Raw genomic sequence first — 55,651 nt, 5'->3', positions numbered from 1 at the left:
CGGTGTCCAGGGTGCGCAGGGCCCAGGGGCCGAACTCCGCCGCGCGGGCGGTGGCGAGCGCCGCCGCGCTGAGATCGGTGCCGAGGATCGTCACCGACCAGTCGGCGAGCGCCTCGCCGAGCAGGTCGTGAACGAGGATGGCCAGCGAATAGGGCTCCGCCCCGGTCGAGCAGCCCGCGCTCCAGATTCGCAGGCGGCGGAGCTCGCCGCGGGCCGCGATCAGCTCCGGCAGGATGGTCCTGCGCAAGGCGGCGAACTGCTCGGCGTAGCGAAAGAAGAAGGTCTCGCCGATGGTGATCTCGGCCTCGAGCGCCGCCCATTCGTCCCGTCCGGCGGCGCCTTCGAGCAGGACGCGATAGGCGGTGCAGTCGCCGACCCCGCATATCCGCATCCGCTTGCGCAGGCGGTCGTAGAGCAGGTCGTCCTTGTCCTCGTAGTAATTGTGCCCGGTGCGGGCGATCACCCGCTCCTTGAGAGCGGGAAAACCGGGATCGGCCATCGCGCCCGCGGCGCGACGGGCCCGCTCGGCGGAATCCGTCACGACCGGGGCCTCAGAGGGCGCGCGCCCCGTCCGGCTCGAACCGGGCGAGCCGCGCCGTCGCCTGCCGCGTCAGCGCGTCGAGCCGGGTCCGCTCCTCGAGCGTCAGGATGCGGTCGAGCGACAGGAGATGCACGAGCCGATCGCCGCGCGCGAACTCGCCGACGACGCAGCCGTTCAGGCTGCGGGCGGATTCGACCGGCCGCAGGCTCTCGGACTCGACCTGGACCAGGTCGAGCGCCCGGTCCACGAGGAAGGCGATGCCGCCCTGGCGCGCCAGCAGGACATGCCGGTACGGATCGTCCAGGGACGCACGGTCCCCGCCGCCCGCCGGGCGCAGCTCGAACAGGGCGGCGAGGTCGATGACGGGCACCGGCTCGCTGGCCAGGTTGAGGAAGCCGGCGAGGGGGCCACCCGCAGTCGGCGGCGCGTGCAGGCGCGGCAGCGGGAGGATCTCGCGGATCTCGGCCCGCGGCAGCGCACAGGTCGTGCCGGCAATGTCCAGAAGAAGGGTCGCCAAACGCGCCATCGCATGTCCTTGGGGCGGCTCGCCGCCGGAGCGGACGAAGGGACCGCTCGTCACCTCGATCATGCGGTTGACGCTCGCCGAAGGCAAAGGTTTCACGAACGGCGCGTCCGGCCGTTCGTCACAGCGGCGAGCGTCGAATCAGGCGACCTTCTGGCGCGAACGGGATTTCGGCTCGGGCGCCGGCGCCTCTTCCTCGATGCGGCCGCCCGGACGGCCGAGGCCGATCGACTTGGCGAGCGCGGAGCGCTGTGCGGCGTAGTTCGGCGCGACCATCGGGTAGTCGTTCGGCAGGCCGTAGCGCTGACGGTACGAGTAGGGATCGAGGCCGTGGGTGCCGAGATGGCGCTTAAGCGTCTTGTAGGGCTTGCCGTCGATGAAGGAGATGATCGCGTCCGGCGTGACGGACTTGCGGATCTGCCCGGAAGACGGCTTCTCGATCACTTCCTCGGCCGGAGCGGCGGCGGTCTCGGGACTGCTCAACCCGGTCAGGGCGGCGTGCACGTTGATGATCAGGCCCGGAAGCTCGGACGCCGGCACTGAGTTATTCGACACGTAGGACGAGACGATATCGCTCGCCAACTCGACGAAATCGTTGAACGATTTTTGGTTTTCTTCTGTCATTCTGCTTGTCCGTTCCGGAGCCCCCGGGCGCCAAGATCATACGTGATGCGCAAACATGCAAGGGAAGAATTTAAAAAACTACGTCAGGCTTGTGGGTATTGAGGAGGGTGCACTCAAGTCCATCGTTGCCGACAAAGCGTAGAAGGTTAAATGGAAGGCAAGCTCGCACGGTCCAGTGGTGGATCAGAGCTGGACCTTTCCCACGGCAGGCCCCGGGCGATGCGGGCGCCGCCGCGCCGGCCGTCTTCCCTCTAAGCCATGGACGGATCGAGCGGTTCGTCTTCGTGTTCACAATTACAACAGCGGGCACAACAGCGGGACGGATCGCGGACAGGCGCCGACCGAACCCCGCCGCGACCTCGAAATTTGGGAATTCTGCGGAAGCGGAGAATCGGTCGAGACGGTGATCCCCCGAGACCGACGTTGCCGACGATACAACTTGCGCGAGACGATCTGCCGCGCCCTGATCCGAGACCTGACCTGTTCTCTCCGGACTGATCGACGCCCGTCTCTTGCCGAAACGTCCCGTCTGCGGGTCGCGTTTGCCGATCTCCGGTCTTCGGTGGTTCGCGAGATCGGCCGACCTCTGTTTGCGGCGGCGCGTCCGTGCTATGCAGCGGCTGCAATGAAGTCCGCTCGACCCATAGCGCTCTGGCTGGCAGCGGTGATCCTATCGATCGCCGCGGCGCTGCTGCCGTCCGGCGCGCAAGCGCACGGCGCCCATGGACACGGGTCGCAGCCCGCAGCCGCGGCGGTGACGGACGTCGCGGCCTTCGACCTGTCGGCCCTCTCCGCTGCGGCGGTGCGGTTCGCGGGACTGGCCTCGTTCGTTCGGAAGGGCGTCGTTCCGGTCGTCGCGACGGCGCGACTGGCCTGCGCTTGCGCCGCGTGCCTGGCCGGCGGCCTGTGCGGACACGCGCCGTCATCCTGCTGCGCCACCGGACTCGCCCCCTCGCCGGGTCCCATCCTGCCCTCGGCTGCCGCGCGCGATCCCGCGCCGACGCGGGACGGACCATGCCTGTCGGGTATCGTGCCCGAGGCGCAGATCGAACCCCCCAGACCCCTCGCCTGACGCCTCAGCTCATCCGGCCCGCTCGCGGCCGGATGACGTCGTTGCTTCTCCGGCGAAGGTTTCGTTCGACATGTTCATCCGTTTCACGACGGTGCTCCAGGCGCTGGTCGTTTCGCTCGCGCTCGTGGCCGGAGCGGCTACGGGCGGCAACGCACGGGCGCACGAGGGGCACAGCCACGGCGCCCAGGCACCGGCCCCCCCGGCGCAGGCCGCACCCCGGGCCGAGGCGGTCTCGACCGACTTCGAACTCGTGGCCGTGGCCGCAGGTGACCGGGTCCGGCTCTATCTCGATCGCTTCGCCACCAACGAGCCGGTGACGGGCGCCGACATCGACGTCGAGACGCCCGACGGCACCGTCGAGGCGAAGGCTGTCGGTGACGGTGTCTACGAGATCGCGGCGCCGTGGCTGGCGCGCGGGCGGCGGCACGATCTTCTCGCCACCGTGACCGCCGGGGGCACGACAGACGTGCTCGCCCTCGAACTTCACCTTCCCGAACAGGCAGCGCCCGCCGCGGCCGTCCCGGCGCCGGCGCCGGCATGGCTCGCCAACCTGCGCCATCACCTCACGCATCAGGGGCCGGTCGGCGCCGCTGGGGGCGGCTTTCTGCTCGGGCTCGCCTGCATCATGCTGCTGCGCGCGCGCCGTGCCCTGCCGGCTCTCGCCATCCTCGCCCTCACCGTGACGCTGATTCTCGGCACGGCCGCACTCGCCCATGAGGGGCACGACGCGAACGAGAGCGCCCCGGTGCAGGGGGCGGCGCTCACCGCGCCTTCGGCCTCGAGCCTCGAGCGCGCCCGGCGCCTGCCGGACGGGGCGGTGTTCGTCCCGAAATCGGCGCAGCGCCTGCTCGCGCTGCGAACCGGCGTGACCACCGTCGCCGAGCATCGCCGCACGGTCGAGTTGCCGGGGCGCGTCATCGCCGATCCGAACGCCAGCGGCGTGGTGCAATCCTCCGTCGGCGGACGCCTCGCGCCCCCGCCCGGCGGCTTCCCGAATCTCGGCGCGCGGGTCCGCAGGGGCGACGTGCTCGCCACCGTGACGCCGCCGGTCCAGGCGGTGGACCTCTCCGACATGCGCCAGACCCAAGGCGATCTCGACCAGCAGATCGCCATCACCGGGCGCAAGGTCGCTCGCTACGAGCGCCTCGCCACCACCGGTGCCGTGGCGCAGACCGCGCTGGAGGATGCTCGCGCCGAACTGTCCGGCCTGAAGGACCGCCGCGCGGCCCTCGACACGATCCGACGCGCACCGGAGGAGCTCGTCGCCCCCGTCGATGGCGTCGTCGCCGAGCGGGCTGCGGTGGCGGGCCAGATGGCCGCGCCGGGCACGATGGTGTTCCGCATCGTCGATCCGGACAAACTCTATGTCGAGGCCCTGAGCTTCGTCGGACTGGAACCCGGCGCCGCCGCCACGGCGCGGCTGCCCGATGGGCGCACCCTGGCGCTGGCCTCCCGCGGAGCCGGCCTCGCCGACCGCAATCAGGCGGTGCCGGTGCAATTCGCCATCACGGGTTCGGCCGAGGGCGTGCGGCTCGGCCAGTTCGTCACCGTGCTGGCCCCGACCGGCGAAACGCTCGCCGGCCTTGCCGTGCCGCGGTCGGGCCTCGTCCGCACCGAGGGTGGCGCGGTCGTCTACGAGCACGTCGCCGCCGAGCGGTTCGAACCGCGGCCCGTGCGGGTCGAGCCGCTCGACGCCGAGCACGTGATCGTTGCCGGCGGCCTCGGGGCCGGACGACGCGTCGTCGTACAGGGCGCCGAACTGCTCGATCAGGTCCGCTGAGGGGAGACGCGCCATGTTCGCCCTCCTCGTCCGCAACGCCCTGCTCAACCGGGCGCTGGTCCTCGCACTCTGCCTCGGTCTCGTGCTGGCCGGCGGCCTCGCGCTCACGCGCCTCCCCGTCGATGTTCTGCCCGACCTCAACCGCCCCACCGTCACGGTGATGACGGAGGCGGAGGGCTACGCCCCGCCCGAGGTCGAACAGCTCGTCACCTATCCCATCGAGACGCGGATGAACGGTCTGCCCGGCGTCACGCGGGTCCGCTCGGTATCGAGCGCGGGGCTGTCCATCGTCACCGTCGAGTTCGGCTGGGACACCGACCTCTACCGCGACCGTCAATTCGTGGCCGAGCGCCTCGCCCTGGTGCGCTCGGAACTGCCGACGGGCGTCGTGCCGCAGATGGGCCCGGTCGCCTCGATCATGGGCGGCATCCTGCTCGTGGCGGTGACGAGCGAGCAGGCGAGCCCGATGCAGGTCCGCGAGACCGCCGACTTCATCCTCCGGCCGCGTCTGCTCTCGATTCCGGGCGTGGCGCAGGTGATCCCGATCGGCGGCGAGGTGCGCCAGTTCCGGGTCAGCCCCAACCCGGCGGCGATGCGGGCGCTCGGCGTCAGCAACGAAGCGCTGGCGAACGCCCTGTCCGGCTTCGGCACCAATGCCGGCGGCGGGTTCGCCGACGCCAATGCCCGCGAGATCCTGATCCGCAACATCGGCCGCACCGTGAGCCTGGAGGATCTGCGCAGCCTCGTGATTCCGACCGGTCCGCAAGGGGCGACCGCGGCGGCCGACCTGCCCGGCACCGGCAATCCGGCGATGGAGGGCCGGGTCTATCTGCGCCAGATCGCCGACGTGGCCTTCGCGGCGCGGCCCAAGCGGGGCGATGGCGGCTATCGCGGCGAGCCGGCGGTGATTCTCTCCGTCGAGAAGCAGCCCGGCGTCGATACGGTGCGCCTGACGCAGGCCGTCGAGGCGGCCTTGCGGGAGATCGCCCCTACCCTGCCGCAGGGGATGGACGCGCAGAAAATCCTGTTCCGGCAGGCGGACTTCATCGAAACCTCGCTCGCCAATGTCGAGCGGGTGCTGCTGGAGGCCGTGGCGGTGGTGGCCGTGGTGCTGTTCGCCTTCCTGATGAACGCGCGCACCACGCTGATCTCGCTCACCGCGATCCCGGTCTCGATCCTGACCACGGCTTTGGTGTTCTGGGCGCTCGGCTTCTCGATCAACACCATGACCCTCGGGGGGCTCGCCATCGCCATCGGCGAACTGGTCGACGACGCGGTCGTCGATGTCGAGAACATCTTCCGGCGGCTCCGCGAGAATCGAGCCGAGGGCTCGCCCCGCAGCGTCTTCGACGTAGTGGTCGCCGCCTCCAGCGAGGTGCGCTCCGGCATCGTCTACGCCACGGCGATCATCGTCCTCGTCTTCGTGCCGCTGTTCGCCCTCTCCGGCATCGAGGGGCGGCTGTTCGCGCCGCTCGGCCAAGCCTACATCGTCGCGATCCTCGCGAGCCTTCTGGTTTCCGTCACGCTGACGCCGGTGCTGGCCTCCTGGCTGCTTCCGGGCATGAAGAGCCTCGCCGAGCATGAGCCGGCCCTGGTGCGCCGCCTCAAGGCCGGCAATGCCGCGCTGCTCCGGCACGCCCTCGCCCATCCGCGGGTGCTGGTCACGGGCGTCGCCCTCAGCGTCGTCGCGGCGGGCGTCTCGGCGGCGCAGTTGCCGCGGACCTTCCTGCCGGCCTTCAACGAGGGCTCGCTCACCATCAACGCCACCTTCCGCCCCGGCATCTCGCTGGCCGAGAGCAGCCGCGTCGGCGCCATCGCCGAGCGCCTCCTCCTCGATCTGCCCGAGGTGGCGACCGTGGGACGCCGCACCGGCCGGGCCGAACTCGACGAGCACGCGGAAGGCGTCCACTCCTCCGATCTCGAAGTGCGGCTGAAGGCCGGCCGGCCCCGCGAGACGGTGATCGCCGAGATCCGCGAGCGGCTCGCTGTGCTGCCGCTGACGGTCAATGTCGGCCAGCCGATCTCGCACCGGCTCGACCACATGCTCTCGGGCGTGCGCGCCGAGATCGCCCTCAAGCTGTTCGGCGACGACCTCGACACCCTGCGCGCCGCCGCCGAGACTCTTCGCGAGACGATTGCGGCTGAGGTGCCCGGCGTCGCTGATCTTCAGGTCGAGCGGCAGGTGCGCATTCCGCAGCTCGACATCCGCGTCGATTACGGTCGTGCGGCGCTTTACGGCGTCTCGCCGTCCAACGTGGTCGAGACCATCGCCCGGCTCGCCAACGGGCGCACGCTCTCGACCATCGCCGACGGGCCGCGCCGCTTCGACGTCACCCTGCGCCTGCCCGAAGGCCGGCGCGGCCCGCAGGCCCTCGGCGACCTGCTGATCGAGACGCCGTCGGGCTGGGTGCCGGCCCGCGAGATCGCCGATATCCGCGAGACCGACGGGCCGAACCAGATCCTGCGCGAGAACGGCCGCCGCCGGATCGTGGTGCAGGCCAATTCCGACGGCCGCACCGATATGGGTCAGATCATCGCCGGCATCCGCCGGGTGCTGGACGAGACGCGCCTGCCCGAGGGCGTCAGCCCGCGGCTGGAGGGCACCTACGAGGCGCAAGGCGAGGCCGCGCGAACCATCGGTGGGCTCAGCCTCGTCTCGCTGGCCCTCGTCTTCGCCCTGCTGCACGGGCGCTACCGTTCGGTGCCGCTGGCGCTGATCGTGATGGGCAACGTGCCGCTGGCGCTGATCGGCAGCGTGCTCGCCCTGTGGATCGCCGGGCTGCCGCTCTCGGTCGCCTCGATGATCGGCTTCGTCACGCTCACCGGCATCGTCGCCCGCAACGGCATCCTCAAGATCAGCCACATGCTGAACCTCGCCCGCGACGAGGGCCTGCCCCTCGGCCCGGCCCTCGTGATCCGTGCGAGCCTGGAGCGGATGACCCCCGTGCTGATGACGGCCATGGCGGCCGGCATTGCCCTGGTGCCGCTGCTGATCGACGGCGACGCGCCGGGCAAGGAGATCCTGCATCCCGTGGCGGTGACGATCTTCGGCGGCCTCATGAGCGCGACCCTGCTCGATGCCGTGCTCACGCCCGTCCTCGTCCTGATGTTCGGACGCGGCGCCTTCGCCCGGCTTCACGCGTCGGCCCCGACCGAGAGCCTGCACGTCCCCGTGCGCGAGGCCTTCTGACCCATCCAGCCGAAGGAGACGATCGATGAACCGCGCGATGCGCTGCGCCGCCCTGGCGCTGACCCTTCTCACTGCGCCGGCGGGCGCACAGCAGGCCCGTGATCACAGCCATGACCACAGTCATGACAACGCGCATGACCACGACCACCCGCCCGGCCCCAACGGCGGCCGTGTCGAGGATGCCGGCCGATGGCACGCGGAACTGGTGACCCGGGCCGAGACCGTCACCGTCTATCTGAGTGACGGGGACGGCAGGCCGCTGCCTGTCGAGGGTTTCAAGGCGGTCGCGATTCTCAAGTCGGGCGCGAAAGCCGCGCGCATCCCGCTCAATCCCGAGGGCGACCGGCTCGCCGGCCGCGCCGAGTCTGCCCTGGCCGAGCGCCCCACCGGTGCCGTGCGCATCACCGCGCCCGACGGCGTCACCGCCAGCGCCCGCTTCGACTGAACTGGTCTCGATTCAGGAATAGACGCGATGATCAAAATCCTTCCTGCAACGCTTCTCGGCTGTCTTCTTGCCGGATCGGTCGCTGCCGAAGAGGCGCACCATCATCACGGGCACGGCCAGCCGGACGCGAAGACCGCGGCAAGCGACAGCGCGGCCACCAAGGCGTTCCGCGATGCCGACGCCCGCATGCATCGCGAGATGGATATCCGCTACACCAACGACGTCGATGTCGATTTCGTGCGCGGAATGATCCCGCATCATCGCGGTGCGGTGGCGATGGCCAAGATCGCCCTCGAGCATTCGAAGGATCCGGAGATCCGCCGCCTCGCCGAGGAGATCATCAAGGCGCAGGATGTCGAGATCACGCAGATGGAAGCGTTCCTGAAGCGCAAACAGGGCGCCGGGCAGCGCTGACACGCCGGCGGCCTCGTCGCGGGACGGGGCCGCCGACCCCGCGATTGCTTCGCCCGCCGCGCCGGGACGCCCTGTTCGGACCAGCCGGACACGGCCTGGATTAAAGACGCTTCGCATCCGAGATTTGACGCACCGTGATCCGATGATCGGGTTCGTTTTCTGCGCGATCGACCGGTCGGACCGGCTCCGGCAATGGGCGAGCACTTCCGGTCCCCTCGGCGCTTGTCATCCCTACAAAGCCCAGATCCGCGTCCGCGATGTGGATCAGCCGGATCGGCGATGATTGTCACCCGAGACGACCTCCGGTTCGAAACATACTGCCTCCCGTCGAGCGGCTGCTCCTGGCGCGGTGAAGCTGCGCCGTTTCTGCTGCCAAATCGCCGATCAACGCCTGCAGAGGACCGCCTATAAGCTGCGCGTGCATTTTATCAGCTTGAGACCGGATTAAATCCTGATCTGATCTGATCGATTTTCATCCGTCGATCACGCGCAGTTTATCGGCGGCATGTGCAGTTGCGCACCCGGCGCACGGACGCTCGGGATTAAATTTATAGTATTTTTGCGTGATAAAACGCACTTTCCAAATATAAATCCTGAAATTACTGTCTTATTGCGGCATTCGAAGAAGACGAAAAAAGTTCGCGTCTCAGGGATTAAGAGGAGATATCGATATGAAGCAGATGATGACACTCGGCCTCCTGGCTGCTGCGGCGATCGCTCTGCCGATGACGGCGCAGGCGCAGGACGGCGGCAGCGGCAGCCGGCAGCAGGCGGGCGGCGGCTTCATGAGCAGCTATGTGGACGACCCCTACCACGATCCCCGCTCGCTCCACTCGCAGCGGGCCGGCACGGGCCAGATCCTCGGCGCGCCGATGCTCAGCGAGAACGCCGGTGCCAAGAGCGTCGCCGCCCGCGCGGCCGTGCGCCGGGGCGTGGTCGAGCCGCATTGGTCGGCCGGCACCGCACCCCGCCGGGCGCGGTAATCACAGGCTCACCCGGCGGCGTCTCTCAGGTCGCGTCGCCGGCCACCGTCCTTCTGAACGACCCTTCGGTCGCCCCGCTTCGGGCCGGCCGAACACCCCGAACATGATCCTGCTGGCTCCACACCGCCGCAAGCCTTGCGGCGGTGAAGGCCCCCTTGTGCCCGACGGATGCGCCGGCAGGGCCGCGTCTCGTCTGATCGGACTACGCGACCGGCCGGCGAACGCCGCCGGTCATCCAGCCAGCATCTCATGCGTCCCAGCGCGTCAGCCCACGCGTGGTGACGGCCAGCGGGGTTTGACGTGGACGGCATCATCCAAGGCCTCTCGAATTTCCGGGGGACGGTCTTCCCGGGCCAACAGCAGATGTATCAGCAGCTGGTCCGCGACGGTCAGCAGCCGCAGGCGCTGATCATCGCCTGCGCCGATTCCCGCGTCTCGCCCGAGCACATCACCCAGTCGGGGCCGGGCGATCTCTTCGTGTGCCGCAACGCCGGCAACATCGTACCGCCCTTCTCGCAGCAGAACGGCGGCGTCTCCTCTGCCATCGAGTACGCGGTCGTCGCCCTCGGCGTGCGGGACATCGTGATCTGCGGCCATTCCGATTGCGGCGCCATGAAGGGGCTCATGAACCCCGAAGCGCTCGGAAACATGCCCAACGTGGCGGCGTGGTTGCGCCACAGCCACGCGGCGAACCGGATCGTCTGCGAGGCCTATCCCGAGGATATGGATCCGAAGGAGCGCCACCGGGCGCTGGCTCTCGAAAACGTCGTGGTGCAGCTCAACAACCTGCGCACCCATCCGAGCGTGGCGGCGGCCCTGGCCCGCGGCAAGCTGCGCCTGCACGGCTGGTTCTTCGAGATCGAGAGCGGCCAAGTGCTCGCCTATTGCGGCGAGCGCGGCCGTTTCGTCCCCATCGACGAGGCCGCGGGATTCCCCGTCGCCCAGGCTTCGGCCGCCCGGATCGCCACGCCGGAATTCGCCGGCCCTCATGCCATCGCAGCGGAGTAGGAATCTTGCAATGCGCGCCGCCCTCGCCCGGCTGATGCCGTCGACCCTCGGACGAGACCTTCCGTCCTCCTTCGTCGTCTTCCTCGTGGCGATGCCCCTCTGTATGGGCATCGCCATGGCCTCCGGTGTTCCGGCCGAGCGCGGGCTGATCACCGGCGTGATCGGCGGCATCGTCGTCGGCTTCCTCGCCGGTTCGCCGCTTCAGGTCAGCGGCCCGGCTGCGGGCCTCGCCGTCATCGTCTTCGAATTCGTGCGCGAGCACGGCATCGACGCCCTCGGCCCGGTCCTCGTGGCGGCCGGCGCCATCCAGCTTCTCGCCGGCGCCCTCCGGGTCGGCGGCTGGTTCCGGGCGATCTCCCCGGCGGTGGTGCACGGCATGCTCGCCGGCATCGGTATCCTGATCGTGCTGGCGCAGATCCACGTTCTGACCGACGCCCTGCCCAAGGCCAGCGGCATCGACAATCTCGTGGCGATTCCCGCCGCCTTCTTCAACTTCGTCTCCGGCCCCGACGGCAACCGCCCCGGCGCCGTGATCGTCGGCGGCGCCACCATCATCGCGATGCTGGGTTGGGAGAAGATCCGGCCGGCTCGCTTCAAGCTAATCCCGGGCGCCCTGGTCGGCGTCCTGGCGGGCACCTTCGTGGCCGTCGTCGGGAACATGTCGGTCAAGCGGGTCGAGGTGCCGGAGAACATCCTGTCGGCGGTGGCCCTTCCGGGCGCGGGCGACTGGAGCCGTCTGGCCGAGCCGGCGATGATCCTGATGGCGGTCACCCTCGCGGTCATCGCCAGCGCGGAGAGCCTGCTCTCGGCGGCGGCGGTGGACCGGATGCATGACGGCCCACGCACGCAGTACAACCGCGAACTCGGCGCGCAGGGCATCGGCAACATCCTCTGCGGTCTCGCCGGCGGCCTGCCGATGACCGGCGTGATCGTCCGCTCCTCGGCCAACGTCCAGGCGGGCGCGGCCTCGCGCGCCTCCACCATCCTGCACGGCACCTGGATCCTCGCCTTCCTGCTGGTCCTGCCGATGGTGCTGAAGGTGGTGCCGACGGCATCGCTCGCCGGCATCCTCGTGGTGACGGGCTGGCGTCTGGTCAGCCCCGCCCATGCCTTCCACCTGCACGAGCGTTACGGTCTGCCCACCGCCGCGATCTGGCTCGCCACGATGGTGATGGTCGTCGCCACCGACCTGCTGACCGGCGTGCTCACCGGCCTCGCCCTGAGCCTCGTCCAGGTGATCCCGCACTACCTCCGCGGGCCGCTGAAGATCGAGGGCGGCGCGGCGCAGACGGTGCAGGGCGGTGCGGTCCAGGCGGTGCCGGAACTGCGCCTCTCGGGCTCGGCGACCTTCCTGCAGCTGCCGCACCTCAACGCGGCGCTGGAGCGCACGCCGGAGGGCTCGCCGGTCCGCCTCGCGGCGGAGGATCTGCGCCATGTCGACCACACCTGCCTGGAGATGATCCGGGAATGGGCGGCGCGCCGGGCCCGGTCGGGCTCCCGTGTCGAGGTCGTCGGTGGCGGCGCCAGCGGCCTGCACCACAGCCTCGCCATGGTCGCCCACGCGGCGCCGAAGGATTGAGGACGCAGGACCGCAGAGAAAAAAGAGCCGGTGCCGCCAGGAGCGGCACCGGCTCTTCCCGTTTCAAGGGCAGCATCGTTCGAGGAACGGTTGCGGCACTGGGTGAAGGAGCCGCCAAGCGACCGTGAAGGGGCGGCTCAGGCGGTCGGCGCAGTCACCGGGCCGCCGATGCGCTGGGCCGCCTCGAACCGGTTGAGGAAGCGCGGCTCCTTCTCCGGTGCAATCCGGATCGTCAGCGCGATCGCGCCGCCGGTCTCGGATTGCCGGTCGAGCACCTCGGCATTCTCGTAGAGCCAGTTGAGAGCGGCGCCGTCCTCCGGCGGGAGCGTCACCGCGAAGGTCGAGCGCGCCCGCGCCACCTGCCCCTCGATCCGCTCGGCGAGCGCCGGCAGCCCCTCCCCCGTCAGCGCCGAGACGAGGATCGGCGCCGGACCCGCGCCGCGATGCGCGGCGCTGAGGTTGAGAAGCCGGGTCCGCTCGCCGTCGTCCAAGAGGTCGGCCTTGTTCCACACCTCGATGATCCGCTCCGCATCCGGCTCGATGCCGAGTTCGCGCAGTACGCCCTCGACGTCCTCGGCCTGCGCCTGGGTGTCGCCGTGCGAGACGTCGCGCACGTGGAGCAGGATGTCGGCCTCGATCACGTCCTCCAGCGTGGCGCGGAAGGCAGCGATCAGCGAGGTCGGCAGATCCGAGATGAAGCCCACGGTGTCGGACAGGATCACCGTCTCGCCGTGCGGCAGCTTGGTCGCCCGCGCCGTCGGGTCGAGGGTGGCGAACAGCATGTCCTGCGCCCGCACCTCGGCCTTGGTCAAAGCGTTGAACAGGGTCGATTTCCCCGCGTTCGTGTAGCCGACGAGCGCGACGATCGGGTAGGGCACCCGCGCCCGGCTCTTGCGGTGCAGGCCGCGGGTGCGGGTGACGGCGTCGAGATCGCGCTCGATCCGTGTCATCCGCTCTTGGATCATCCGCCGGTCGGCCTCGATCTGGGTCTCGCCGGGGCCGCCGAGGAAGCCGAAGCCGCCGCGCTGCCGCTCCAAGTGGGTCCAGGACCGCACGAGGCGGGACTTCTGGTAGGCCAGATGGGCGTGCTCGACCTGCAGCGTGCCCTCGCGGGTCGAGGCGCGCCGGCCGAAGATCTCGAGGATCAGCCCGGTCCGGTCGATGACCTTGGCGCCCCAGGCCTTCTCGAGGTTGCGCTGCTGCACCGGCGAGAGGGCGCAGTCCATCACCACGAGGCCGATCTCTTCGGCCTTGATGAGGCCGGCGACCTCCTCGACCCGGCCCTTGCCGAGATAGGTCGAGGGACGCGGGCGCTGGAGATGCACCGCGATCGCCCGGGCCACGTCGAGGTCGATGGCCGCCGCCAAGCCCACCGCCTCGTCGAGCCGCGCCTCGTCGGAGCGGACGGTCTCCGTCTGTCCGGGCACGGGACGCTGGGCGGCGCGGTTGAGGTAGGGACCGAGCACCAGGGTGCGGGTCGCGGCGGCAATCTCGCCCTCGGGGGCGGCCTTCGCCTGCAGGCGTGCTTCGCCCGGCGGAAGGATTTCAGTCATGGAGTCTCCGTGTCATCGCTCCCTTATGTCGGAACGATGACGCCATTTTGCATCCGCCCGCTTCCGCAAATGACGGGAAATATCCGGTCGCGCCGTCAGATGTCGGTTACGAGCGTTACGCCTTCTCGGGAGCGGTCTCGTCCGGCTCGAACAACTGCACCGGGTGGCCCGGCATGATCGTCGAGATCGCGTGCTTGTAAACGAGCTGCGAGTGCCCGTCGCGGCGGAGCAGGACGCAGAAGTTGTCGAACCAAGTCACGACACCTTGAAGCTTGACGCCATTGACGAGAAAGATCGTCAGCGGGATCTTGTTCTTGCGGACATGGTTCAGGAACGTGTCCTGGAGGTTTTGAGCGCGCTCGCCCGCCATTTCTTTTTATCCTTGTTTCGAGACCGCAACCGCGGATCGGTCGGCCCCGTGCCTTGAGTCGCGGGCCGGCGCCTCGTCCGTTTCGGGACCGCTGCTCCCGGCCGATTCCATTACAGGGCGAAGCTTGCCGCGATGCAAGAGGTCCCCCGCGGCGCGCAGCGTCAATATCCACCCCTTGCAATCGCTCCCACCGCCGATTTTCGGCTCGGCGCGCGCACCAGCGCCGAACCGGCGGACCGTCTTACGGGCCGATGCCGAGCGACTTGAGCTTCCGGTGGAGGGCCGAGCGCTCCATGCCGATGAATTCGGCGGTACGGGAGATGTTGCCGGAGAAGCGGGCGATCTGGGCGATGAGATATTCCCGTTCGAAGATCTCGCGGGCCTCGCGCAGGGCCAGGCTCATCAGCTTCTCGCCGCCCGCGCCCGTCGGCGTCGTCGGCACCAGGGCGCCGATCTCGGTCGGCAGCATCTCCGACGTGACGTCCTGCTCCGGATCGCTCTGGGTCAGGATCATCAGCCGCTCGACGTTGTTGCGCAGCTGGCGGACGTTGCCGGGCCAGTCGTGCGACTGCAGCACCGCCATGGCATCCTCGGCGATCCGTCGCCGCGGCAGGCCGGTCGCCGCCGAGATCTGCTCCATGAAGAAGGTGATGAGCTCCGGCACGTCCTCGCGCCGTTCGGCGAGCGAGGGAATGCGGATCGGCACGACCGAGAGGCGGTGGAACAGATCCTCGCGGAAACGGCCCGCGGCGATCTCCTCCGTCAGGTCGCGGGAGGAGGACGAGATGATGCGCACGTCCACGTGGACGCGGGCGGTGCCGCCGACGCGCTGGAAGTTCTGATCGACGAGGACGCGCAGGATCCGGCTCTGCGTTTCCTTGGGCATATCGGCGACTTCGTCGATGTAGAGGGAGCCGCCATGGGCCTCCTCCAGGGCGCCGACGCGCCGCACCCGGCCCTCGCCGCCCTCGACGCCGAACAGCTCGGCTTCCATCGTCTCCGGCGTGATCGTCGCCGCGTTGATGACGACGAAGGGGCCGCTCGCCCGCGAGGAGGCGGCGTGCAGGGTGCGCGCCGAGAGTTCCTTGCCCGCGCCGGGCGCACCCGAGATCATCACCCGGGCGTTGGTCGGCGCCACGCGCTCGATGGTCTGACGGAGCTGGTTGACCGCCACCGAGCCGCCGACGATGCGGCTCGCCTGGCCCGAGCGGACCTTGAGATCGCGCACCTCGCGCTTGAGGCGGGACGCCTCCAGAGCGCGCTCGGCCACGAGGATCAGGCGGTCGGCCTTGAACGGCTTCTCGATGAAGTCGTAGGCGCCGGATTTGATCGCCGCCACCGCGGTCTCGATGTTGCCGTGGCCCGAGATCATCACCACCGGCAGGTCGGGGTGGCCGGCTTTGATGAGGTCGAGCACCTGCAAGCCGTCCAGGCGCGAGCCCTGGAGCCAGATGTCGAGGAAGACGAGGTGGGGCCGGCGCGACTCGATCGCCGCCAGCGCCTCGTCGGAGCCCGCCGCCGTGCGGGTGCGGTGCCCCTCGTCGTCCAGGATGCCCGCGACCAGATCGCGGATGTCGGCTTCGTCGTCGACGATCAGGATGTCGGCGCTCATGGCTGCATCTCCGCGACGCGTCGCGCTTCCATGGCGCCCTCCGTATTCTTGTCCATCGTTGTCCCGTCACGCGCGTCCGGCGCCGCGGAGCGTGTCCGCCCCCCTCCCGCGCCGGGCTCGGAATTCTGATCGCCGTCCCGCCCGACCTCCCGCGGCAGCCGCATGCGGACCTGTCCGCCGCGCCCCTCCGGGTTGTCGTTCAGTTCGATCCCCCCGCCATGCTCCTCCAGCACCTTGGAGACGATGGCCAGGCCGAGGCCGGTCCCGCCCTCGCGGGTCGTCATATAGGGTTCGAGCAGGCGCTGGCGCCCCTCTGCCGGAAAGCCTTTTCCGTTGTCGGTGACTTCGATCACCACGAACGCATCCTCGACCATCAGCTTCAGGGCGACCCGGCCCTTGCCGCCCTCGGCCGTCAGCACGTCCTCGGGCACCGCCTGGACCGCCTCGACCGCATTCTTGAGGATGTTGGTGAGCGCCTGCGAGAAGAGTCGCACGTCGAAGGCGGCGACGACACGGCCCTGCGCATCGGCGCCGACCGTATCGAACGGAAAGTCCAGATCGGGATGGGCCATGCGCAGCATGAACAGGTTCTGCCGGGCGATCTCGGCCAGATCCTGCTGCGTGATCGCCGGCTTGGGCATCCGGGCGAACGAGGAGAATTCGTCCACCATCCGCTTGATCTCGTCCACCTGCCGCACGATCGTGGCGGTGCACTGCTCGAACACTTCCTTGTCGGCGGTGATCACTTTTCCGTACTTGCGCCGGATACGCTCGGCCGAGAGCTGGATCGGGGTCAGCGGATTCTTGATCTCGTGGGCGATGCGGCGGGCGACATCGGCCCAGGCCGACGTGCGCTGCGCCGAGACGAGATCGGTGATGTCGTCGAGCGTCACCACGTAGCCGCGCGCTTCGCCTTGCGCCTGCTCACTGGTGACGCGGACGGCAATCGTGCGCTCGCGACCGCCGCGCACGAGCTGGATCTGCTGCTGCAGAGCGCGCTGGCGTCCCTCGGCCTCGGGGAACAGGGCGGCGATCTCCGGCACCACATTCGTCAGCGGCTGGCCGACGAGTTCCTTGGCCGTGAGCCCCAGCGTCCGCTCCGCGCCCGGATTGGCGATGGTGATGACGCCATCGGCATCGACGCCGAGCACGCCCGGCGAGACCCCCGAGAGCACGGCCTCGGTGAAGCGGCGGCGCCGGTCGATCAGGTCGTTGGCCGCCCGCAGGCCGTCATGCTGGCGGCGCAGCTCCTGCGTCATGGTGTTGAAGCTCTCGCCGAGATGGGCGAGATCGCCGTCCGATTTCCGCGCCGGCACGCGGGCGTAGAAGTTGCCGGCGGCGACCTCGTCGGCGGCGTTGATGAGCCGGCGGATCGGGGCGACGAAGCGGTTGGCGAAGTTCAGCCCGAACCACACCGCCGAGAGCAGCGTGATCAGCGCGATCAGGATGAAGACCGAGGCGAAGGCGATCTGCACGTAGCGGCGCAGCTCGTCGTAGGTCAGGTACTCGGCCGCCGCCGCGCGGGCGACGCCGGGGAAGTCGATGGCGAGCTGGCTCACCTCGCGCTGCACCAGGAGCACGGCGTTGTCGTAGGCCGGCATCCGCATCAGCGCGGCGAAGACCCGGCCCTCGTTCGGCAGCAGGCAGATCGGGTCGCTCGACTTCGCCGCATCCTCGAAGGCGGCGGCCGAGGGCAGACGCGTCTGCTTGAGCACGTCGATATTGGCGCGGGCCACCACCTCGTTGGGGCCGCGCATGATCTTGACGATCGGCAGGCCGAGCGCCTGGGCGCGGACCGTCATGAAGCCCTCGAACCACTCGCGGTTCACATCGAAATTCGGCCGGGCGCGGGTCAGGTCGTCGGCGAAGATGCGGATCTCGCGGGCGAGCGACTGGCAGTGATTCTCCTGATAGGCGTCCGCAACCTGCACGGACTTCAGCACCACGTCGCGGACCCGGTCGGTGAAGCCGAGCGACAGGCCGACATCGATCGTGACCGAGGCGACGATGGCGAGCAGGATCGTCGGCAGAATCGCGATCAGGCTGAACAGGCCGACGATGCGGGTATGCAGCCGCGCCACCGAGGCATGGGTGCGCCGGGCATGCAGGAAGACCCGCGCCTCCCAGGCGATCACCACGACGAGGGCGAGGACGAGCGCCGCATTGACCGCGAGGAGCACGACGCCCGAGGTCGGCGTCCGTGTGATCTGGATGATGCCGGCCAGGATCAGGAACGTGACCGAGGCGGAAACCAGAGCCGTGACCACGACGGCCGCACCGATCCAGCCCGGCCCCTTCGGAGGCGAGTCGAACCGGCGCGCGACCGCCTCCGCGCCGTCCTCCGGGGACGGGGCATCGGACGGCGCTTCCTGGGTACGTCGCGACAGCAGCGGCATTGCTGATGCGGGGCCACAACAGTGTGGCGAAATTAATACGAATCAGCCACGCTTGAGTCCCGGATCACGCGGCCAGACCGCCCCAGCGGCGCAGGTCGCGGAAGCGCCGCCCATCGGAAAACCGCACCGTCACGCTCTCGGAGAGCCGGCCGGCGGTGTCGATCTTGAGGGCCTCAGGCCGCTCCAGCTCGTCCGCCCGCTCCAGGGCCGCGGCGACCGACATCGGCACCGGCTCGGCGCCGCCGAAGCCGCGCCACCAGGACACCGCCTTCTCGCGTGCATGGCCCGAATGCTCCAGGCAGACCTCGACCCGGCAGCCGCCGCCGCGCCAGCGCAGCGCGACTTCGAGCCGGTCCGGACCGGAGCCGCCGGGTCCACGATCGAGGTGCCAGCCGGTCACCTCGCGCCAGGGCGAGATCGCCTCCGACAGGATCGGCAGCGCGTCTTCGGCGCTCGCGGCGTGGGGCGCCTCGTCCTCCTCGGAGTCCGGCTCGACCCAGCAGGCTTCGCAGGTGCTCGCGTTCAGCGCGATCAGAGCGCCGCAACCGGGACAGGGCTTGGCTCGGCCGATCCCTGGGGCTGCCGGCCCGAGCGCGACGCTGCGGGCGCTCACGGCGTCGACGGGGCCGTGCATCCGCACGAGGCCGGCATAATCGAGCACGATCGCGTCGCTCTTGCCCGGCGCCCGGCGCAGGGCGCGCCCGACCTGCTGCACGTAGAGCCCGGCCGACTGGGTCGGGCGCAGGAGCGCGATGAGATCGACCTCCGGCACGTTGAAGCCGGTGGAGAGCACGCCGACCGAGGCGAGGCAGCGGATCTTTCCGGCGCGGAACTCGCGGACGATGCGGTCGCGTTCGCGCTTGCCGGTTTCGGCCGTCACGGTTTCGCACGAGAAGCCTTCCGCCCGAATCGCGTCGCGCACCGACTCCGCATGAGCGAGCCCGGCGCAGAAGGCGAGCCAGGCCCGCCGCTCGCGGCCGTAGCCCACCATCTCCTCGACCGCGGCGCGGGTGATCCATTCGCGGTTGACCGCCGCCTCCAGGGCCGACGGGATGTAGTCGCCGCCGCGCTTCGGCACGCCCGTCACGTCGAGGGCGAGCGCGGTCGCCTTGCAGACGAGGGGTGCGAGATAGCCTTGATGGATCAGGTCGCCGACGAGGGTTTCGGTGACGATCCGCTCGAACACCCGCCCCTCGCCCTCGTCGAGCCGGCCGGAATCGAGGCGATAGGGCGTCGCGGTGAAGCCCGCGACCTTGAGATCCGGGCTGGCGGCGCGCGCGGCGGCGAGGAAACGGCCGTAGCCGGTCTCGCTCGAACGCGGCACGAGATGAGCCTCGTCGATCACGACGAGGTCGATCGACCCGAACAAATCGGCGCGGTCGCGCACGGACTGGATCGAGCAAAAGACGACCTGCGCATCCGCCTCCCGCCGCCCGATTCCGGCGGAGAAGATGCCCGCGGGCGCCTCGGGCCAGTAGGCCAGCAGCTCGCCGTGGTTCTGCACCACGAGTTCGCGGACATGGGTGAGGACGCAGATCCGCGCGCTCGGCGCCCGTTCCAGCCATTCGCGGATCAGGGCGGCGATGACGAGCGCCTTGCCGGCGCCGGTCGGCAGCACGACGAGGCCGGGGCCACCGCCCTGATCCCAATGCCGATCGAGCGCGTCGAGGGCGGCGCGCTGGTACTCGCGAAGGCGCAGCATGCCGCGCCTTTAGCGAAGCGCGGCCGTTGAGAACAGAGGAGAAACAAGGCCGTGTGGACTTGGGCCTGGGATCGAATACCCTCCGGTCGTCATTCCGGGTCGCTGACAAGCGAACCCGGAATCCACGACGGGGCTCGATATCACCGCACATCGCAGGTTGATCCCGGGTTCCGCTGCGCGGCCCCGGGATGACGGCTCCCGATTGATGAGGTCAGAGCGCACCGCCATCGGCCCACGATGCGAGCCCTGACTGATCGATCGATTCGAGGATCAAGTCACCGCGAGGTGCGGAACACCTGCAGGTCGAGATCCCGCACCTTCTTGCGGAGCGTGTTGCGGTTGACCCCCAGCAACTCCGCCGCGCGGATCTGATTGCCGCGGGTGGCGGCGAGGGCCGCGCCGATCAGCGGCCCTTCGATCTCGCGCAGGATGCGGTGATAGAGGCCGGGCGGGGGCAGCGTGTCGCGATAGCCCGAGAAATAATCGGCGAGGTGCCGCTCGACCGCACCGGACAGCGTCTCGCTGTCGGACGCCCCGTTCTTGCGGGCTGCGCCGTTTCCGGCGGTCGCCGGCTGCGCCAGCGGCAGGGTGTCGAGTTCCGCCTCGATGACCGGGCCGGTGATGGTTTCCTGCGGATAGAGCGCGGCGAGCCGGCGGACCAAGTTCTCGAGTTCGCGCACGTTGCCGGGCCAGCGGTATCGCTTGAGCCGCTCCATGGCGTCGGCGTCGAGAGTCTTTCGGGTCAGGCCCTCACGCTCCACCAGCACGAAGAAGTGGCGCACGAGATCCGGCACGTCCTCGGCGCGCTCCCGGAGCGCCGGCAGACGCAAGGGGACGACGTTCAGGCGGAAGAACAGGTCCTCGCGGAAGATGCCCTGCTGGATCGAGACCCGCAGATCCTTGTTGGTGGCGGCGATGATGCGGACGTTCGTCTTGATCGGCACGCGCCCGCCGACGGTGGTGTACTCGCCCTGCTGAAGCACGCGCAGCAGGCGGGTCTGCGCCTCCATCGGCATATCGCCGATCTCGTCGAGGAACAGCGTGCCGCCCTCCGCCTGCTCGAACCGGCCGGCCGAGCGCGAGAGCGCGCCGGTGAAGGCGCCCTTCTCGTGGCCGAACAGTTCCGACTCGATCAGGTCGCGTGGGATCGCCGCCATGTTGACCGGCACGAACGGGCCTGTGCGGCGGCGGCCGTAATCGTGCAGCGCGCGGGCGACCAGCTCCTTGCCGGTGCCGGACTCGCCCGTGATCATCACGGTCAGGTCGGTGGGCATCAGCCGCGCCAACGCCCGATAGATCTCCTGCATGGCGGGCGAGCGGCCCACCAGCGGGATGTCCTCGTTCTCCGGACCCGCGCCGGGCGCGGGCGCGCCGCGGGGCCGGGACAGCGCGCGGCCGACGATCGCCGTCAGTTCCTTCAGGTCGAAGGGCTTGGGCAGGTACTCGTAGGCGCCGCGCTCGGAGGCGCGGATCGCCGTCATGAAAGTGTTCTGCGCGCTCATGACGATGATCGGCAGTTCCGGCCGCACGCGCTTGATGCGCGGCAGCAGGTCGAACACGTTCTCGTCCGGCATCACCACGTCGGTGATGACGAGGTCGCCCTCGCCCTGCGCGACCCAGCGCCAGAGCGTCGAGCAATTCGAGGTCGTGCGAACCTCGTAGCCGGCCCGGGACAGGGCCTGGTTCAGCACGGTGCGGATGGCGGCGTCGTCGTCCGCGACGATGATGTGGCCGTTGGGCATGGCTCTCGACTCAACGCTCCGCAGCCGATTCACGCCCATCACGGGCGCTCGACATAGGCAGCAGGATCCGGAAGGCGGTGCGGCGGGGAACGGGATCGCATTCGACGATGCCCCCATGATCGCCGACGATCTTGGCCACCAATGCAAGTCCGAGGCCGGATCCCTGCGCCTTGGTGGTCACGAAGGGATCGAACAGGTCGGACAGCATGTCGGGCGGAATGCCCGGCCCGTTGTCGCGCACCGCCACCTCGATGGGCAGGCTGACGCGCTCGCGCGAGCCGGGGATTTGAAGGCGCAGGCCGGTGCGGAAGGCGGTCGAGAGCGTGATCTCGCCCTCCACCGTGTCCGTGCCGATCGCCTCCGCGGCATTCTTCACGAGGTTCAGGATCACCTGGATCAACTGGTCCCGGTTACCGAGGACGGGCGGCAGCGAGGGGTCGTAGTTCTCGATGAAGCGGATGTGACGGGCAAAGCCGGATTGCGCCGAGCGCTTCACCTGATCGAGCACGCCGTGGACGTTGACGGGGCCGCGCTCCACCGGCCGCTCGTCGCCGAACAGCTCCATCCGCTCGACGATGCGCACGATCCGATCCGATTCATCGCAGATCAGCCGCGTGAGGAGCCGGTCCTCGTCGTCGCGCTCCTGTTCGAGCAACTGCGCGGCGCCGCGGATGCCGGCGAGCGGGTTCTTGATCTCGTGGGCGAGCATCGCGCCGAGGGCGATCATCGAGCGGGCGGCCCCGCGATGGGTGAGCTGCCGGTTCATCTTGTCGGCGATGGTGCGCTCCTGGAGCATCAGCACCACCGAGTCGTCCTCGTCGCGAAGCGGCGTGGCGAAGACGTCGACGCTGCGCTCGGTGCCTGAGCGGGGCTGGACCAACTCGACCCGGTATTCCGAGACGCTGGAGCGGCGGCGGCGCACCTCGGCCACCAGCGCGATGATCGGCGAGGAGAAGGGGATGATGTCGCGAAGCCGCCCCCGCAGCATCAGCCGGGCGGAGGCGTCGAAGAACAGCTCGGCGGCGTGGTTAACCCGCAGGATACGCTCGTCCGGGCCGATGGTGAGCACCGGCAGCGGCAGGGCGTTCAGCACCGCTTCGGCCGCCGGCAGGGAGGCCGGGTTCGGGTCGTCGGCCGGATGAAGGGAATCGGGCATCAAGCCGCCTCACCGAGGGGCGGCGTCGCCCTCCCGGCCGGTTCGAGGAAAGCGCGGCGCAGGAGCCGGAGCGCCTCCGCCGGATCGGTGGTGGTCACGAGGCGGCGCCGGTCGTCGGCGCTCAGGCCGCCATCCGCATCGGCGTAGGCGGCCAAGTGTTTCCGGGCGTGGCGCACGCCCATCGCCGCGCCGTAGAGGGCGATCAGCCCCTCGTAATGCTCGCAGGCCGCCGCCGCCCGCGCCTCCGCGGAGAGCGGCACGACCGCCCGGCCGGCCAGGCCGGCGGCGATCTCGCCGACGAGCCAGGGACGCCCGACCGCCGCGCGCCCGATCATCACGCCCGCCGCGCCCGATTCCCGCAGGCAGGCTCGGGCTTCGTCCAGGCTCGTGATGTCGCCGTTGGCGATGACGGGGATGCCCACGGCCTCGACCACGGCCCGGATCGCCGACCAATCGGCCCGGCCCTTGTAGAATTGCTGCCGGGTGCGGCCGTGGACCGTCACGCCATTGAGCCCGAGTGCCTCGGCGCGGCGTGCCAGGTCGGGAGCGTTGAGGCTCGCATGATCCCAGCCCAGCCGCATCTTCACGGTGACCGGAACCGCCACCGCGCCGCGCACCGCCGCGAGCAGCCGGGCCGCATGGTCGAGGTCGCGCATCAGCGCCGAGCCCGATTCGCCGCCGGTCACGGTCTTGGCCGGGCAGCCCATGTTAATGTCGATGGCATCCGCGCCGTTCGCCACGGCGATACGGGCGGCCTCGGCCATCGGCGCGGGGGCGCAGCCGGCAAGCTGCACCACGTGGGGGCTGATTCCGGCGCCCTCGGCCCGTACCTGCGATTCGGCATCGCCCTTCGCCAGTTCGGCCGCCGCGACCATCTCGGACACCACGGCGCTGGCACCGAGCCGTTGCGCGAGGCGTCGCATGTGGAGATCGGTGACACCTGACAGGGGCGCCAGAAGCACGGGCGGGCTCTCGGCCCCCCGGTCGTCCGTTCCGCGCAGCGCGCTCAAATAATGGTCACGTGTCATTGTGCACAAGAAATAGCCAAACGGTGGAAGGACGCAAGCGCCTGCCGCGTTTGCCTTCGCGCATCTTGACGCATAAGGACGCGGCGACCCCATCCATCCCCAGATGATTTTCGTTCGAGGCCCCAGCATGTCCGATGAAGCCGCGCGGTCTCAGGACAGCGAAACGGTCGCGGCGGTCGTGGTCGCCGCCGGTAAGGGGTTGCGGGTCGGCGGCGACCTGCCCAAGCAGTACCGTCGCGTCGGCGGGCGCGCGGTGCTGACGCGGACGCTGGCGGCCCTGGCGCAATCGCCGCGCATCGCCCGCATCCAGCCGGTGATCGCGCCCGACGCGCAGGATTTCTACCGCGAATGCCTCGCCGACCTCGAACCGGCGCACCGCGCAAAGCTCGCCGAGCCGGTGCCGGGCGGGGCGACGCGCCAGCAATCGGTGGCGGCGGGACTCGAAGGGCTCGCGCGCGATGGCTCGCCGGATCTCGTCCTGGTCCATGACGCCGCGCGCCCCTTCGTCGACGACGCGCTGATCGCCCGCGCGGTCGCGGCGGGGAGCCGGCACGGGGCGGCGGTGCCGGGCATCGCGGTTTCCGACACGATCAAACTGGTTGAAGAGCTTGCCCCGGGCATCGGCCGCGTCCACGAAACCCCGGCGCGGGAAAATCTTCGCGCCGTTCAGACACCGCAGAGCTTCCGCTTCGGCTTGCTCCTCGACGCCCATCGGCGGGCCGTGGCTGAGGGCCGCGACGGCTTCACCGATGACGGAGCCCTCGCCGAATGGGCCGGCCAGCCGGTCGTGGTGTTCGAGGGCGACGCGCGCAACCGCAAGATCACCCAGGCCGCGGATCTGATCGAGGCCGACCGGGCATTCTCCGGCCGGGCTTTCTCTGACAACGCGCCCGCGATATCTGATGGCCCCATGACCACCTACGTAACCCGCCTCGGCACCGGCTTCGACGTCCACGCCTTCACGGAGGGCGACCATGTCTGGCTCGGCGGCGTGAAGATCCCCGCCGATCGCGGCGTGCTCGCCCATTCCGACGGCGACGTGGCCCTGCACGCGCTGACCGACGCGCTGCTCGGCGCCATCGCCGACGGCGATATCGGCACCCACTTCCCGCCCTCCGACGAGAAGTGGCGCGGCGCCGCCTCCGACCAGTTCCTCGCCCATGCCTGCGAGCTGGTGCGGGCCCGCGGCGGCAAGATCGACCATCTCGACGTGACGGTGCTGGCGGAAGCGCCGCGCATCGGCGCGCACCGCGAGGCGATCCGCGCCCGCATCGCCGAGGTGGCGGGCGTGCCGCTCTCCGCCGTCTCGATCAAGGCGACGACGACGGAGAAACTGGGCTTCGTCGGCCGCGCCGAGGGCCTCGCCGCCCAGGCCGCCGCCACGGTGCGCCTGCCGGAGGTCTGCGCCGAGATCGAGACCGAGGCCGAGACCAACGAGCGTCGCTCGTGATCGAAGACGCCGCCCTGCTCGCCCGCGCCGAGGCGCTGGTGCGGGCCTATGCGGCGGCGGACCAGAAAATCGCGACCGCCGAGTCCTGTACCGGCGGGCTCGTGGCCGGGCTGCTCACGGCGGTACCCGGCTCTTCGGTTGTGGTGGAGCGGGGCTTCGTCACCTATTCCAACGAGGCCAAAGCCGAGGCGATCGGCGTGCCGATGGAGCTGATCGCGGCGCACGGCGCGGTGAGCGAGCCGGTGGCCCGTGCCATGGCGGAGGGTGCGCTCAAGGCTTCAAGGGCCGATATCGCCGTTTCCATCACCGGCATCGCCGGGCCGGGCGGCGGCAGCGCGGCGAAGCCGGTCGGGCTCGTGCATTTCGCGCTCGCGGCCAAGGGCGTGCCGACGCGCCATGTCGAGCGGCGCTTCGGCAATCCGGGCCGGACGGCGATCCGGCACTTGGCGGTGGCGCAGGCGATCGAACTGCTCGAAGAGGCGGTCGGCCTCCACCCCGACGCACCATCACGCAAAACAGCCTGAGCGCACGTCTCCAACCCTGGACCCCATCCTGAGGTGCGCAGCCAAGCGAAGCCTCGAAGGATCCTCCAGACGTCGCGCGGGATCTGGAAGATCCGTCGAGGCCGCTCCGCGGCACTTCAGGCTGGAGGCGCGGGTTGGAGGGCGACCGGCAGCGCTATCAGCCCAGCAACCGGTCCAGCGTGATCGGCGTCTTGCGCACCCGGATCCCCGTCGCGTGATACACCGCGTTGGCGATGGCGCCCGCCGTGCCGGTGATGCCGATTTCGCCCACACCCTTGATGCCGAGCGGGTTCACGTGCGGGTCATGCTCCTCCACGAGGATCGCTTCGATCGAGGGCACGTCGGCGTTCACCGGCACGTGGTACTCGCCGAGATTGGCGTTCATCACGCGGCCCGAGCGCGGATCGACCACCGCGTTCTCGTGGAGCGCGAAGGAAACGCCCCAGATCATACCCCCGTAATACTGGCTCTCCACGAGCCGCGGGTTGACGATCCGGCCCGCGGCGAAGGCGCCGACGAGGCGGGTGACGCGGATCTGGCCGAGATCGGGATCGACGCTGACCTCGGCGAAGACGGCGCCGTGGGCGTGCATGGCGTAGGCCTCTCGCGAGGCCGGATCGGCGGCGCCCTGCCCCTGCGCCGAGATCGCAGCGCGACCCGCTCGGTTCAGGATCTCCGAGAACGCCTCGCTGCGGCCCTCGTCGTCCCGGCGCACCAGCCGTCCGCCGCGGGCATAGACGCCCGCGTTGCCGGCTCCGTAGAGGGGCGAGCGCGCGTCGTTGGTGGCCAGTTCCGCGAGCTGCGCCAGCACCGACGCGGCGGCCGAGTGGATCGCCGAGCCGGCGGTGGCCGTATGGGCCGAGCCGCCGGCGATGCCGGCATTGGGCAGATCGGAGGTCCCGCTCTGGAAGTCGAGCTGGTCGAGGTCGATCCCGAGACCGTCGGCGGCGATCTGCGCCAGGGCGGTCCAGGCGCCCTGGCCCATGTCGTGCGCCCCGAGGGCAACGGTGCCCGTGCCGTCGGCGCGGATCTCGGCCCGCGCCTCGGCCTGCATCATCAGCGCCGGGAACAGGGCGGTGCCCATGCCGTAGCCGATCAGGCGGCCGGCGGTATCGCGCATCGATCGCGGCTGCTTCGCCCGCTTGTCCCAGCCGAACCGGGCCGCCCCTTGCGCGTAGCACTCGCGAAGCGCCTTCGAGGAGAAGGGCCGGCCGGAGATCGGCTCGGATTCGGCGTAGTTCCTGAGGCGGAATTCCAGCGGATCGAGGCCGCAGGCTTCCGCCATCTCGTCGACGGCGCCCTCCAGCGCGACGCTGCCCGAAGCTTCGCCCGGCGCGCGCATGAAGAGCGGCGTGCCGGTATCGACCCGCACGCCGGAATGGCGCGTCGAGACAGCGGGCGCGGCGTAGAGGTAGCGGGAAATGGCGCTGGCCGGCTCGTAGAAGTCGTCGTAGCGGCTCGTCGCTGTCAGCGTGTGGTGGTCGAGGGCGGTGAGCGCCCCCGACGCATCGGTGCCGAGCCGCAGCGTCTGCCGCGTTTCGGCGCGGTGGCCGACGGGGCCGAACATCTGCTCCCGGCGCAGCACCAGCTTGACCGGCGCGCCGACGAGCTTCGCCGCCATCACCCCGAGCACCTGCGGCCCGGACAGGGAGCCCTTCGAGCCGAAGCCGCCGCCGAGGAAGGGTGAGCGGATGAGGATCTTCTTCGGATCGAGGCCGAACAGGCCGGCGAGCCGCATCTTGGCCATCGCCAGTCCCTGGCTCGGCGTGTCGACGATCAGCCGGTCGCCGTCCCACTGCGCCACGATGGCGTGCGGCTCGAGAGCGTTGTGATACTGGGCCGGGGTCTCGTAGGTCGTCTCGACCGTCCGCTCCGCCTGCGCCAGCCCGGCCTCGACATCGCCTCGGGCGGCGACGGCCTTGTCGCCGGCCCCGACGACCTCCGGCGCCTGCGGCGCCTCCGCGTCGAGCCCGATCCGCGGCGGATCGACCTCGTAGCGCGGTGCCAGCAGCTCGGCGCCCTCGGTCGCGGCCTCCAGCGTCTGCGCGATCACCACCGCGATCGGCTGGTGCGCGTAGCGGACCCGATCGTTCTGGAGCAGGTCGAGCCGGAACATGAAGGGATTGTCCTTCGCGTCCGGATCCTGGGCGAGCCGCGGGGCATTGGCACCCGTCATCACTTCGACCACGCCCGGATGGGCCTTGGCCGCGGCGACATCGAGATGGGTCACCCGGCCGCGGGCGATGCGGCTCACCGCGACCACGGCGTGGAGGAGACCCTCCGGCCGGTTGTCGGCAGCGTAGGTCGCCCCGCCGGTGACCTTGAGAAAACCGTCGCGGCGGGTGAGCGGCTGGCCGATGCTCGACCCGTGCCGGGCCTGCTCGTAGGCGATGTCAGGCATGGAGCGCGTCTCCCGAGAAGGCGGAGGCCGGAAGCGCCGGCATGCGGTCCGGCGTCCCAGCGGCGGCACGTGCGAGCGTGCGCACGATCAGGCGGCGGGCCAGCTCGATCTTGAAGGCGTTATCGCCGGAGGGCCGGGCGTCCGTCAGGGCGGCATCCGCCGCGGCGCGGAAGTTCGCTTCGCTCGGTTCTGCGCCGGCGAGCACCGCCTCGGCGGCGCGGGCGCGCCAGGGCTTGAGGGCGACGCCGCCCAGCGCGATCCGCGCCTCGCCGATGCCCCCGCCGTCGAGCCGCAGCGAGGCCGCGACCGAGACCACGGCGAAGGCGTAGGACGTCCGGTCCCGGACCTTCAGGTAGCGGGAATGCCCGGCGAAGGCTGCGGCCTGCGGCGGCAGACGCAGGGCGACGATGAGGTCGCCGGGCTCGAGCACGGTCTCGCGGTCCGGCCGGTCGTCCGGCAGGCGGTAGAGCGCTTCGAGCGGCACCTCGCGGGCGCCCGCCCGGCCCTCGATCTCCAGCACGGCATCGAGCGAGACCAGGGGCACGCAGAAATCGGAAGGGTGGGTGGCGATGCAGTGCTCGCTCCAGCCGAGCACGGCGTGAAGCCGTGTCTCGCCGCCGCGGGCGTCGCAGCCCGCGCCCGGATCCCGCTTGTTGCAGGCGCTGGCCGGGTCGTAGAAGTAGGGGCAGCGGGTTCGCTGCAGCAGGTTGCCGGCGACCGTGGCGGCGTTGCGCAACTGCGCCGAGGCCCCCGACAGCAGCGCCTCGGCCACCGCGGGATGGGCTTTCGCGAAGCCCGCGTCGTAGGCGAGGTCGCTGTTGCGCACGAGGGCGCCGATCCGCACGCCACCGTCCGGCAGATGCTCGATCCGGTCGAGACCGGGCAGGTGCGTCACATCCACGAGGCGACCGGGGCGGGTGAGGCCGCCCTTCATCAGATCGAGCAGGTTGGTGCCGGCGGCGAGATAGGCCGCGCCGGGCTCGGCAGCCGCGGCGACGGCCTCGGCGACGCTGCCCGCCCGGACGTAATCGAAGCGGTTCACGCGGCCTCTCCTTGTTCGGCGGAGAGACGGGCCTGCGCCTCGAGCACGGCCTGCGTGATGCCGATATAGGCGCCGCAGCGGCAGAGATTGCCGCTCATGCCCTCGCGTATCCGCTCGGGATCGTCGCCGGCATGGCCCTCGCGGATCAGCCCGACGGCGCTCATGATCTGGCCCGGCGTGCAGAAGCCGCATTGAAAGCCGTCATGTTCGATGAAGGCGGCCTGGACCGGGTGGAGCTGCTCGCCGCGGGCCAAGCCCTCGATGGTCAGAATCTCGGCGCCGTCCAGGCTCACCGCCAGCGCGAGGCAGGCATTCACCCGCCGTCCGTTCACGAGCACGGTGCAGGCCCCGCACTGGCCGCGGTCGCAGCCCTTCTTCGAGCCCGTCAGGCCGAGCCGTTCGCGCAGAAGATCGAGGAGGGTGACGCGCGGATCGTCGAGGTCGATCGCGCGGGACTCACCATTGACGGTCAGTGTCAGGTGGAAGGTCATGCGGAGGAGGCTCCCGGGCCCGCTTCCAGTCTTGAAGCGTCTCAATTAGCCCGGCCGTGGCGCGCGACCAGTGCGACGCAGCGAAGTCGATGAGGGATCAGGCTTTCACCCCGTCGCGACGGCCTGTCGGGAGCCGTCGTCGTGCGTCTTCCGCGTGCGGGCGAAGGGCCCGGATACCGCTCGATTTGCCTGCTGGTCCGGCGGCGCCGCGTCAGCGTGATGAGAGACAGCCCGGCGCAACGGTGTAAAGACTTGGCCGTACCGATCCGGTGGCGTCCTGATTTCGAGTGTTCGGACAAGGTTTGACTGATCGGCGCCGTCATCCCGCCACCCGGGCAAGTCGAAGCGCGGCGTGAAGCCGTCTTCGACGTTGCAAATCGGGTCATCGTTCATTACCAATCGATTCGGTCGCGTTCGAACAGGGGGGCGCAGCATGGTAGTCGGCATCGTCTCCCGTCGTGCAGGAATCGCTGGATCTCCTGCCGGAATCGCCTAGGCGCATTCCTCCGCCGCCCGGCCTGACGGCCCGCTCGGCGCACGCACCCTTCCTGATCTGATCTCGCCGGACCGTGCTTCGAGAGCGCGGCACCCGCGCCTTTCGGAGCCGACGCTTCGCCGTCGGGCGCTTCCATGTCCCTGACTTCTCCTCGCCGCGCGGACGCTGTCCGCCGCGTGCTGGCCTTCGTCGTCCGCGGCTGGCGCCAACGCCTCGGTCTCGTGTCGGGCCTCGTGGCCGCGATCACGCTCGCCACCCTCGCCGACGTCATGCTGCCGCTCTATGCCGGGCGCCTCGTCGACGCGCTGGCGGGCGCGGAGCGGGAGGCGGCGCTGGAGGCGGCGATGCCGGCCTTCCTCGCGATGACCCTGTTGAGTCTCGCGACGGTGGTTCTGCGCCACGTCGCCTGGAGCCTCGTTGTCCCGCTGACGCTCGGCACGATGTCCGACATCGCGAGCCGCAGCTTCGCCCGCGTGCAGCGCTTCTCGACGGAGTGGCATGCCAACACCTTCTCGGGCTCGACCGTGCGCAAGATCTCCCGCGGCATGTGGGCGCTCGACGGGCTCAACGACGTGCTGCTGCTCTCGATCCTGCCCTCCGTCGTCGTGCTCGCGGGCACGACGGTGGTGCTCGGCCTGCACTGGCCGGCGATGGGGGCGGTGATCGGGCTCGGGGCGCTCGCCTATGTCGGCACCGCGATCGTCCTGGCGACGCGGGTGATCGCGCCCGCGGCGACGCTGTCGAACGCCCTCGACACGCGGCTCGGCGGGGCGCTCAGCGACACGATCGGCAACAACGCCGTGGTGAAGGCCTTCGGCGCCGAGGCGCGGGAGGACGCCCGCTTGGCGCGCGTCCTGTCGAAGTGGCGGCGGCGCACCCGGCGCACCTGGATGATCGTGACGTGGAGCGGCACGGCGCAGCTCGGACTGCTGCTGGCCTTCCGCACCGCCATCGTCGCCACGGCGCTCTGGCTGTGGTGGCACGGCCGCGCGAGCCCCGGCGAGGTCGCCTACGTGCTCACCACCTACTTCGTGGTGCACGGCTACCTCCGCGACATCGGCGGGCACATCAACCACCTGCAGCGCGCGGTCAACGAGATGGAGGAGCTGGTCGCCCTCGAAGCGGAGCCGGCGGGCGTCGCCGACCACCCCGGCGCGGTGCCGCTCGCCGTCGATGGCGGCGCGATCCGCTTCGACGACGTGCGCTTCCACTACGGCGACCACGGCCAGCCACTCTACGACGGATTGGCGGTGACGATCCCGGCGGGCCAGCGCGTCGGCCTCGTCGGACGCTCGGGCTCGGGCAAGACGACCTTCGTCAAGCTGATCCAGCGGCTCTACGACGTGAGCGGCGGGCGCGTGCTCATCGATGGGCAGGACGTGGCGGGGGCGACGCAGGCGAGCCTGCGGGCGCAGGTCGCCATCGTGCCGCAGGAGCCGGTGCTGTTCCACCGCTCGCTCGCCGAGAACATCGCCTACGGCCGGCCCGGCGCCTCGCCCGACGAGATCGAGCGAGCGGCGCGGCTCGCCAACGCGCATGAGTTCATCGCGCGGCTGCCGAAGGGCTATGCCACGCCGGTGGGCGAGCGCGGGGTAAAGCTCTCCGGCGGTGAGCGGCAGCGGGTGGCGCTCGCCCGCGCCTTCCTGGCGGATGCGCCGATCCTGATCCTGGACGAGGCGACCTCCAGCCTCGACTCGGAATCGGAGGCGCTGGTGCAGGAGGCGATGGAGCGGCTAATGCGCGGGCGCACCGCCCTCGTCATCGCCCACCGCCTCTCGACCGTGCGCGCCCTCGACCGCATCCTCGTGTTCGACCGCGGCCGCATCGTCGAGGACGGGCGGCATGCTGCGCTGATGCGGCGCCCGAACGGAGCCTATCGCGCCCTGTTCGAGCGGCAATCGGTGCTGGCGGAGAGCGCGTGAGGATCCTGTTCGTCTGCGGCCGGGCTCGTGCCCGCAGTCCGACCGCGGAGCAGATCTTCTCACGATGGCCTGGCCTCGAGACCGCCTCGGCGGGCGTCTCGCACGACGCCGACGAGCCGGTGGAGGTCGACCATCTCGCCTGGGCCGAGACCATCGCGGTGATGGAGCGCGCGCATCGGCGCAAGCTGACGCGCCGCTTCGGTCCGGCGTTGCGACACGCCCGGATCGTCTGCCTGAACGTGCGCGACGATTATGCCTTCATGGAGCCGGCGCTGGTGCGTTTGCTGGAGGCGCGGGCGAGGCGGTTTTTCGAGCGATAGAGATTGCGGCTCGTCCTGTCGCCTTCGTCAGCATTGTTCATGCACGCCCGTCGTTGTACGTTGCGCGTATCATGTGGCGACGGGCATGATTCAAAGCTTCGCCGACAAGCGCACACGCTCTCTGTTCGAGGAAGGCGTCTGCCACCGTCAGTGGCGCGCCTTCGAGCGAATTGCTCGGCGGAAGCTTGATGCTTTGGACTACGCCGTCGTGCTGGACGATCTGCGCAGCCCGCCGGGCAACAAGCTTGAGGCTTTGCGCGGGGACAGAGCGGGGCAGTACAGCATTCGCATCAACGATCAGTGGCGGATTTGTTTCCGGTGGACTGAGTCAGGCCCGGAGAATGTCGAGATCGTTGATTATCATTAAACCCATTTTGGCTCAGCAGGAGTTTGTCCCATGATTCGAGTTCGGACGCATCCTGGCGAGTACTTGTCGGAAGAATACCTCAAACCACTCGGTCTCAGTGCCCGCCAGCTCGCGGTCGAGATCGGTGTTCCAGCCAACCGCATCACCGAGATCGTTCGGCAGCGGCGCGGCATCACCGCAGATACGGCGCTTCGTCTTGCACGCTACTTCGGGACAACCCCGCAGTTCTGGCTCAATTTTCAAGCCGGCTACGATCTCTCCAAGGCCCAGGCGGAAACGGACTACTCAACTGTTCCACAGCGGCGCGCCGCCGACGCGGCGTGAGCGATCGGCGGCTCATGCCGCCCGCTCGAACGCCGCGCCTCGCGAAAACACCGATCCGAACAGATCCTTCGGATCGCTCATGTCCGGAATCAGGTCGAGATCCGGCCCCGCGCCGGCGATCTGCCGGAGGCAGTGCAGCGCCGAGAAGTCCTCCAGAGCGAAGCCGACCGAGTCGAACAGCGTGATGTCATCGGCCGCGACGCGGCCCGATGCTTCGCCGCGCAGCACCCGCCAGAGCTCGGTCACGGGGTAGTCCGCCGGCATCTGCTGGATCTCGCCCTCGATGCGGGTCTGCGGCTCGTACTCCACCACCGTGCGGGTGCGCCGCAGGATGTCGGCATGCAGCTCGGTCTTGCCGGGGCAGTCGCCGCCGATGGCGTTGAGGTGCTGGCCCGGTTCCACGAGGTCCGGCGTCAGGATCGTGGCGCGGGCCTTGTCGGCGGTCGCGGTGGTGACGATGTCGGCGCCCGCCACCGCCTCGGCGACGGAGCCGGCACAGACGAGCCGCAGACCGCAACCGTCGAGATTGGCCCGCGCCTTGGCAACGGCCGCCGGGTCGACGTCGAACAGCCGGATCTCGTCGATGCCGATCACCGTCTTGAAGGCGAGCGCCTGGAACTCGGCCTGGGCGCCGGTGCCGATCAGGGCCATCGAACGGCTTCCGGGCCGGGCCAGCACGGAGGCCGCGAGGGCTGAGGTCGCCGCGGTGCGAAGGGCCGTCAGCACGGTCATCTCGGAGACGAGCAGCGGATAGCCCGTCGCCATGTCGGCGAGGACGCCGAAGGCGACGACCGTCTGCTTGCCGAGCCGGGTGTTGCCGGGATGGCCGTTGACGAACTTGAAGCTGTAGCTCCGCGCATCGGCGATCGGCATCAGCTCGATGACCCCGCCGGCCGAATGGTTGGCGAGGCGCGGGGCGAGATCGAAGTCCGGCCAGCGCCGGAAATCGGATCGCAGGCCGGCGACGAGGCGGCGCAGGATCGGCTCCGCACCCTCCCGCCGCAGCAAGTCCGCCATCTCGCCGGTGCCGATGTAGCGTGTCACGTCCGTCTCCCGAGACTGTCCTCGGAGCGAGCATGGCCGAAGGAAGCGGACAGCCGACAGCCGCTGAAATGCGCGATCGGGACAGGCCATTGCCCACTCTGCTAAGCTCGGCTGCTCACACTGGTAAGTCCATGCTCGACGAGACCGATCGCCGGCTGATCGCCCTGCTCCGGACCGATGCGCGGATGCCGGTGGCCAAGCTCGCCGCGGCCCTCGGCGTGACGCGGGCGACGGCCCGGGCGCGGCTCGACCGGCTGGTGGCCACTGGCATCGTCACCGGCTTCACCGTCACGGTGCGGGATCCGGAGCCCGAAGGCGTGCGCGCGGTGACGCTGATCGAGGTGGACGGGCGCCATGCCGAGGGCGTGATCCGCCGCCTGTCCGGCCTGCCGGAGATCCGGGCGCTTCACACCACCAATGGGCGCTGGGATATCGTCGCCGAGATCGAAGCGCCGACCCTCGGTGCCTTCGACGCGCTGCTGCGCACGATCCGTCAGATCGACGGCATCGCCAATTCCGAGACCAGCATCCTGCTGGCCGCGCGCAAGGGGCGTTAGTCAGGCGGGGGCGCCGTAGATCGCGGTGGCGCGGCCCTCGAAGGCATCGGTAAACTTGCGGAAGGCGCGGTCGAACATCGTGCCCATCAGGAGGCCGAGCGTCCGGCTCTTGAACTCGTAGGTGATGAAGAAATCGACCTCGCAGCCGCCACCCTCCGCATCGCGGAACGACCAGCGGTTCTCGAGGTGCCTGAACGGGCCGTCGATGTATTCGGCGGTGATCTTGCGGTTCTCGCGGTCGAGGCTCACGCGGGTGGTGAAGCGCTCACGGATCGCCTTGTAGCCGACGCCCATCTCGGCGACGCGCACCTGGGTGCCGTTCGGCCCCTCCGCGTCGCGCAGCACCCGCAGCGATTCACACAGCGGCAGAAACTCGGGATAGCGCTCGATATCGGCGACGAGATCGTACATCTGCGTCGCCGAGTGACGCACTTTCCTCGTGATGCGGAAGGAGGGCATGCGGGCTCAGGCGTTGACGGCGACGGGAGCGGGCCCGAGCTTGGCCAGACGCGCCGCCTTCAGCCGGGCGAAATCCTCGCCGGCGTGATGCGACGACCGCGTGAGCGGCGTCGCCGAGACCAGCAGGAAGCCCTTGGCATAGGCTGTGGTCTCGTAGGCTTTGAACTCGTCCGGCGGCACGAAGCGCACGACCTCATGGTGCTTGCGGGTCGGTTGCAGATATTGGCCGATGGTGAGGAAGTCGACCTCTGCCGAGCGCAGATCGTCCATGAGCTGCACGACTTCGTTCCGCTCCTCGCCCAGCCCGACCATGATGCCGGACTTGGTGAAGATCGTCGGATCGAGTTCCTTCACCCGCTGCAGCAGGCGCACCGAGTGGAAGTAGCGGGCACCGGGCCGCACGGTGACGTACTTGCCGGGCACCGTCTCGAGGTTGTGGTTGAACACGTCCGGCTTGGCCGCGACCACCACTTCGAGGGCGCCGGGCTTCCTCAGGAAGTCGGGCGTCAGGATCTCGACGGTGGTGCCGGGGCTCGCCCGGCGGATCGCGGCGATGGTCCGCGAAAAATGCTCGGCGCCGCCATCCTTGAGGTCGTCGCGGTCCACCGAGGTGACGACGACGTGGTGCAGGCCGAGCTTGGCCACCGCGTCGGCGACCTTCTCCGGCTCAGCCGCATCGAGCGATTCCGGCAGGCCCGTGCGCACGTTGCAGAACGCGCAGGCGCGGGTGCAGGTGTCGCCCATGATCATGAAGGTGGCGTGCCGCTTCTCCCAGCATTCGCCGATATTGGGGCAGCCCGCCTCCTCGCAGACGGTCACGAGGTTGTTGGCGCGGACGATATCCTTGGTCTCGGCCCAGAGCTTGGACCCCGGGGCCTTCACGCGGATCCAGTCCGGCTTGCGCTGGATCGCGGTGTCCGGCCGGTGCGCCTTCTCGGGATGGCGGGGGCGCGCAGGCGCGTCCGCCTTGGGCCGGGTGTCGTTGTTCAGGAGATCGAGGACGACGGCCATGGCGATGCGGGGTGAGCCTCACGGGAGCCGGACCGGGCAACCCCCGGCCGCGTCCCTGACTTAAGGCCTCCCGCCCTCGACGCATAGGGCGGGGGCGACAACCCGCCCCGGCCGTAACCATGCGCTGTGACAGTTTCTAGTTCTTGTCGCGGCCGGGAGCGGAGGCGTAGCGGGCCGGGCCGGGGATGCGCAGCTCGGGCGCGGTCGGCGCCGAATACTCGGCGGTCAGCGTCGGCTGGACACGGCCGGTCAGCGGCAGGCCGATCATGCCGGCATTGGTGGCGGCGACCTGGAGCGGCATCAGGCGGCCCGAGGCCGTCTGCACCACCGCGCGGGGCTGCACCGCCGGCAGATAACCCTCGCGATCGCTCTTCTCGTAGAACACGTTGCCGCCGGCCGCGACGACGTAGTGCATGTTGGTGTAGGGGAACTTGTATCCGGCGGTGTGGAAGTGCAGGGCCGGGCCGACACCATCGTGGCGCTTGCCCGAGAGCAGCGCATCGGCAACTTTCTCCAGCCGCGGCCGGTCCTGCTCACGCACGGGCTTAGTCAGCACGCCGTTGGCGAATTGCCGCTTCTGGCCGACGACCTCGCAGATCCGACCGGGATAGGCCGGCGCATCGAGGCGGTTCATCACCACCGTGCCGACGGCGAACAGCCCGTCCTCGTCGCTGCGGTTCGATTCGAAGTACATCGCTCGGGCGAGGCACTCCTTGTCGGCGGCGGTCGGTGCCTGCACGACCTTGGCGTTCGTCGCGATCGAACCCGTGGTCAGCTCCGCCTGGTGCGGAAGCAGACCGCATCCTCCAAGACCCGAACCGGTCAGCGCTAGCCCGAAGAGGCAGAGAAGACGGAGGGTCCGGTCGGCTTGCATGCAGGCTCCTGTAGGCTGACGACGCTGGCTGTCCAAGCTGGACCATTCCGCCCACAGGTGCAAAGAAACTGTTAAGCCTGGACTCTGAATCCAGGGGGGTGTGTCGTTTGGCACACGCCACCCGCCGCAGCCCCGCGCGACCCGCTCATGCATCCGATTGAACGGAGTGGCATGCTCCGGCGTTGTCAGCGCTGGATCGTCGTCAGCGGAGGGCCGGACCATGATGGACACGGGCATGGACTCGCCGGCCGCTTTCGACGAGCGGATGCGCGAGGAAGCCGCCGCGGCCGGCCGCGCCGAACTGGAAGCCTCGCTCCAGCGCTTTACCCACGAGCAGCGCGACGCATTCTGGAACGCGATCGGCCTCTACTACTCCACCCGCCGCCATCCGGGCGCCGATGAGGCCGCCGCGCAGCCTGCCGTCACCGCCGTCTGATCGCCTCTCAGGCCGATCCTCCCTTCCGGGAAGTCTCCGATGCGTACCTCCGCCAAGGTCGGCCTTGCCGCGCTCGCCGTCGTGCTGCTCGGCGGCGCGGCCTTCCTGCGCTTCGTCGCCTACCCGGAATCCGCCTCGCTCGACGTGGCGGCCAGCAGCGGGTCGAACCCGACCTTGCCGGCGCCGAACCCGACCTTCATGCCCACCGTCAACATCGCCCGGGTGGCGCGTTGGAGCGACGGCGCCAAGCCGCGGCCGGCCGAGGGGCTGACCGTCGCCGCCTACGCCACCGGACTCGATCATCCGCGCTGGCCCTACCTTCTGCCGAATGGCGACGTGCTGGTTGCCGAGAGCCAGGCGCCGAAATCCGGCGATCACTCCACCAGCGTCATCGACTGGGTCGCCGACAAGGTGAAGAGCATGGCCGGGGCCGGCGGCGCGAGCGCCGACCGCATCGTGCTGCTGCGCGATCGGGATGGAGACGGTGTCGCCGAGGAGCGCCACGTCTTTCTGAAGGGGCTGACCTCGCCCTTCGGCATGGCCCTGGTCGGGTCCGACCTCTACGTGGCGAATGCGGACGCCCTGGTGCGCGTGCCCTACGCGGAGGGCCAGACCGAGATCACCGCGAACCCGGAAAAGGTCTTGGATCTGCCCTCCGGCATCAATCACCACTGGACCAAGAATGTCGTTGCGAGCCCCGACGGCAGCAAGCTGTTCATCACCGTCGGTTCGAACAGCAATGTCGGCGAGAACGGTCTCGACATCGAAAAGGGCCGCGCCGCGATCTGGGAATACTCCCTCGCCTCAAAGGCGATGCGCGAGTTCGCCACGGGCTTGCGCAACCCGAACGGCCTCGCCTTCGAGCCGGTAACCGGCGACCTGTGGGTGGCGGTGAACGAGCGCGACGAGATCGGCAGCGACCTCGTGCCCGACTACATCACGCGCGTGAAGGAAGGCGCCTTCTACGGCTGGCCGTGGAGCTACTGGGGCCAGCACGTCGATGCGCGGGTGCAGCCGCCGCAGCCGGAGAAGGTGAAGACGGCGGTGGCGCCCGACTACGCCGTGGGCACGCACACCGCCTCCCTCGGCATCGCCTTCTCGATGGGTGCGAACCTGCCTGAGGCCTGGAAAAGCGGTCTCTTCGTTGCCCAGCACGGTTCGTGGAACCGCCGGCCGAAGAGCGGCTACAAGGTGATCTACGTGCCGTTCAAGGACGGAAAGCCGGCGGGCGCGCCCGTCGATGTGCTCACCGGCTTCCTCAACGCCGACGAGAAAGCGCAAGGTCGGCCCGTGGGTGTGGCGCTCGACAAGAGCGGCGCGTTGCTGGTGACGGACGATGTCGGGAACGCGGTGTGGCGGGTGACCGGCGCGGCCGCCTCGAACTGAATCGAACGCTGCGCCTTATTCCGCGAGGAGCGGCCCCGACGCGCGGAGCCGCCCCTCAGTAAAGGTCGCCGTATCCGACGCCCGCGCCGTAGCCGTCGTCGAACACGTCCGGAGAGCGGCGCCGCACCGGCGGCCCGTAGGCCTCGTCCTCCCAGCTCCGTCCCCGCGCGCGCACCGGAACGAAGCCGTCGTCACTGCCGCGGCGGGCCGAGCGCGTCCGAGCCGGGCGCTGGGTCTCGGCGATGGGGGCGTCGGCGACGCTGCCTTCGATGACGACGCGGGTATTGGCCATCTTCTGCTGCTTCACCAGAGCGAAGAGGGTCGCGGCGTTGCGCTGCGAGAGGCGGACGCAGCCATGCGAGGCGGCGCGGCCGAGGCGGCGGGTATGCGTGGTGCCGTGGATCGCGTGGCCGACCTGCGTGAAGAAGATCGCGTGCGGCATCGGCGCGTTGTCCCATTCGCGGGAGAAATGGGTCTTCTCCATGCGGAACGGACGATAGCTCCCGTTCGGCGTGTCGTGGCCCGCCACGCCCGTCGAGACCGGCCAGTCGTAGCGCGCCGCGCCATCGACGACGACGCTCATGCGCTGAGCATCCTTGTCGACGGCGATGAGGAGGTCGGCCCGCGCCGAAACGGTTCCGGCGGCCAGCGTGAGTCCCGCAACAATTGCGAGGAGAGGGAAGCGCATATCCGTCGTCCCGAACTTCGATCCTGCGAACATGCGCCACCCAAGCGCCGCTTCAAGCGGTGCGTCCCCAGGTATTTACAACCGAGATCACCAGCGGGGCGCCGCACTGCGCACGAAGCCGCGGGAAATGAGGCGGCTGTTCTCGCGGGCGCGGCGCTCCGCCTCCATCAGATCGGACAGGGCGTCGGTGATGGCGCAGCGCAGGGCAATCCCCGCATCGCCCTGCGTGTCGCTGAGATAGGCCTGGGCGATCTCCTCCACCGGGCAGGATTCCGTTCTCTCCTGTCCCGGTCCGGCGGCGGGGGTGAACGCGCCTCGGCTCCGCTCGACCGTCTGGGGCATGGGCTTGGGCATGGTCTCTCTCCGACTCGGCATGAGAACGAAGATAGAACATACCGGATAGGTTAACGAGATCTTACCGGGGTCGGTCGAGGCTGTGGACATCCGGCCCGAGGCGCCCGGCGGTGCGCGAATCCATGCTCTCAGCGCAGGCCGGAGCCGGAGAGGGGATCGAAATAGGCATCGGTGGGCCGGCGGGAGAAGCCCGCGCCGCCGGAAATGCCGGCGCCCGCGGGCGCTCCCCCTCCCCCGCCCGATCCGACGCTGCCGGTCACATCGTCGAGCGGCCGGCGCGTTGGGCTTCCGGATGCACTGGCTGCGCCGGCTCCACCGCCGACGCTCGTCGCAGCGGTCATGCCGCCGCCGAAACTGAGCCCGCCGGCACTGCCGACGGTCCCGGGCGTCGAAGTGCCGAGGCCGGAGACGCCGGAGGCACCGCCGAAGCTCAAGCCGCCGGGATTGGCAAGAGCCATGGTCGGCGTGGGGGCCGCCACCGTAGCAACCGTCGCAGTGGGGCCGAACGGCAGCCCGGGGGCGGTGAAGCCGGAGGGCAGGCCCGTGCCGGCCGCCGTTTGCGCCAGGGCAGGTGCGCCGGCAGCGCCGAGACCGGCGATCAGGAGACCGCAGCAGCCCTTTGCCATCTTCGACTTCGTCATCTCGTGCCCCTGCGCCGCGCCGGCCTTCTGCGATGAGGAGCCAACGCCGCGGGCGCAGCGCGGTTTCAGCTCGGCGGGGCTCGGCAGGACGGCAAGGCCGGTCCGATCGCCCGAGCCAGGGACGCCGTCATCATAAGCCTCTGCACCAAGCGCCTTCGACGCGCCTTCGACGGCTTGCGAGCAGGCCCACGCAGGCGATAGGACCCATGCTCCCTAGATCCGCATCATCGTGCGCAGGGAGGGGCCGAACCTCAGCCACGGGCGGCGGACGGTTTGTATAAGGATTGCCGGGAGTAAGATGCTCCTGCCGCAAACCGCCCCGACCGCAGACCCCGCCCGATGCTCGTTCACGAAGGCCAAGCCCGCACTCCCGGCATCGACCGGCGACTCGCGTGGCCTCTCGCCGGCATCGCCGGAGCGCTGAACGCCGCCGGCTTCTGCGCCTTCGGCACCTTCTCCTCGAACATGACCGGCAACGTCTCGGCCCTTGCCGACCATCTCGGCCTCGGCGAACTGGCGCTGGCCCTGCCGGCCGTCGCTCTCGTCGGCGCCTTCATGGCCGGAGCCGTGAGCGCGACGCTGCTCATCGGCGCCGGGCGCCATCACCGCCTGCGCGGCATCTACGCCTACAGCGTGTTGACGGAAGCGCTGCTGCTGGCCGGCCTCGGGGTTCTCGGTGCCTGGATGCCGGAGGCCGTGTACGGGCCGGTGCTCGTGACGGGCCTCAGCTTCCTGCTCGGCCTCCAGAACGCGACCGTCACCCAGATCACCGATGCCCGGGTGCGCACCACCCATGTCACCGGCATGGTGACGGATCTCGGTATCGGGCTCGGCTCCCGTCTCGCCCGGCGCGGCCGCGGGATGGGGCCGGATGTCGAGAAGATCCGGCTCTACGGCGTGACCGTGGCCGCCTTCCTGGCCGGCGGCGTCGCGGGTGTGGTGGCGTGGCGCGCCCTTGGCCACACCCTGCTGTTTGCCGCCGCCGCGATGCTGGCGCTGATGGCGGTGCCCGGCATCGCCTCCGCGCGTCGCCTCGGTCCGCCCTAGGCGCATCCGCCGACGGAAGGCGGGTCGGCCGAGGCAACCTTCGCGAGTCAGGGATGTTGGCGATGGAGCCTCGGCGCCCTGCGCCGCTCGCTCGACAGGCGAACCGAAGGGACCGGGAGAGACAATGTCCGTATCGCGACGCCGTGAGGCGCGGCTGCTGGATGCCGGCGAGATCGATCTGGTGAAGCGGTCGCACCATCCCGAACTGGATGCAGAGGACGACAAGGCTCTGCCCGAGTTGATCCGCCTGCTGCGCGAGCGCCGCGACCGTGCCCGCGACGTGTCCCGCCGCCAGCGGCGTGAACTGCGCGGCAAGGCCGCGCCCTCCGGCGCGAGCCGTGCTTCCGATAACACCGGCACCCGCGAGAAGGCGGCCCTGCTCGCTGCGGCGGTCAAGCGCGTCAGCAAGGAGCACGAGCGCCGCCGCAACGCGGATGCCCGTCGCCGGACCGTTGGCGGGGCACGCCGCGCCCTCGCCCTGAAGCGCGCCGCGGGTGATCCGGCCTCCGGCCGGCCCGCGTCGCGCACCGCGGACGAGGGGATGAATCCGGTTCCCAATCAGCAGGATGCGCCTTCGGGCGCGATCAACCAAGAGGGTCAGGAGATCGCCATGCGCCGCGGCGGCGGTCCCCGCTGACGCGACCCGCGCCGGTGAAGCCATGAGGGGAGCGACCGCGGGGCGGTCTCGCCCTTTTTTTCAAGGATCGCGCGATCCCGACTCCGCCTCTCCCGGCTCCTCGCGGAAGACGAGGTAGCTCAGAGGCCCGGCGCACAGGAACAGCAGCAGCAGGGTCACGTAGAGGTGGACCTTCAGCATCGCCAGAGAGAAATAGACCGCTCCAAGGCCGGCGACGAGCAGAAGAACTCGTAGGATCATGAGTGGGTGGGCTTTCGCAACCAGGGCGCACATCCCCTGGTATACGGCGTGCCTGCGTTTCTGAAGTTCAACTGGAAGGTATTCGGCCGGCATCCTTACCAACTTCAACCGCGAAATGATTTTTCCGCGCGGGTCGCTGCAGGATCGAGGGCAGTCGGAGTGAGCGCCAAAGACAAGGGGCGCCCAGGACACCGGCCTCCGGCCCGATCCTGTGCGCCCCTCGAAGCCTCAAGGTGTGTCGGTTTCGATCAGGTGTGGATCACCCGTCCGTAGGCGTCGAGCACGCTCTCGTGCATCATCTCGGAGAGCGTCGGATGCGGGAACACCGTGTGCATCAGCTCTTCCTCCGTCGTCTCCAGCGTCATGGCGACGACGTAGCCCTGGATCAGCTCGGTGACCTCGGCGCCGACCATGTGGGCGCCGAGCAACTGGCCGGTCTTGGCGTCGAAGATCGTCTTGATGAGGCCGTCCGGCTCACCCAGCGCGATCGCCTTGCCGTTGCCGGCAAAGGGGAAGCGGCCGACCTTGATCGAGAAGCCGAGTTCCTTCGCCTTCCCCTCGGTGAGGCCGACGCTGGCGATCTGCGGGTGGCAATAGGTGCAGCCCGGGATCTTGCCCTTGTCCATCGGATGGGTGTGCAGGCCCTTGATGGTCTCGATGCAGATGACGCCCTCATGCTCCGCCTTGTGGGCGAGCATCGGCGGGCCGGCGACGTCGCCGATGGCGTAGACGCCCGGCACGTTGGTGCGCCCGAGCCCGTCGGTGACGACGATGCCGCGCTCGATCTTCACCCCGAGCTTCTCCAGCCCGAGATTCTCGATGTTGCCGACGACGCCGACAGCCGAGATCAGCTTCTCGGCGGTGAGGGATTGCGTCTTGCCCTTGTCGTCCTCAACCGTGGCCGTGACGGAGTTCGCGCCCTTCTCGACCTTCGTCACCTTGGCGCTGGTGAGGATCTTGATGCCCTGCTTCTCGAAGCGTTTGCGGGCGATTCCGGCGATCTCCGCATCCTCGACGGGGAGGATCTGCGGCAGCAGCTCGATCACCGTCACCTCGGCGCCCATGGTGCGGTAGAACGAGGCGAACTCGATGCCGATCGCGCCGGAGCCCATCACCAGCAGGCTCTTGGGCATCGCCTCCGGCACCATGGCCTCGTAATAGGTCCAGATCTGCTTCTTGTCGGGCTCGATGCCGGGCAGCACGCGCGGCCGCGCGCCGGTCGCGACGATGATGTGCTTGGCCGCGTATGTTCCGGCGCCCTTCGCGCCCTTCGGCGGTTCGGCCCGCTTCGTCTCCTTCACCGTCACCTTGCCGGGCTCGTTGCCCTTGGCGGCCACGTCGATCGCGGCCTCGCCCCAGATCACGTCGACCTTGTTCTTCTTCAGCAGCATGCCGACGCCGCCGTTGAGCCGGCCCGAGACGCCGCGGGAGCGCTTCACGATCGCCGCCGTGTCGAAGCTCACCTCCTTGGCGGAGAGGCCGTAATCGGAGGCGTGCTGCATGTAGTGGTAGATCTCGGCCGAGCGCAGCAGCGCCTTGGTCGGGATGCAGCCCCAGTTCAGGCAGATACCGCCGAGATGCTCGCGATCGACCACGGCGGTCTTGAAACCGAGCTGTGCCGCGCGGATCGCGGTCACGTAGCCGCCGGGCCCCGCGCCGATGATGAGGACGTCGTAGGTTTCGGACATCAGGGGCTCCTCTTCCCCTCCGCTTGAAGGAGGAGGCAGGGGTGAAAGCGGGCTGTTCGGGCGACGGCGGCGGAACGGATGACAACAAGGGTCGGCGGGATAGGGAAGGCGCCGAAGCGCCTCGTCCCTAACCGACTATCTGCCCGCCCTCATGAGGTAAGAGTGGTGCTTCGTGTCGGGCGCTCTCAGACCAGCATCCCCATCGGGTTCTCGATCAGGCCCTTGAAGGCCGCGATCAGCTCGGCGCCGAGGGCACCGTCGAGGACGCGGTGATCGCAGGAAAGCGTTGCGGTCATGGCCTGCACCACCGCCGGAGCGCCGTCCTTGACGACGACGCGCTTTTCTCCGGCGCCGACAGCAAGGATCGTCGATTGCGGCGGGTTGATCACCGCGGTGAAGTGCTTGATGCCGAACATGCCGAGGTTCGACACCGAGGTGACGCCGCCCTGGTACTCTTCCGGCTTCAGCTTCTTGGCGCGCGCCCGGCCCGCAAAGTCCTTCATCTCATTGGAGATGGTGGAGAGCGTCTTCTGATCGGCCTTACGGATCACCGGAGTGAACAGGCCGCCATCGATCGCGACCGCGACGCCGACTTCGGCATGCTTGAAGCGCAGGATGCGATCCTCGGCCCACACGGCGTTGGCGGCGGGCACGCGGGTGAGCGCGAGGCCCATCGCCTTGATGACGAAGTCGTTCACCGAGAGTTTGAACAGCGGCTTACCGTCCTTGTCCTTACCGGCCGAGCCGTTGAGCGTCTCGCGCAGCTTCATCAGCGCGTCGAGTTCGCAGTCGACGGTGAGGTAGAAGTGCGGCGCGACCTGCATCGCCTCCGTGAGGCGCTTGGCAATGGTCTTGCGCATGCCGTCGAGCGGCACTTCCTCGAAGCTGCCCTTTTCGTAGAAGCCCTTCACTTGATCGAGGCTGAGCCCGGCCGGCGCTCCACCGGCGGGGGCCGCCTTGGGAGCAGGCTTGTCCGCCGCCGGAGTGGCAGCCTTGGTCTCTGGCTTGGCCGCGGCGCCGGCCTTGGCCGTACCGCCCTCGATCGCCGCCTGCACGTCGCGCTGGATCACGCGGCCATGCGGACCGGAGCCCTTCACCGCCGAGAGATCGATGCCCTCCTGCTTGGCGATGCGGCGCGCCAGCGGCGAGGCGAAGACCCGGCCGCCGGAGGCTCCGGGCTGCGCGGCGCCGTTGGGCTTGGCACCCTCGGGGGCCTGATCGACCCGGGCGTAGGAGGCGTGCGCACCATCGGGCGCGGCGTTCTGATCGGGGGTGCCCTTCGGCTCGACCGGCGCGGTCTTCGCCTCGCCCTTGGCCTCGCCGCCCTTCGGCGCCTCGACGCTGCCCGGATCCTCGCCCTCCTCGGCGATCAGCGCGATCAGCTCGTTGACCGGCACGTCGGCGGTGCCTTCGGCCACGAGGATCTTGGCGAGAACGCCCTCGTCGACCGCCTCGACCTCCATCGTCGCCTTGTCGGTCTCGATCTCGGCGATCACGTCGCCGGACTTGATGGCGTCGCCCTCCTTCTTGAGCCACTTGGCGAGGTTGCCCTTCTCCATGGTCGGGGAGAGCGCGGGCATCAGGACGTTGATCGGCATCGTGTCGTTCCCGAGCGGCCTTGAGGGAGGATCAGTTGAGGGGATTGTTGGGGTCGAGGCTCTCCGCCTCCCACCCGGCGCGGATGCGCTCGAAGGCTTCCTCCTCCGAGAGATCCGCTTCCATGGCGTAGGCGCGAGCGGCCTGCCGCGCGAGGTCGATCAGCAGGCGGCCCCAGGTCGCTGGATCGTCGAAGGCCCGCCGCAGCGCGACGCTCACGGCGCCATCGACGATCGAGGCGCGCACGATCTCGATCCCACCCTGTTCCAGGGCGTCGGGCGGGATCTCGAGTTCTTCGAATTTCTCTGACATCGAGCTGTATTTACTTGTAGCAGACGCTTTTGACGGCCTCGACGACTTCCGCCACGCTCGGCAAAGCCAGCTTCTCGAGGTTGGCCGCGTAGGGCATCGGCACGTCCTTGCCGGTCACCCGCAGCACCGGAGCGTCGAGGTAGTCGAAGGCATCGACCATCAGGCGGGCGACGATCTCGGCGCCGACGCCAGATTGCGGGAAGCCCTCTTCGACGCAGACGCAGCGGCCGGTCTTCTTCACCGATTCCACCACCGTGGCGCTGTCCATCGGGCGGATCGTGCGCAGGTCGATCACCTCCGCCTCGATGCCCTCCTCGGCGAGCGCCTGGGCCGCCTTCAGGGCGTAGGTCATGCCGATGGAGAAGGACACGATGGTGACGTCCTTGCCGGGGCGGTGGATGCGCGCCTTGCCGATCGGCAGGACGAAATCCTCGATCTCCGGCACCGGGAACGACTGGCCGTAGAGGATCTCGTTCTCGAGGAAGATCACCGGGTTGGGATCGCGGATCGCCGCCTTGAGCAGACCCTTGGCGTCGGAGGCCGTGTAGGGCGCGATCACCTTGAGGCCGGGCACGTTCGAGTACCACGCGGCATAGTCGTGGCTGTGCTGGGCGCCGACGCGGGCGGCCGCGCCGTTGGGGCCGCGGAACACGATCGGACAGCCGAGCTGGCCGCCGGACATGTAGAGCGTCTTGGCCGCCGAGTTGATGATGTGGTCGATCGCCTGCATGGCGAAGTTGAAGGTCATGAACTCGACGATGGGCTTGAGGCCCATGAAGGCGGCGCCGACGCCGATGCCGGCGAAGCCGTGCTCGGTGATCGGCGTGTCGACGACGCGGCGCGCGCCGAATTCCTGAAGCAGCCCCTGCGTGATCTTGTAGGCGCCCTGATACTCGGCGACCTCTTCGCCCATCACGAGGACCTTGTCGTCCTTGCGCATCTCCTCGGCCATGGCATCGCGCAGGGCCTCGCGCACGGTCATGGTCTTCATCGGCGAGTCGGCCGGGAACTCCTCCATCACCGGGTCCGGCGCCTTGTTGGTGATGACGGCGGGCGAGGCCGGGGCCTTCTGCGCGTCGTCACCAGTCTTGGCGGTGGCAGCGGACTTCTCCGCCATGCCCTCGGCCTGCATGTCCGGGGTCGGGGCCGGCGCGCCGCCGTCCGAGGCACCGTTCGGCTTGCCCTTGCCGCCGCTCGCGGCCGCCGCCGAGACGTCCTCGCCCTCTTCGGCGATGATCGCGATCGGCGTGTTGACGGCCACGTTCTCGGTGCCGTCGGCAACGAGAATCTTGGCGAGGATGCCCTCGTCGATCGCCTCGACCTCCATCGTCGCCTTGTCGGTCTCGATCTCGGCGAGAACGTCGCCGGCTTTGACCGGGTCGCCCTCCTTCTTCAGCCATTTGGCGAGCTTCCCCTCCTCCATGGTCGGAGAGAGGGCGGGCATCAGGATGTCGGTCGCCATATGCGCTGCTCTATCGATCCGGGTGCGTCGGTCGGGCTTGTTCTTGCTGGCGTGCTTCTGCGAAAGCCCCGCCGGAGCCGCCGGCCGCGATCGGCCGGAGGCGTGTCGGGGAGACGTTCAGGCGCGGGCTTCGAGGAGAATGTCGGTCCAGAGTTCCGAGGGATCGGGCTCGGGATCGTGGGTCGCGAAGTCGGCGGATTCGTTGACGATCTCGCGGACCTTGGCATCGACGCTCTTCAGCTCGGCCTCGGGCACGCCGTGCGCCTCGAGCAGGCGCTTGCGCACCATCTCGATCGGGTCGTGCTCGTCGCGCATCTTCGAGACCTCGTCCTTCGACCGGTACTTGGCCGGGTCGGACATCGAGTGGCCGCGATAGCGGTAGGTCTGCATCTCGAGGATGTAGGGCCCCTCGCCCGAGCGGGCGTGATTGATGGCGCGCGCCGCGGCCTCGCGGACCGTGCGCACGTCCATGCCGTCCACCTGCTCGCCGGGGATGCCGAAGGAGAGGCCGCGCTTGGAGAAGTCCGTCTGGGCCGAGGCGCGGGCCACCGAGGTGCCCATGGCGTAGCGGTTGTTCTCGATGACGTAGACCACCGGCAGCTTCCACAGAGCCGCCATGTTGAAGCTCTCGTAGACCTGACCCTGGTTGGCCGCGCCGTCACCCATATAGGTGAAGCTGACCTTGCCGTTCTTCAGGTAGGCGTCGGCGAAGGCGAGACCGGTGCCGAGCGCCACCTGCGCGCCGACGATGCCGTGGCCGCCGAAGAACTGCTTCTCGCGGCTGAACATGTGCATCGAGCCGCCCTTGCCGCGGGAATAGCCGCCGCGGCGCCCGGTCAGCTCGGCCATCACGCCCTTGGGGTCCATGCCGCAGGCCAGCATGTGGCCGTGGTCGCGGTAGCCGGTGATGTTCTGGTCACCGTCCTCGCCCGCCATCTGCATGCCGACGACGACCGCTTCCTGGCCGATGTAGAGGTGGCAGAAGCCGCCGATCAATCCCATGCCGTAGAGCTGGCCCGCCTTCTCCTCGAAGCGGCGGATCAACAGCATCTCGCGATAGGCGTGGAGATCTTCGTCTTTCGTGAACTGGGGAATATTCGGGGCCGGCCGATGTTGCGGCGCGTCTGTACCCGCCGCAGGTTTCCCCGCCTCGCTCGCCGCACCCATCGGTGTCCTCCCGCAATCACGCTGTTGCAGGGGTTCTAGGGCAGCGATTTGCGGAAATCGAGGGGCGTGCTGACAGCCACCAAATGCTGTTACCGTCACGGTTGCACCGGTGGCCGGGCCGAAAAGACAGTGCAAACGAAACTTTTAAGAGCTCAATTCAGCAGAAATAAAAATTCAAGGGCCGATGATGACGAGATCATTGGCGTGGACGCGGCCGAGAACGACGCGGGCCCGCTCCTCCAAGAGGTCGCGGTCGATCTGCTCGCTGCGCAGCAGCGAGACGCGATGCTCCCAGGTCGCCCGCTCCGCCTTGGCGACGTTCAGCTCCTGGGTGAGCCCGTAGGCTTCGACCTTCAGAGCGCGCTTGGCTTCGAGGCCGCGGCTACCGCTCTCGGCCTGATGCACGAAATAGCCGACGACGAGCGCCGAGACCGTCCAGAGGACGGCGGGGACGACGATGGCGCGGACGCGGCGACGAATGACCATGGCAGGGGTGAGGATCGCGCGAACAGGGTGAAGAAAGCGTTTCCACGGGCCGAAATCGTCTCCGGCCCGCCCTGAACGAAAAAAGGGCGCGGCGAGCCTATCCGGCCCACCGCGCCCCCGATGGGACGCTCGTTCAGCGACCGGCGAGCTGCCGGATCGCGCTGCGGCCAGCGTACAGCGCCTGGGCGCCGAGACCCTCCTCGATGCGGATGAGCTGGTTGTACTTGGCCAGTCTGTCCGAGCGGGCGAGCGAGCCGGTCTTGATCTGCCCGCAATTCGTCGCGACGGCGAGGTCGGCGATGGTCGAGTCCTCGGTCTCGCCGGAACGGTGCGACATCACCGCGGTGTAGCCGGCGCGCTGGGCCATATCGACCGCGGCGAGCGTCTCGGTCAGCGAGCCGATCTGGTTGACCTTCACGAGAATCGAGTTGCCGGTGCCGGTCTCGATGCCGCGGGCGAGGCGCTCGACATTGGTCACGAACAGATCGTCGCCCACGAGCTGCACCCGGTTGCCGATCCGGTCGGTGAGCAGCTTCCAGCCCTCCCAATCGTCCTCGGACATGCCGTCCTCGATGGAGAGGATCGGGTAGGCTTCCGTGAGCCGGGCGAGGTATTCGACCTGCTGCTCGATCGAGCGGGTCTGGCCCTCGCCCTCGTAGTGATAGGCGCCGTCCTTGAAGAACTCGGTCGCGGCGCAGTCGAGCGCCAGCACGACGTCGCTGCCAGGCTTGAAGCCGGCGGCGTTGATCGACTCCATAACGAAGTCGAGGGCGGCCTCCGCCGACGGCAGGTTCGGGGCAAAGCCGCCCTCGTCGCCGACATTGGTGTTGTGGCCGGCCTTCTTCAGGGCGCTCTTGAGGGTGTGGAAGATCTCGGCGCCCATCCGAACGGCATCGGAGAGCGAGGTGGCGCCGACCGGCATCACCATGAATTCCTGGAAATCGATCGGATTGTCGGCATGCGCGCCGCCGTTGACGATGTTCATCATCGGCACCGGCAGAACCCGGCCCTGCACGCCGCCGACATAGCGGTAGAGCGGCAGGCCGGCGGTCTCGGCCGCCGCCTTGGCCACGGCGAGGGAGACGCCGAGGATCGCGTTGGCGCCGAGCCGGGCCTTGTTGGGCGTGCCGTCGAGGGTGATCATCGCCTCGTCGACCGCGACCTGATCCTCGGCATCCATGCCGCCGATGGCGTCGAGGATCTCGGTCTGCACCGCGTCGACGGCCTTGAGCACGCCCTTGCCGTTGTAGCGGCCCTTGTCGCCGTCGCGCAGCTCGACCGCCTCGTGGGCGCCGGTGGAGGCGCCGGAGGGGACTGCGGCACGGCCGAAGGAGCCGTCCTCCAGCAGGACATCGACCTCGACGGTCGGGTTGCCGCGGCTGTCGAGAATCTCGCGGGCGGCGATATTGGTGATCGCGGTCATGGGCGCTCCTTGGCGGTGCGTCGCGGCGGGGTCGTCTCGCGGATGCCTTCGAGGCCCGCGCGTCCTGCGACGCTCTGCGTCGCGGGCTTATCCGCCAACCTCGGGACGTCGGCAAGCGCCCCGACTGCGCGAGCGAGCGGGCAGGTTGTACAAAAGCCGCCCGATACCAAATTTTTCTCAAAATCGACGCGGTCGATCCCACCGGACCCGTTCCGCCGAATCCCAGGCATTCGCCGGAAGCCGTAGGCGGGGGCCGAGCCAGCGCGTATAGGCCGGAGATGGATTCGATCGAGACCCACGCCAAGCAACTCGGCCGCCAGACGCCGCTGCCCGCCTCACCCGAGGAGGCTCAGCTCGACCGCGTGCCGAACCCGCATGCCGACACCGATTATCTCGCCCGCTTCACCGCGCCGGAATTCACCTCGCTGTGCCCGGTCACGGGGCAGCCGGACTTCGCAACGCTCGTCATCGACTACGTGCCCGACCGCTGGCTCGTGGAATCGAAGTCGCTGAAGCTCTACCTCGCCGCCTTCCGCAACCACGGCGCTTTCCACGAGGACTGCACCGTCGGTATCGGACGGCGGCTCGCGGACCTGCTCGAACCCCGCTGGCTTCGAATCGGCGGCTACTGGTATCCCCGCGGCGGCATTCCGATCGACGTGTTCTGGCAGACGGGCGAGCCGCTCAAATCCGTCTGGCTGCCGGATCAGGGCGTGGCGCCCTATCGCGGCCGCGGCTGACGCCGGCTCGGTGCTGCTCGGCCGCCACACGCACGATGCGCGGCCGCTCGCGTTCGCATGGCGACAGATACGAAGAAGGCGGCCGGTGACCCGGCCGCCTTCTTCCGTCAGACCGAGGCGGATGCCTCAGTAGCCGTAATCGTAGTAGCCGCCGTAGGCCGGACGGCCGTAGTAGCTGTCGCGGGCATAGGCGTCCCGCGCCGCGCCGGCCGCGATCGCGCCTGCAGCGAGACCCGCGATGCCGAGGCCGACGGCCGCGCCGGTGCCGATGCCGCGGCGGCGTCCGCCGTAATAGGCGCGCGGGCCGTAACCGCCATGGTAGCCGTGATGGTGGCCGTAGCCGCGGCCATAGGGGCGCGCGTCGGCGGAGGTGGCGGTCAGCGTGCCGACCGAGATCAGGGCGGCGGTCACGAGGGCGAGCTTACGCATAGCGTCCTTTCCAATCCAGAGAAGCGTTTAGCCGAAAACGACTTGGCAATGAAAACCCCGAGCTTTGCCGGAAGTTCCCGCCAGGTTCGAGACGGACGAAGCCTTCGTCCGCACGGCCTTGTTCTCGATTGAGGTCGAAGATCGCGCCGGGCGCCTGAACGAAACCTGAAACGCGCGCGGGGGGCCCGTTCGCGGACCTTCGGACAGGATCCTCAGCCCGACGCCTTGGCGAGGCGGTCGAAGGCCATCAACGTCTCGACCAGAGCCGGCAGGTCGGCCAAAGCCACCATGTTCGGCCCGTCGGAGGGCGCGCGGTCGGGATCGGGATGGGTCTCGATGAATACGCCCGCCACCCCGACCGCGACCGCGGCGCGGGCCAGCACCGCGACGAACTCCCGCTGCCCGCCGGAGGTGGCGCCCTGCCCGCCCGGCTGCTGCACCGAATGCGTGGCGTCGAACACCACCGGGGCGCCGCCGGTGACGCGGGCCATGATCGGCAAGGCGCGCATGTCGGAGACGAGCGTGTTGTAGCCGAAGGAGGCGCCGCGCTCGGTGACGATGACGTTGGGGTTGCCGGCCTGCGTCACCTTCGAGGCGACATGCGCCATGTCCCAGGGGGCGAGGAACTGCCCCTTCTTGACGTTGACCACGCGCCCCGTGGCGGCGGCGGCGAGCAGGAGGTCGGTCTGGCGGCAGAGAAAGGCCGGGATCTGCAGGATGTCGACCGCCTGCGCCGCCCGCGCGCATTGCTCGGCCTCGTGCACGTCGGTGAGGACGGGAACCCCCAGGCTCTCGCGGATCTCGGCGAAGACCGGCAGCGCCTCGTCGAGGCCCACGCCGCGGGCCGAGCGGCCGGAAGTGCGGTTCGCCTTGTCGAAGGACGACTTGAACACGAGGCCGATGCCGAGCTTCTGCGCCATCTCCTTGAGGGCGGCGGCGACTTCAAGGGCGTGGGTCCGCCCTTCGAGCTGGCAGGGGCCGGCGATCAGCGCCAGCGGCAGGTGGTTGGCGAAGGCGACGCCGCCGGTCTGGACGACGGATCCGGAAGTCTGTGTGGTCTCGGGCATGACGCCCGCTCTAGCCCGGCCCCGCGGCGCGGGAAAGACCGCTCGATCGGCCGTGCGACCGTCGCCGTGCCGGCCGGTCCGCCGCCAGACGGCACAGGCTGCCGACGCCGAAGCCGTCCGGCCGGTCGCCGGGATCGCAGCGCAGCACCGCGCCTCCGACTTCACCGAGCTGCGGCGTGCCGGTGAGCAGGCTGTCCTGATGCAGGCGCCGGGCGAGGGTCTCGACGGCCCCGGCCGGCGCGCCGGTGAGCGTCCGGGCTGCAAGCCCGATCAGGACGAAGAAGGCGGCCGGCGGCTGGCGCAGATCCGATCGAAACAGCAGGCGCCGGGGCGCGACGCAATCGAGGCTCATCCGGTCGGCGTCGGCCGCGCGAAACACGACGAGCGATCCGCTGCGCCCGGCGAGGGCGGCGCCCGTGCCCCGGATCAGCCGGACGGTGAGGCCGTCGCAGGAATCCGCCCTGGCTGCCGAACCGAGGGCGAGGAAGAGGGCGAGGCTGGCGAGGACGACGCGCAGGGTCATGGCGCGTTTCATAGCATGGCCGTCTCGCTTGTGCCGCGTCGCCGACGCCGCCTCGCCGATCTCGTCTTGCCGATCTCGCCTTGCCTATGCCGCCTCGCCGAGCATGGCGCGCCGCTGCCGGTCCAATTCCTCGCTGTAGCGCTTGAGCGTGTGACTCTCGGTCAGAAGGCCGATGACCTTACGGCTCCGGGCATCGTCGAGCACGGCAAGCGCCTCGGCCTCGGCTCCGTCGAAGGCCGCCGCGGCCTGCTTGACGCTCATGTCGGCGAGCAGGAACGATCCCGGGTAGCGGACCACGTCGGACAGGCGCGGCGTCTCGGTGCCGTTCTCGGCGGCGCGGGCATGGGCCTCGGGAACGAGGACGATCCCGGCATAACGGTCGTGCTCGTCCACCACGACGACCCGGGACGGCGAACCGAGGGGATGGGCGCGCAGGAATGTCGCCATCGGCGTATCGAGGGTGACCGGCCGGATGTCCTTGCGCATCATCCGCCCCACGGTGAGGCTGCGCATCCAGCCGATATCGTGGGCGCTGCGGATGGTCTCGCCGCGCAGGTGGAAGCGCCAGGTGGCGAAGGAGTAGCCGAAGGTCTTGCGCACCGTCAGCGAGGAGGCGAGCACCGAGGCCAGCACCAGCCCGGTTACCGGGAAGCTGCCCGTCATCTCCAGAGCCAAGAAGGTCATCGTCAGCGGGCCGCCGACGATGGCGACGGCGAAGGCACTCATGCCGACCACGGCGTAGCCGACCGGGGCGAGGCCGAAGCTCTCGAATCCGGGCCAGAACAGCGGCGCGATGCCGGCGAACAGCCGCCCGACCAGTGCACCGAGGAAGAGAGAGGCGAAGAACAAGCCGCCGCGGAAGCCCGACCCGATCGACATCGCCGAGGCGGCGGCCTTGGCGATGACGAGTCCGGCAAGGGCACCGAGCCCCACCGCGACCTCCGGCGCGAGGTAGATGTGGAGTGCCCCGTGCCCGGCCGAGAGCACCTGCGGCGTCGTCGCGAGGGCGAGGCCGCCGACGCACAGGCCGCCGAGGACGGGCCGCAGGGGCGCGGGCAGGCGCGAGACGCGAAAACCCTGCTCCACCAGCGTCACGCCGCGCATCAGCAGCACCGCGAGGCCGGCGCAGACGAGTCCAAGAACGAGGCAGGGCAGCGTGTCGCCGGCATCCACCGCCGTGTTCTTGGCCAGCGCCAGGGCGCCGACATCGACGAAGGCGGGCTGGGGCGCGAGCGCGCGCACCACGAGGCTGCCGCACAGGGCGGCGACGACGACGGGAGCGAGCGTTGCGATGGTGTAGGTGCCGATGATGAGTTCGAAGGCGTAGAAGGCGCCGGTCAGGGGCGAGCCGAAGGCGGCCGCGATGGCCGCGGCAGAGCCACAGCCGACCAGGGTGCGCAGATCCGAGCGACGCATCTTGAAGGTGATGCCGAGCCGCGAGGCGATCCCCGCCGCAACCTGCGTGTAGCCCGCCTCGAGCCCGACCGAAGCACCGCAGCCATTCGAGACCACGTTCTGCGCCGCCACGTCGAGGGAGCCGCGCAGCGACATCCGCCCGCCATGCAGCGCATTGGCTTCGATGGGATCGACCACCGCGCGCTTGGCCTTCCCGCGACGCCACGTGGCGATCAGGAGCAGCAGCCCGAGCACGGCGCCGCCAAGCGCCGGGGCGAGGAAGGCGGCGCCCATCAGGCCGTCGGCGGGAAGGTCCGACAGGCTGCTCAGACGCTGGCCGGGGGGAAGCCGGTAGAGCTGTTCGCGCAGGAATTGGGTCGCGCCGCTCATGGCGGCCACGGCAAGCCCGCCGATGCAGCCGGTCAAAGCCGCCAGCAGCACGAGCGCGACCTCGCTCCCCCGCACCCAGGCCCGCAGCCGCACCGGTGCCTGGAGGAGCGGGGCGGGAACGGGCGGGGACGGAGTCGGGCTCATCGCGCTCGCGCAGGCTGGAGGGTCCGGGATGGCCGGCCCTGCATCATCTGTTCGGACAGGTCGGCCATCGCTTCCGGGACGAGGCCGGACGGAAAGCCATGGCGGCCATGCGCCCGCCGTCTAGCATCGGTGGATCGATGGGGCGATCCGGGACAAGGCGCGTTCAAGACGCTTGAAATGCCGCGAGGCTCGGGATAAGTCCCCCTCACGTGCCGCCGTAGCTCAGTTGGTTAGAGCACTAGATTGTGGATCTAGGGGTCCCCCGTTCGAGCCGGGGCGGTGGTACCATCCAATTCGGTATGGTCTTGAAGGGGTTGGCGATGAGCCGACCCCTTTTTCGTTTCAGACCTACCGCCGGGAAACGTGGCCCGGACGCATCGTCGAGCGGGCCGTCCCCTGC

53 protein-coding genes and 1 tRNA gene (1 of these 54 only partly in view) are annotated in these 55,651 nt (G+C 69.5%); 21 read left to right on the top strand and 33 right to left on the bottom strand.

All coding sequences use genetic code 11. The features are described 5' to 3' along the window. The 3 genes from HNR51_RS08525 to HNR51_RS08515 all read right to left on the bottom strand — a co-directional run. On the bottom strand, nucleotides 1-541 hold the beginning of the coding sequence (locus HNR51_RS08525) for a CheR family methyltransferase (protein WP_182554667.1). The gene continues 929 nt to the left of window position 1, outside the view; only the first 541 of its 1,470 coding nucleotides appear in the window; it begins with the start codon at nucleotides 539-541; the stop codon falls past the left edge of the window. A 10-nt stretch (nucleotides 542-551) separates the two neighbouring features. Further along, entirely contained in the window at nucleotides 552-1,067 is a 516-nt protein-coding gene (locus HNR51_RS08520; protein WP_182554666.1) for a chemotaxis protein CheW, read from the bottom strand. A gap of 138 nt (nucleotides 1,068-1,205) precedes the next feature. After that, the gene (locus tag HNR51_RS08515; RefSeq protein ID WP_012454826.1) at nucleotides 1,206-1,688 is read right to left on the bottom strand and encodes a Ros/MucR family transcriptional regulator; all 483 of its coding nucleotides are present in this window, start codon (nucleotides 1,686-1,688) and stop codon (nucleotides 1,206-1,208) included. A gap of 439 nt (nucleotides 1,689-2,127) precedes the next feature. On the opposite strand from HNR51_RS08515, the gene HNR51_RS08510 reads away from it, so the two are divergent. From HNR51_RS08510 to HNR51_RS08475, 8 genes are all read left to right on the top strand, one after another. Continuing rightward, nucleotides 2,128-2,760 (top strand): hypothetical protein, encoded by a 633-nt coding sequence (locus HNR51_RS08510; RefSeq protein WP_239681477.1) that lies wholly within the window; start codon nucleotides 2,128-2,130, stop codon nucleotides 2,758-2,760. 70 nt (nucleotides 2,761-2,830) lie between these two features. After that, a complete protein-coding gene (locus HNR51_RS08505; RefSeq protein ID WP_182554665.1) occupies nucleotides 2,831-4,540 on the top strand; it encodes an efflux RND transporter periplasmic adaptor subunit in 1,710 nt (569 codons plus the stop codon). Nucleotides 4,541-4,553: 13 nt separating this feature from the next. After that, complete coding sequence (locus tag HNR51_RS08500; RefSeq protein ID WP_182554664.1) at nucleotides 4,554-7,730, top strand: efflux RND transporter permease subunit; 3,177 nt, start codon at nucleotides 4,554-4,556, stop codon at nucleotides 7,728-7,730. 25 nt (nucleotides 7,731-7,755) lie between these two features. After that, nucleotides 7,756-8,175: a hypothetical protein gene (locus HNR51_RS08495; RefSeq protein WP_182554663.1), complete on the top strand. Its 420-nt coding sequence runs from the start codon at nucleotides 7,756-7,758 to the stop codon at nucleotides 8,173-8,175. Between the two features lie 27 nt (nucleotides 8,176-8,202). Beyond that, nucleotides 8,203-8,589: a CopM family metallochaperone gene (gene copM / locus HNR51_RS08490; RefSeq protein WP_182554662.1), complete on the top strand. Its 387-nt coding sequence runs from the start codon at nucleotides 8,203-8,205 to the stop codon at nucleotides 8,587-8,589. 671 nt (nucleotides 8,590-9,260) lie between these two features. Continuing rightward, entirely contained in the window at nucleotides 9,261-9,572 is a 312-nt protein-coding gene (locus tag HNR51_RS08485) for a hypothetical protein (RefSeq protein WP_012454820.1), read from the top strand. Between the two features lie 300 nt (nucleotides 9,573-9,872). Further along, nucleotides 9,873-10,580, top strand: a complete 708-nt coding sequence (locus HNR51_RS08480; RefSeq protein WP_182554661.1) for a carbonic anhydrase — start codon at nucleotides 9,873-9,875, stop codon at nucleotides 10,578-10,580. Between the two features lie 10 nt (nucleotides 10,581-10,590). After that, the gene (locus HNR51_RS08475; RefSeq protein ID WP_152277334.1) at nucleotides 10,591-12,159 is read left to right on the top strand and encodes a SulP family inorganic anion transporter; all 1,569 of its coding nucleotides are present in this window, start codon (nucleotides 10,591-10,593) and stop codon (nucleotides 12,157-12,159) included. A gap of 137 nt (nucleotides 12,160-12,296) precedes the next feature. Here HNR51_RS08475 and hflX read toward each other — a convergent pair whose 3' ends face one another. From hflX to dusB, 8 genes are all read right to left on the bottom strand, one after another. Then, nucleotides 12,297-13,712 (bottom strand): GTPase HflX, encoded by a 1,416-nt coding sequence (gene hflX, locus HNR51_RS08470; RefSeq protein ID WP_182554660.1) that lies wholly within the window; start codon nucleotides 13,710-13,712, stop codon nucleotides 12,297-12,299. A 115-nt stretch (nucleotides 13,713-13,827) separates the two neighbouring features. Continuing rightward, a complete protein-coding gene (gene hfq, locus HNR51_RS08465; protein WP_003600267.1) occupies nucleotides 13,828-14,082 on the bottom strand; it encodes an RNA chaperone Hfq in 255 nt (84 codons plus the stop codon). A gap of 241 nt (nucleotides 14,083-14,323) precedes the next feature. Next, nucleotides 14,324-15,694 carry a nitrogen assimilation response regulator NtrX gene (gene ntrX / locus HNR51_RS08460; protein WP_012454816.1) on the bottom strand — a complete coding sequence of 457 codons (1,371 nt, stop codon included), beginning with the start codon at nucleotides 15,692-15,694 and terminating at the stop codon, nucleotides 14,324-14,326. Next, nucleotides 15,691-18,090 carry a sensor histidine kinase gene (locus HNR51_RS08455; RefSeq protein WP_182554659.1) on the bottom strand — a complete coding sequence of 800 codons (2,400 nt, stop codon included), beginning with the start codon at nucleotides 18,088-18,090 and terminating at the stop codon, nucleotides 15,691-15,693. Before HNR51_RS08455 ends, ntrX begins: the two co-directional genes overlap by 4 nt. Before the next feature lie 64 nt (nucleotides 18,091-18,154). After that, nucleotides 18,155-19,792 carry a DEAD/DEAH box helicase gene (locus tag HNR51_RS08450; RefSeq protein WP_182554658.1) on the bottom strand — a complete coding sequence of 546 codons (1,638 nt, stop codon included), beginning with the start codon at nucleotides 19,790-19,792 and terminating at the stop codon, nucleotides 18,155-18,157. A gap of 275 nt (nucleotides 19,793-20,067) precedes the next feature. Continuing rightward, the gene (gene ntrC / locus HNR51_RS08445) at nucleotides 20,068-21,534 is read right to left on the bottom strand and encodes a nitrogen regulation protein NR(I) (RefSeq protein ID WP_012454813.1); all 1,467 of its coding nucleotides are present in this window, start codon (nucleotides 21,532-21,534) and stop codon (nucleotides 20,068-20,070) included. A gap of 10 nt (nucleotides 21,535-21,544) precedes the next feature. After that, entirely contained in the window at nucleotides 21,545-22,690 is a 1,146-nt protein-coding gene (locus tag HNR51_RS08440) for a two-component system sensor histidine kinase NtrB (RefSeq protein WP_012454812.1), read from the bottom strand. Continuing rightward, nucleotides 22,690-23,718: a tRNA dihydrouridine synthase DusB gene (dusB, locus tag HNR51_RS08435; RefSeq protein ID WP_182554657.1), complete on the bottom strand. Its 1,029-nt coding sequence runs from the start codon at nucleotides 23,716-23,718 to the stop codon at nucleotides 22,690-22,692. The genes HNR51_RS08440 and dusB overlap by 1 nt, the downstream gene beginning before the upstream one ends. Before the next feature lie 127 nt (nucleotides 23,719-23,845). Here dusB and HNR51_RS08430 point away from each other — a divergent pair, with 127 nt between their 5' ends. Both HNR51_RS08430 and HNR51_RS08425 read left to right on the top strand, forming a co-directional pair. Further along, complete coding sequence (locus HNR51_RS08430) at nucleotides 23,846-25,168, top strand: bifunctional 2-C-methyl-D-erythritol 4-phosphate cytidylyltransferase/2-C-methyl-D-erythritol 2,4-cyclodiphosphate synthase (RefSeq protein WP_182554656.1); 1,323 nt, start codon at nucleotides 23,846-23,848, stop codon at nucleotides 25,166-25,168. Further along, entirely contained in the window at nucleotides 25,165-25,692 is a 528-nt protein-coding gene (locus HNR51_RS08425) for a CinA family protein (RefSeq protein WP_182554655.1), read from the top strand. The genes HNR51_RS08430 and HNR51_RS08425 overlap by 4 nt, the downstream gene beginning before the upstream one ends. A 157-nt stretch (nucleotides 25,693-25,849) precedes the next feature. On the opposite strand, the gene HNR51_RS08420 is transcribed toward HNR51_RS08425, so the two are convergent. Genes HNR51_RS08420 through HNR51_RS08410 form a run of 3 tightly spaced genes read right to left on the bottom strand, consistent with a single transcriptional unit; the run spans nucleotide 25,850 to nucleotide 29,626 of the window. Further along, nucleotides 25,850-28,093, bottom strand: coding sequence for a xanthine dehydrogenase family protein molybdopterin-binding subunit (locus HNR51_RS08420; protein ID WP_182554654.1), 2,244 nt, complete (start codon nucleotides 28,091-28,093; stop codon nucleotides 25,850-25,852). After that, on the bottom strand, nucleotides 28,086-29,135 hold the full coding sequence (locus HNR51_RS08415) for an FAD binding domain-containing protein (protein ID WP_182554653.1): 1,050 nt from the start codon (nucleotides 29,133-29,135) through the stop codon (nucleotides 28,086-28,088). Before HNR51_RS08415 ends, HNR51_RS08420 begins: the two co-directional genes overlap by 8 nt. Then, complete coding sequence (locus tag HNR51_RS08410) at nucleotides 29,132-29,626, bottom strand: (2Fe-2S)-binding protein (protein ID WP_012454806.1); 495 nt, start codon at nucleotides 29,624-29,626, stop codon at nucleotides 29,132-29,134. Before HNR51_RS08410 ends, HNR51_RS08415 begins: the two co-directional genes overlap by 4 nt. A gap of 630 nt (nucleotides 29,627-30,256) precedes the next feature. On the opposite strand from HNR51_RS08410, the gene HNR51_RS08405 reads away from it, so the two are divergent. The 4 genes from HNR51_RS08405 to HNR51_RS08390 all read left to right on the top strand — a co-directional run bounded on the left by HNR51_RS08405 (nucleotide 30,257) and on the right by HNR51_RS08390 (nucleotide 33,055). Then, nucleotides 30,257-32,044, top strand: a complete 1,788-nt coding sequence (locus HNR51_RS08405; protein ID WP_182554652.1) for an ABC transporter ATP-binding protein — start codon at nucleotides 30,257-30,259, stop codon at nucleotides 32,042-32,044. Continuing rightward, a complete protein-coding gene (locus HNR51_RS08400; RefSeq protein WP_182554651.1) occupies nucleotides 32,041-32,364 on the top strand; it encodes a low molecular weight protein tyrosine phosphatase family protein in 324 nt (107 codons plus the stop codon). Before HNR51_RS08405 ends, HNR51_RS08400 begins: the two co-directional genes overlap by 4 nt. 85 nt (nucleotides 32,365-32,449) lie before the next feature. Then, entirely contained in the window at nucleotides 32,450-32,731 is a 282-nt protein-coding gene (locus HNR51_RS08395; protein ID WP_182554650.1) for a type II toxin-antitoxin system RelE/ParE family toxin, read from the top strand. A gap of 30 nt (nucleotides 32,732-32,761) precedes the next feature. Beyond that, entirely contained in the window at nucleotides 32,762-33,055 is a 294-nt protein-coding gene (locus HNR51_RS08390) for a HigA family addiction module antitoxin (RefSeq protein ID WP_012454802.1), read from the top strand. Nucleotides 33,056-33,067: 12 nt separating this feature from the next. Here the strand turns inward: HNR51_RS08390 and ocd are convergent, their stop codons facing one another. Further along, nucleotides 33,068-34,099 (bottom strand): ornithine cyclodeaminase, encoded by a 1,032-nt coding sequence (gene ocd, locus HNR51_RS08385; RefSeq protein ID WP_182554649.1) that lies wholly within the window; start codon nucleotides 34,097-34,099, stop codon nucleotides 33,068-33,070. A 131-nt stretch (nucleotides 34,100-34,230) separates the two neighbouring features. On the opposite strand from ocd, the gene HNR51_RS08380 reads away from it, so the two are divergent. After that, on the top strand, nucleotides 34,231-34,656 hold the full coding sequence (locus tag HNR51_RS08380; protein WP_012454800.1) for an Lrp/AsnC family transcriptional regulator: 426 nt from the start codon (nucleotides 34,231-34,233) through the stop codon (nucleotides 34,654-34,656). Here the strand turns inward: HNR51_RS08380 and HNR51_RS08375 are convergent, their stop codons facing one another. The 3 genes from HNR51_RS08375 to HNR51_RS08365 form a co-directional block, all read right to left on the bottom strand. After that, on the bottom strand, nucleotides 34,657-35,115 hold the full coding sequence (locus HNR51_RS08375) for a type II toxin-antitoxin system RatA family toxin (RefSeq protein ID WP_012454799.1): 459 nt from the start codon (nucleotides 35,113-35,115) through the stop codon (nucleotides 34,657-34,659). 6 nt (nucleotides 35,116-35,121) lie between these two features. Continuing rightward, entirely contained in the window at nucleotides 35,122-36,126 is a 1,005-nt protein-coding gene (lipA, locus tag HNR51_RS08370; protein ID WP_182554648.1) for a lipoyl synthase, read from the bottom strand. 136 nt (nucleotides 36,127-36,262) lie between these two features. Continuing rightward, on the bottom strand, nucleotides 36,263-37,000 hold the full coding sequence (locus tag HNR51_RS08365; RefSeq protein ID WP_141951729.1) for a cell wall hydrolase: 738 nt from the start codon (nucleotides 36,998-37,000) through the stop codon (nucleotides 36,263-36,265). Between the two features lie 220 nt (nucleotides 37,001-37,220). Between HNR51_RS08365 and HNR51_RS08360 the strand changes: the two genes are divergently transcribed. Next, nucleotides 37,221-37,436, top strand: coding sequence for a hypothetical protein (locus tag HNR51_RS08360; protein WP_182554647.1), 216 nt, complete (start codon nucleotides 37,221-37,223; stop codon nucleotides 37,434-37,436). A gap of 39 nt (nucleotides 37,437-37,475) precedes the next feature. After that, nucleotides 37,476-38,822 (top strand): PQQ-dependent sugar dehydrogenase, encoded by a 1,347-nt coding sequence (locus HNR51_RS08355; protein WP_182554646.1) that lies wholly within the window; start codon nucleotides 37,476-37,478, stop codon nucleotides 38,820-38,822. A gap of 55 nt (nucleotides 38,823-38,877) precedes the next feature. Here HNR51_RS08355 and HNR51_RS08350 read toward each other — a convergent pair whose 3' ends face one another. The 3 genes from HNR51_RS08350 to HNR51_RS08340 form a co-directional block, all read right to left on the bottom strand. Next, nucleotides 38,878-39,510, bottom strand: a complete 633-nt coding sequence (locus HNR51_RS08350) for a L,D-transpeptidase (protein WP_182554645.1) — start codon at nucleotides 39,508-39,510, stop codon at nucleotides 38,878-38,880. Between the two features lie 87 nt (nucleotides 39,511-39,597). Further along, nucleotides 39,598-39,864 (bottom strand): hypothetical protein, encoded by a 267-nt coding sequence (locus HNR51_RS08345; protein WP_152277313.1) that lies wholly within the window; start codon nucleotides 39,862-39,864, stop codon nucleotides 39,598-39,600. A 128-nt stretch (nucleotides 39,865-39,992) separates the two neighbouring features. Continuing rightward, nucleotides 39,993-40,505 carry a 1,3-beta-glucanase gene (locus HNR51_RS08340; protein WP_182554644.1) on the bottom strand — a complete coding sequence of 171 codons (513 nt, stop codon included), beginning with the start codon at nucleotides 40,503-40,505 and terminating at the stop codon, nucleotides 39,993-39,995. A gap of 339 nt (nucleotides 40,506-40,844) precedes the next feature. Between HNR51_RS08340 and HNR51_RS08335 the strand changes: the two genes are divergently transcribed. Further along, the gene (locus HNR51_RS08335; protein WP_182554643.1) at nucleotides 40,845-41,552 is read left to right on the top strand and encodes a YoaK family protein; all 708 of its coding nucleotides are present in this window, start codon (nucleotides 40,845-40,847) and stop codon (nucleotides 41,550-41,552) included. Nucleotides 41,553-41,676: 124 nt separating this feature from the next. Next, the gene (locus HNR51_RS08330) at nucleotides 41,677-42,189 is read left to right on the top strand and encodes a hypothetical protein (protein ID WP_182554642.1); all 513 of its coding nucleotides are present in this window, start codon (nucleotides 41,677-41,679) and stop codon (nucleotides 42,187-42,189) included. A 60-nt stretch (nucleotides 42,190-42,249) separates the two neighbouring features. On the opposite strand, the gene HNR51_RS08325 is transcribed toward HNR51_RS08330, so the two are convergent. From HNR51_RS08325 to eno, 8 genes are all read right to left on the bottom strand, one after another. Then, nucleotides 42,250-42,429 (bottom strand): hypothetical protein, encoded by a 180-nt coding sequence (locus HNR51_RS08325; protein WP_141951722.1) that lies wholly within the window; start codon nucleotides 42,427-42,429, stop codon nucleotides 42,250-42,252. Between the two features lie 248 nt (nucleotides 42,430-42,677). Further along, a complete protein-coding gene (gene lpdA, locus HNR51_RS08320; protein WP_182554641.1) occupies nucleotides 42,678-44,117 on the bottom strand; it encodes a dihydrolipoyl dehydrogenase in 1,440 nt (479 codons plus the stop codon). Between the two features lie 185 nt (nucleotides 44,118-44,302). Beyond that, entirely contained in the window at nucleotides 44,303-45,715 is a 1,413-nt protein-coding gene (locus HNR51_RS08315; protein WP_182554640.1) for a pyruvate dehydrogenase complex dihydrolipoamide acetyltransferase, read from the bottom strand. Nucleotides 45,716-45,746: 31 nt separating this feature from the next. Next, a complete protein-coding gene (locus HNR51_RS08310; RefSeq protein ID WP_012454786.1) occupies nucleotides 45,747-46,025 on the bottom strand; it encodes a DUF5076 domain-containing protein in 279 nt (92 codons plus the stop codon). Nucleotides 46,026-46,035: 10 nt separating this feature from the next. Next, nucleotides 46,036-47,487: a pyruvate dehydrogenase complex E1 component subunit beta gene (locus HNR51_RS08305; protein WP_182554639.1), complete on the bottom strand. Its 1,452-nt coding sequence runs from the start codon at nucleotides 47,485-47,487 to the stop codon at nucleotides 46,036-46,038. A 117-nt stretch (nucleotides 47,488-47,604) separates the two neighbouring features. After that, entirely contained in the window at nucleotides 47,605-48,654 is a 1,050-nt protein-coding gene (gene pdhA, locus HNR51_RS08300; RefSeq protein ID WP_182554638.1) for a pyruvate dehydrogenase (acetyl-transferring) E1 component subunit alpha, read from the bottom strand. A gap of 174 nt (nucleotides 48,655-48,828) precedes the next feature. Beyond that, nucleotides 48,829-49,140, bottom strand: a complete 312-nt coding sequence (locus HNR51_RS08295) for an FtsB family cell division protein (protein ID WP_012454783.1) — start codon at nucleotides 49,138-49,140, stop codon at nucleotides 48,829-48,831. A gap of 133 nt (nucleotides 49,141-49,273) precedes the next feature. Beyond that, nucleotides 49,274-50,563 (bottom strand): phosphopyruvate hydratase, encoded by a 1,290-nt coding sequence (gene eno / locus HNR51_RS08290; protein ID WP_141951716.1) that lies wholly within the window; start codon nucleotides 50,561-50,563, stop codon nucleotides 49,274-49,276. A gap of 278 nt (nucleotides 50,564-50,841) precedes the next feature. On the opposite strand from eno, the gene queF reads away from it, so the two are divergent. Next, entirely contained in the window at nucleotides 50,842-51,303 is a 462-nt protein-coding gene (gene queF / locus HNR51_RS08285) for a preQ(1) synthase (RefSeq protein WP_141951715.1), read from the top strand. A gap of 126 nt (nucleotides 51,304-51,429) precedes the next feature. Here the strand turns inward: queF and HNR51_RS08280 are convergent, their stop codons facing one another. The 4 genes from HNR51_RS08280 to HNR51_RS08265 form a co-directional block, all read right to left on the bottom strand. After that, nucleotides 51,430-51,732 carry a hypothetical protein gene (locus tag HNR51_RS08280; RefSeq protein WP_012454780.1) on the bottom strand — a complete coding sequence of 101 codons (303 nt, stop codon included), beginning with the start codon at nucleotides 51,730-51,732 and terminating at the stop codon, nucleotides 51,430-51,432. Between the two features lie 212 nt (nucleotides 51,733-51,944). Further along, nucleotides 51,945-52,799, bottom strand: coding sequence for a 3-deoxy-8-phosphooctulonate synthase (gene kdsA, locus HNR51_RS08275; protein ID WP_182554637.1), 855 nt, complete (start codon nucleotides 52,797-52,799; stop codon nucleotides 51,945-51,947). Nucleotides 52,800-52,809: 10 nt separating this feature from the next. Continuing rightward, nucleotides 52,810-53,322 carry a hypothetical protein gene (locus tag HNR51_RS08270; RefSeq protein ID WP_182554636.1) on the bottom strand — a complete coding sequence of 171 codons (513 nt, stop codon included), beginning with the start codon at nucleotides 53,320-53,322 and terminating at the stop codon, nucleotides 52,810-52,812. An 84-nt stretch (nucleotides 53,323-53,406) separates the two neighbouring features. Next, nucleotides 53,407-55,251, bottom strand: a complete 1,845-nt coding sequence (locus tag HNR51_RS08265) for a chloride channel protein (protein ID WP_182554635.1) — start codon at nucleotides 55,249-55,251, stop codon at nucleotides 53,407-53,409. 211 nt (nucleotides 55,252-55,462) lie between these two features. Here HNR51_RS08265 and HNR51_RS08260 point away from each other — a divergent pair. Then, nucleotides 55,463-55,539 (top strand) — tRNA-His (locus HNR51_RS08260). Nucleotides 55,540-55,651: the final 112 nt, after the last annotated feature.

The organism is Methylorubrum thiocyanatum (assembly GCA_014138645.1).
In the GTDB taxonomy this organism is placed as follows: Bacteria; Pseudomonadota; Alphaproteobacteria; order Rhizobiales; family Beijerinckiaceae; genus Methylobacterium; species Methylobacterium thiocyanatum.
Note: the sequence above shows the minus strand (reverse complement) of the source record. Positions and strands in the feature narration are given on the sequence as shown.

Coding starts and splice junctions, on each gene's coding strand:
- HNR51_RS08270 (WP_182554636.1), bottom strand. CDS start 53,322: ATGACCCTGCGCGTCGTCCTCGCCAGCCTCGCCCTCTTCCTCGCCCTC.
- ntrX (WP_012454816.1), bottom strand. CDS start 15,694: ATGAGCGCCGACATCCTGATCGTCGACGACGAAGCCGACATCCGCGAT.
- hfq (WP_003600267.1), bottom strand. CDS start 14,082: ATGGCGGGCGAGCGCGCTCAAAACCTCCAGGACACGTTCCTGAACCAT.
- kdsA (WP_182554637.1), bottom strand. CDS start 52,799: ATGCCCGAGACCACACAGACTTCCGGATCCGTCGTCCAGACCGGCGGC.
- HNR51_RS08500 (WP_182554664.1), top strand. CDS start 4,554: ATGTTCGCCCTCCTCGTCCGCAACGCCCTGCTCAACCGGGCGCTGGTC.
- HNR51_RS08365 (WP_141951729.1), bottom strand. CDS start 37,000: ATGCAAGCCGACCGGACCCTCCGTCTTCTCTGCCTCTTCGGGCTAGCG.
- HNR51_RS08410 (WP_012454806.1), bottom strand. CDS start 29,626: ATGACCTTCCACCTGACACTGACCGTCAATGGTGAGTCCCGCGCGATC.
- HNR51_RS08375 (WP_012454799.1), bottom strand. CDS start 35,115: ATGCCCTCCTTCCGCATCACGAGGAAAGTGCGTCACTCGGCGACGCAG.
- HNR51_RS08350 (WP_182554645.1), bottom strand. CDS start 39,510: ATGCGCTTCCCTCTCCTCGCAATTGTTGCGGGACTCACGCTGGCCGCC.
- HNR51_RS08450 (WP_182554658.1), bottom strand. CDS start 19,792: ATGCTGCGCCTTCGCGAGTACCAGCGCGCCGCCCTCGACGCGCTCGAT.
- HNR51_RS08295 (WP_012454783.1), bottom strand. CDS start 49,140: ATGGTCATTCGTCGCCGCGTCCGCGCCATCGTCGTCCCCGCCGTCCTC.
- pdhA (WP_182554638.1), bottom strand. CDS start 48,654: ATGGGTGCGGCGAGCGAGGCGGGGAAACCTGCGGCGGGTACAGACGCG.
- lipA (WP_182554648.1), bottom strand. CDS start 36,126: ATGGCCGTCGTCCTCGATCTCCTGAACAACGACACCCGGCCCAAGGCG.
- HNR51_RS08455 (WP_182554659.1), bottom strand. CDS start 18,090: ATGCCGCTGCTGTCGCGACGTACCCAGGAAGCGCCGTCCGATGCCCCG.
- HNR51_RS08520 (WP_182554666.1), bottom strand. CDS start 1,067: ATGGCGCGTTTGGCGACCCTTCTTCTGGACATTGCCGGCACGACCTGT.
- HNR51_RS08485 (WP_012454820.1), top strand. CDS start 9,261: ATGAAGCAGATGATGACACTCGGCCTCCTGGCTGCTGCGGCGATCGCT.
- HNR51_RS08280 (WP_012454780.1), bottom strand. CDS start 51,732: ATGCGTAAGCTCGCCCTCGTGACCGCCGCCCTGATCTCGGTCGGCACG.
- HNR51_RS08330 (WP_182554642.1), top strand. CDS start 41,677: ATGTCCGTATCGCGACGCCGTGAGGCGCGGCTGCTGGATGCCGGCGAG.
- eno (WP_141951716.1), bottom strand. CDS start 50,563: ATGACCGCGATCACCAATATCGCCGCCCGCGAGATTCTCGACAGCCGC.
- lpdA (WP_182554641.1), bottom strand. CDS start 44,117: ATGTCCGAAACCTACGACGTCCTCATCATCGGCGCGGGGCCCGGCGGC.
- HNR51_RS08515 (WP_012454826.1), bottom strand. CDS start 1,688: ATGACAGAAGAAAACCAAAAATCGTTCAACGATTTCGTCGAGTTGGCG.
- HNR51_RS08315 (WP_182554640.1), bottom strand. CDS start 45,715: ATGCCGATCAACGTCCTGATGCCCGCGCTCTCCCCGACCATGGAGAAG.
- HNR51_RS08360 (WP_182554647.1), top strand. CDS start 37,221: ATGATGGACACGGGCATGGACTCGCCGGCCGCTTTCGACGAGCGGATG.
- copM (WP_182554662.1), top strand. CDS start 8,203: ATGATCAAAATCCTTCCTGCAACGCTTCTCGGCTGTCTTCTTGCCGGA.
- HNR51_RS08430 (WP_182554656.1), top strand. CDS start 23,846: ATGTCCGATGAAGCCGCGCGGTCTCAGGACAGCGAAACGGTCGCGGCG.
- HNR51_RS08475 (WP_152277334.1), top strand. CDS start 10,591: ATGCGCGCCGCCCTCGCCCGGCTGATGCCGTCGACCCTCGGACGAGAC.
- queF (WP_141951715.1), top strand. CDS start 50,842: ATGGATTCGATCGAGACCCACGCCAAGCAACTCGGCCGCCAGACGCCG.
- HNR51_RS08440 (WP_012454812.1), bottom strand. CDS start 22,690: ATGCCCGATTCCCTTCATCCGGCCGACGACCCGAACCCGGCCTCCCTG.
- HNR51_RS08405 (WP_182554652.1), top strand. CDS start 30,257: ATGTCCCTGACTTCTCCTCGCCGCGCGGACGCTGTCCGCCGCGTGCTG.
- HNR51_RS08310 (WP_012454786.1), bottom strand. CDS start 46,025: ATGTCAGAGAAATTCGAAGAACTCGAGATCCCGCCCGACGCCCTGGAA.
- HNR51_RS08345 (WP_152277313.1), bottom strand. CDS start 39,864: ATGCCCAAGCCCATGCCCCAGACGGTCGAGCGGAGCCGAGGCGCGTTC.
- HNR51_RS08505 (WP_182554665.1), top strand. CDS start 2,831: ATGTTCATCCGTTTCACGACGGTGCTCCAGGCGCTGGTCGTTTCGCTC.
- HNR51_RS08335 (WP_182554643.1), top strand. CDS start 40,845: ATGCTCGTTCACGAAGGCCAAGCCCGCACTCCCGGCATCGACCGGCGA.
- HNR51_RS08495 (WP_182554663.1), top strand. CDS start 7,756: ATGAACCGCGCGATGCGCTGCGCCGCCCTGGCGCTGACCCTTCTCACT.
- HNR51_RS08265 (WP_182554635.1), bottom strand. CDS start 55,251: ATGAGCCCGACTCCGTCCCCGCCCGTTCCCGCCCCGCTCCTCCAGGCA.
- hflX (WP_182554660.1), bottom strand. CDS start 13,712: ATGACTGAAATCCTTCCGCCGGGCGAAGCACGCCTGCAGGCGAAGGCC.
- HNR51_RS08305 (WP_182554639.1), bottom strand. CDS start 47,487: ATGGCGACCGACATCCTGATGCCCGCCCTCTCTCCGACCATGGAGGAG.
- HNR51_RS08390 (WP_012454802.1), top strand. CDS start 32,762: ATGATTCGAGTTCGGACGCATCCTGGCGAGTACTTGTCGGAAGAATAC.
- HNR51_RS08340 (WP_182554644.1), bottom strand. CDS start 40,505: ATGACGAAGTCGAAGATGGCAAAGGGCTGCTGCGGTCTCCTGATCGCC.
- HNR51_RS08395 (WP_182554650.1), top strand. CDS start 32,450: ATGATTCAAAGCTTCGCCGACAAGCGCACACGCTCTCTGTTCGAGGAA.
- HNR51_RS08325 (WP_141951722.1), bottom strand. CDS start 42,429: ATGATCCTACGAGTTCTTCTGCTCGTCGCCGGCCTTGGAGCGGTCTAT.
- HNR51_RS08420 (WP_182554654.1), bottom strand. CDS start 28,093: ATGCCTGACATCGCCTACGAGCAGGCCCGGCACGGGTCGAGCATCGGC.
- ntrC (WP_012454813.1), bottom strand. CDS start 21,534: ATGCCCAACGGCCACATCATCGTCGCGGACGACGACGCCGCCATCCGC.
- dusB (WP_182554657.1), bottom strand. CDS start 23,718: ATGACACGTGACCATTATTTGAGCGCGCTGCGCGGAACGGACGACCGG.
- HNR51_RS08355 (WP_182554646.1), top strand. CDS start 37,476: ATGCGTACCTCCGCCAAGGTCGGCCTTGCCGCGCTCGCCGTCGTGCTG.
- HNR51_RS08380 (WP_012454800.1), top strand. CDS start 34,231: ATGCTCGACGAGACCGATCGCCGGCTGATCGCCCTGCTCCGGACCGAT.